Consider the following 57,671-nt stretch of genomic DNA (forward strand, 5'->3'; position numbering starts at 1 on the left):
CCGGGGGGATCGTGGGCACGCTGCTGTCTTCAGCAGGGGTCGCTCATGCCGACAACATGGCAATGGGTTGGGATGCGGTCGCCCAATGCGAATCGGGCGGCAACTGGGCCGCCGATACCGGTAATGGTTTCTACGGCGGTCTGCAGTTCAAGCCATCGACGTGGCGCGCATTCGGTGGTGTGGGATCTCCGGCGAAAGCGTCGCGCGAGGAACAGATCGCGGTCGCCAATCGGGTTCTCGATGAGCAGGGTCCGTATGCTTGGCCGAAATGCGGGCCGGGACGCGTATTCCCGTCGTCGGTGAAGGGCTGGGTGCCGCCGGCGATGCGCCAGCTGCTCAAACCGTTCTGGTGAGCCCGGTTACTGCGGCTTCGGCGACAGCACCGCCTGGGTCTGGGTGACCCGGGCGACCAGCTTGCCGTTGTCGTCGGTCAGGTCGGTCTGCACGACGATCGTCGTGCGGCCGACGTGCAGCGGAATGCTGGCAGCCGTCACCACGCCGTCACGCACCGCGCGGAAGAAGTTGGTCTTCGACTCGATCGTCGAGGTGCTCGCGCCCTGCGGCAGGTTGACCACCGCGCACACCGCGCCCGCGGTGTCGGCGAACGCCATCAGCGCTCCCCCGTGCAACATGCCACCGGTGGTGCAGCGCTCCGGAGCCCACGGCATGGTTGCGCGCACCTCTTGGGGCGACAGTTCAGCGATCTCGATCTGCAACGCCGCTGCGAACGGCATGTTGGCGACGACCAATCGGGCGAACTCAGCCGAATCCATGCTCGCCAGCCTTGCCGACCGCCGCGCCGCTGTCTAGCGCCCCGCGCCTCAGCGCTGTTGGGGCACCGCGTCGATACCGGCTTCTTTGCGCTGTGCCGCGGTGATCGGCGCCGGAGCGTCGGTCAGCGGATCGATGCCGCCGCCGGACTTCGGGAACGCGATGACCTCGCGGATCGAGTCGACACCGGCCAGCAACGCCACCACCCGGTCCCAGCCGAACGCCAGACCGCCGTGCGGCGGTGCACCGAAACTGAATGCGTCCAACAGGAATCCGAACTTCTCGTTCGCCGACGCCTCGTCGATCCCCATGACCTTGAAGACCTGCTGCTGAATGTCGCGACGGTGAATACGGATCGAGCCGCCGCCGATCTCGTTGCCATTGCACACCACGTCATAGGCGTCCGCGAGCACCGAGCCGGGGTCGGTCTCCACGCTGCCGGCGTGCTCCGGCTTGGGCGAGGTGAAGGCGTGGTGCACCGCGGTCCAGGCCCCGGAGCCGACGGCCACGTCACCGGCGGCAGTGGCGTCGTCGGCGGGCTCGAACAGCGGCGGGTCGACCACCCAGGTGAACGCCCAGGCGTCCGGGTCGATCAGGTCCAAGCGCCGGGCGATCTCACCACGAGCCGCCCCCAACAGGGCGCGAGACTGCTTGGCCGGTCCCGCCGCGAAGAAGATGCAGTCCCCCGGCGCGGCACCCACGTGCCCGGCCAGCCCGGAACGCTCAGCGTCGGTCAAGTTCTTGGCCACCGGTCCGGACAGCTCTCCGTCCTCACCCACCAGCACGTACGCCAGGCCCTTGGCTCCGCGCTGCTTGGCCCATTCCTGCCAGCCGTCCAATGTCCGGCGCGCCTGCGACGCCCCGCCGGGCATAACGACCGCACCCACGTAGGGAGCTTGGAAGACCCGGAAGGTGGTGTCGGAGAAGAACTCTGTGCACTCCACCAGTTCCAGGCCGAAACGCAGGTCGGGCTTGTCCGAACCGAACCGGCGCATGGCGTCGGCGTATGTCATCCGGGGCAGCGGCAACGGCAGGTCGTAGCCGATCAGCGCCCACAGCGCCTTGAGCACCTGTTCGGCGATGCCGATCACGTCCTCGGAGTCGACGAAGCTCATCTCCAGGTCCAGCTGGGTGAACTCCGGCTGGCGGTCGGCACGGAAGTCCTCGTCGCGATAGCAACGAGCGATCTGGTAGTAGCGCTCCATGCCGGCCACCATCAGCAGCTGTTTGAACAGCTGCGGACTCTGCGGCAGCGCGTAGAACGAACCGGGCTGCAACCGCGCCGGAACCAGGAAGTCGCGGGCGCCCTCCGGGGTGGAGCGGGTCAGCGTAGGCGTTTCGATCTCGACGAATTTGTGCTCAGCCAGCACCGAGCGGGCGGCCGCGTTGGCCTGCGAACGAAGTCGCAGTGCGGCGCCGGGCCCGTCTTCGCGACGCAAATCCAGGTAGCGGTGCTTGAGCCGGGCTTCCTCCCCGGCGGACTCGTCGAGCTGAAACGGCAGGGCCGCAGATTCGTTGAGTACCGTCAGCTCCGTCGCGTTGATCTCGATGGCGCCGGTGGGCAGATCGGGATTCTCATTGCCCTCGGGGCGAACCTCGACGAGACCGGTGACCGCCACACAGAACTCGGCGCGCAAACGGTGCGCCTGCTCCAGGACAGCGGCGTCACGGAACACCACCTGCGCCACCCCGGAAGCGTCGCGCAGGTCGATGAAGATGACACCGCCGTGGTCCCGTCGGCGCGCCACCCAACCGGCAAGCGTGACGCTGAGCCCGGCGTCGGTAGCCCGCAGTGAGCCGGCGTCGTGGCTGCGCAGCACGAATACCCCCTTGGTGACGGTTAGTTCGGTAACGGTTTGACGGTCGCCAAGTCTAGAGCCCTCTCGTGACACTGCCCCGCGCCGGTCGGTGCTTTAAGCTGGCTCACTGTGACTAACGGCACCGATGACCTCGACTTTGACTATGACGACGAGGACGAAGACGAGGACTACGACGACGCCGCTGCCCCTAAACAGAACAAGAGCCTCAAATGGGGGTTGGCCGCAGTAGTCGTGCTGGCCGTGGTGGCACTGGTGTTGGTCGCGGTGGTGTTGCTGGGCGGCGACCCCGGCAAGAGTTCGCTGGACGGCTCGGCCTCCAGCCGCAGCTCGGCGGCGTCGGGTATCGCCAGCGCGGACGACACCGCTCCGGTCTCGATCATCATCAATGACCCCAGCTGCACCGCGTGGATATCGATCAGCAGCAACCTGTCGAGCACCCTGTCGATGCTGGGACAGGGCAAGTGGAATGAGCGCGACCAGTCGATTCCGGCGTCGGCGTGGAATGACGAGCAGAAGAAGCAGTATCTGGCCGCCGGCCAGGTGGTGCGCAACGCCGCCGCCCAGACCGTCGGGCTGGTGAAGCTGACCCCGCACCGGGTGATGCGCGAACTCTACGAGCAGTTCATCGCTTACGCCCGGACCTTCGTCGAGCACATTCCCACCTACACCGAGCGGGACGCTCCGTTGGCCGGCACCGCGCACAGCGCAGCCTCGGCGCTGGCCGCGATCTGCGCAGCCGCCAACAATGGCTCAGCGGCCGCGCGCGGCCCGCTGGTCGAGTCGCAGTCCGCCCCCACCAAGACGGCCTCGCCGGGCAACCCGGCCAACCCGCAGCGTTATCTGACCGGGTCCAATCCGGTGTGCGCGGACTGGAAGGCCACGCTGGACAAGTTCGGTGTCGACGCCGCCGAATGGCACGGCATCGACCCCAGCATCCCGGGGACGTATTGGAACCCGCAGCAGAAGGCGGTCAACCTGGCGGTGGGTCCCATCATGATCAGCCTGGCCAACAAGATGCAGCAGCTGGGCCGCCGCAGCAACAACCCCACCCTGCAGGACTTCGCGGAACTGTCCGCCCAGTACCGGCGGGCGTTCGTGTTGGCGCTGCCGACCTACGACCCGACCGACAACTACCTGGCCAATGCCGCGACGTTCCTGTCCACCACGGTGCTGGGTGCATGCTCGTCGGCAGCGATCACGGGCTGACCACAGCACGCTAGACACGCTGACAGCGGCCGGGGTTGATTAGCCCCGGCCGCTGTCGGCTTTGCCCAGGCCGTGCATCTCTCCACAGAATGCGAGAAACCGGCGCAGCCCAGGGCTGCGCCGGTTTCTTGATCGCGATTGGCTTGGGTCAGGCCCAGCTGGAGCCGACCGAGGCGTCGGTGTTGGCCATGTTGTTACCGGCCGACTGCACCTTCTGACCGTGGCTGTTGGCCTGCTCGTAGATCACCGCGAAGTTGCGACCCAACTGCGCCACAAACTCCTGGCACGCCACCGAACCCGCACCACCCCAGAAATCACCGGCAGCCAGCACATCGTGCACGATCGCCTGGTGCTCAGCCTCCAACGACGCAGCCTGAGCACGAATCAACGCACCGTGCGCATCCACATCACCGAACTGGTAGTTAATCGACATGGTCGTGGTACTCCTTCTAGCTCGACAGGATCTGCTGAGAAGCAGCTTCCTGCTGCTCGTAGTGGTTAGCGTCGCGAATCAGACCATCACGCACACCGTGCAGCATGTTCACGATGTTGCGAAACGCCGTCTGCATCTGACCCATGGTGTCCATCGAAGTCCGCTCCGCCAGACCACCCCAACCAGCACCAGAGATGTTGGTCGACGACGCCCACATCCGACGAGCCTCGTCCTCCACCGTCTGCGCGTGCACATCAAAACGGCCCGCCATCGAACGCATCGCGTCCGGATCAGTCATAAAACGTGTTGCCATGGTTCTCTCCCTCTTGCTTCGTCAATTCGTTGTGGTAGCCGGGCGCCGACCCGGCAGACACGTGTGTGTTCAGGCCCCTTCCGCTACCCGCCAGCCGGCGAACGGGGCATAACCTTGGGGGCCTTGGCGGCCATCGCGCCCATTCCGCGTCCGGCCATCGCGCCCATCATGGCGTGGCCGAACGGGCCGCCCGGCAGTCCTCCCGACATGGTCTGGACCGGGGCGCTGACCGTGGTGGCGGGAAGTACCGGAGCGGCGCGGACCATACCGTCGGCGGCCATCGACCAGGCCTGCGGAACCTTCAGCGCGCCCATCGAGGCGGCTTGACCGAGCTTGGCGGAGATGGCGTTAGTGGCCGAGCTGAAGTGGCCGGCCAGCACGCCGACCGCGCCTTGCAGCTTGTCGTTGACGAAGTCGCCGATCTGGGTCATCAGGGTGCCGGCGCCCCCGGCGGCCGACTGTCCGGCCAACGCACCTGTCGCTCCGGCCGCTCCGCCCATTCGGGCGAACTGCATCAGCATCGGTAGCAGCCTCACCAACATCATCGCGGGCATGCTCGCCGAACTGATTGGCGACAGCGCCGAGCTGATGGTGGTGGCTGCCGCCTTCTCGCCGAGCATCGTCGACGGAAGGCCAACCGCGTCGAGCAATCCGCCGATGGTGGCGAAGTCATAACCTGACGGCCCGTTGCCAGGCGGGGTGATGACCGGACCGCCATCGGCCGATCCCGGCGTCCCCTGCGCCGTCGCCTGAGCAGACTGCGGCGGTGTCGACACCTGCTGCAGCGCGTTGTTGTTAGCCTCCGCAGACCCGCTGTAGGTGTCCATCGCGGCGCCGTCGGTCGCCCACATCACTTCGTACTGGTGCTCAGTCGCCTGGATCAGGGGGGTGTTCTGGCCAAAGAAGTTGGTGGAGATCAGCGCCAGCAGCATCGCGCGGTTCGCCGCGATCACCGCGGGCGGCACCGACGCGGCCCGCGCCGCCTCGAACAGCGCGGCCGCCTGGGTGGCCAGCGCAGCGTTGTTGGCGGCGGTCGCCGAAGCCTGCTCCAGCCAAGCCACATACGGCGCGGTCGAGGCGGTCGCCGCTGCCGAGCCGGCCCCAGTCCAGGTCGAGTCCAGATTGGCAATCACCGAATGCGTCGCTGTCGCCGATGTCATCAACTCGCTCGACAGCTGAGCCCACGCCGCCGCGGCTTCCAGCAGGGGGCTCGAACCGGGCCCGGTATATATAAGCCCAGAGTTGATCTCGGGCGGAAAGATACTGAAACTCATTGAGGCGCCCCGCTTCAGCCAGCAGCCGCGGCGTTGACAGCCTCGGTGAGGGCGTAAGCGTTCGCGTTGCTACCCAAAGTGGCCACGATCTGCTGGTGCACCGCCGCCGCCTGGGCACTGACCTCCTGGAACAGGGATCCATGGACCGAGAACTGGGCAGCGGTCATCGCCGACACCAAGTCCGCGGCAGGCGCGGTCACACCAGTGGTAGGAGCAGCAGCGGCGGTGACCCCCGCGGTCATCGAGTCGCCGATTCCGGAAAGGCTTCCGGCGGCCGCCGTCAGAATCTCTGGCTGAGCGGTTACGAACGACATTGTTCCTCCTGGGGGGTCGTGCAAGCGTCTCGGGGAAGTGTTGGGTACGCGAAGTCTGCGTCAATACTTGACGTAGGTCACTCTAGCGGACAGTTGTAATAACGGTCTGATAAAGCTGGGGCGCCCGAGACGAACGACAACTCGCGGCCCGAGCACCACGGAACCCTGGAAGCACGAGTTGAAACGTTCACCGAGCAGACGACCTCTCTTGACTCTGGGGCAGGTAGCTGCGGCGGCCGTAGCAGGAAACATCCCACTGCGGCCGGATGCAGAACGTAACACCGGCGCGACCTCGGGGCACAGCAGCGCGACAAACATTCAGTAAAGGTTTGGGATCTGGTCAGACAACGCTGAATTCACTTAGCCAAGGCGCGGGATTCGACGCGTTCTACCGCACTAAACCGGGCCTGGAGGCGGGTGCCGGTATGCGAAGCTAAGGTGCCCCGATCGGTCGGCGGGCCACCATCAAACTACGGACAACTCCACGGAGCGTGCGATGACCTTCAACGAGGGTATGCAGATCGATACCAGCACCACCTCCTCGGGCGGCGGTGGCCGTGGGATTGCGATCGGCGGCGGGGTTGCCGGGTTGGTGATCCTGGTGGTGGCGCTGCTCTTGGGGGCCGATCCCGGCGAGGTGCTCAGCCAGCAGCCCGTGGACCAGGGCCAGTACACGGCGCCGGGCTTCGACCTCGCCAAGTGCCGCACCGGCCAGGACGCCAATAAGTATGTGCAGTGCCGGGTGGTCGCCACGGCCAACTCGGTGGACGCGGTGTGGTCGGACCTGCTGCGGGGCTACACGCGTCCGCGCGTGCAGCTGTTCAGCGGACAGACGTCCACCGCTTGTGGGGCGGCCACCAGCGCGGTCGGACCGTTTTACTGCCCCGCGGACCAGACCGCCTACTTCGATACCGACTTCTTCAAGGTGCTCGTCGACCGGTTCGGCTCGAGCAGCGGGCCGCTGGCACAGGAGTATGTGGTCGCCCACGAGTTCGGCCACCACGTGCAGAATCTGCTCGGCGTGCTGGGCCGAGCCCAAACCGGTGCGCAGGGCGCGACCGGCGCCGGGGTTCGCACCGAGTTGCAGGCCGACTGCTACGCCGGGGTGTGGGCGCATTACGCATCGGTGACCAAGCAGGAGGGCACCGGGGTGCCGTTCCTGCAGCCGCTGACCGACCAAGACATCAGCGATGCGTTGTCCGCGGCGTCGTCGGTGGGTGACGACCGCATTCAGCAGGCCGCCACCGGCCGGGTCAATCCGGAGTCGTGGACCCACGGCGCGTCGGCCCAGCGCCAGCACTGGTTCACCGTCGGCTATCAGAGCGGCGACCCCAACCAGTGCGACACCTTCGCCGCCAGCAACTTGGGCTAGCCCGGGGTCAAAGCGAGAGGAGCCCGCGCAGCTCGGCCCGGTCCGCCTCGTCGAGCGGCAGCAGCGGGCGACGCGGTTCCCCGGCCGGCACCCCGAGCATCTCTAGGCCGGCTTTGACGGTGGTGGGCAGCCCGCCGGCCACGATGAACTCCAGCAGCGGCTTGAGGTCCTCGTAGCACGCCTGGGCCTTGTCCAATTCCCCGGCGGTGACCGCGGTGTAGAGGTCCAGGCAAGGCTGCGGACGCAGGTTGGGCGCCGCGGTGCACCAGCCGGCCGCCCCGGCACGCAGCGCGTCGAGCACCAGCGGATTGCTGCCGTTGAAGAACGGCAGGCGCCCATCGGACAGCGTGGCGATCCGCAGCATCCGGCTCAGATCGCCGGTGGACTCCTTGACCATGGTCACGTGCTCGATGCCCTCGAACATGGCCACCAGCAGCTCTGGACTCATGTCGATCCCGGAGGTCGCCGGATTGTTGTAGGCCACGATGTCGATGTCGATGGCATCGGAGACGGCCCGGTAGTGCGCGGCGATCTCGCGTTCAGACAGTTTCCAGTACGACACCGGGGAGACCATCACCGCGTCGGCGCCGGCCTGCGCGGCATAGCGAGCGCGGCGCACGGTACGCGCGGTGGTCAGATCCGAGACCCCGACCAGCACCGGCACGCGTCCGGCGACCGCGGCGATCGAGGCGTCGACGCAGGTGTCGAATTCGTCTTCGTCGAGGTAGGCGAGTTCACCGGTGCTGCCCAGCGGGGCGATGGCGTGCACCCCGGCCTCGATGAGCCGGTTGATGACGGTAGTCAGGACCGCGGTGTCGATTCCGCCGTCGCGGAACGGGGTCACCGGGTAGCCGATGACGCCATATAACTGTGTTGCCACGAGGGACTCCTTGCTTATCGGGTGATCGCGTCGCTTATCGGGTGATCGCGTCGGGGTGACCGGCGAGGGCGCGGCGGGCGTAGTAGGCGAAGTTCGCCTGGCTGCGATTGGGCAGCAAGGTCCAGTCGTGGGCCTCTCGGGCCAGCTTCTCCGGGAGTTCTTTGATAGTCCCGGCGGCCATGGCGGCCAGCTGCAACGCGGCGGCACGCTCGATCAGCACCGCCAGCGAGCACGCCTCCTCCACACTGGCGCCGGCCACGATCTGACCGTGGTGCGCCAGCAGGATCGCCTTCTTGTCGCCAATGGCCTCAGAAATGATCTCGCCCTCCTCGTTTCCGACCGGGACCCCCGGCCACAGCGGCAGGAAGGCACAGTCGCCATAGAGCGGTGTGGTGTCCATGTGCGAAACGATCAACGGGGTCTCCAGCATGGACAGCGCGGCAACATGAAAAGGGTGGGTGTGCACTATGCACTGGACATCGGGGCGGGCCCGGTAGATCCAGCTGTGGAATCGGTTGGCGGGGTTGGCCATCCCCTCCCCCTCGATGACGTTGAGGTCTTCGTCGACGAGCAGGAGATTGGTGTCGGTGATCTCGTCGAAACCGAGGCCGAGCCGTTGGGTGTAGTAGGTCCCAGGCGCCTCAGCACGGGCGGTGATCTGTCCGGCCAGGCCGGAGTCATGACCACGGTCGGACAACGCCCGGCAAGTCAGCGCCAATTTCTGGCGAGTAGACCACTGAGTTCCGGTGAAGTTCTCCGCGAAGCGGTGCTCCGCGCGTTGCATCAGGTCGGATTTGGAATCGTCGAACGTGGTGCCCATGGCAGCTCCTCGGTGACGGCGGTAGATGACACGACCCTAACCGATAGGACACCTTGTGTCATCTCCTGTGTCATCATGGACGCATGACAGAACTGCTGCGCGCCGTCCGCAAGCAGCGCGGCCTCACCCTCGAAGGCCTCGCCGAGCGGACCGGGCTGACCAAGAGCTACCTGTCCAAAATCGAACGCAGTCGCAGCACGCCGTCCATCGCGGTGGCCATCAAGGTGGCGCAGGCCCTCGATGTCGACGTGGCCCAACTGTTCTCCGAGCGGGGCGACGAGGACAAGATCGCCGTGGACCGCGCTGCGGACCGCAACGCGGATCGACAGCGCTACCGGGCCATGGCCGCGGGCATGCTGGGAAAGACGATGTCCCCGTTCGTGGTTCGTCCCACCGGGCATGCCGGCCGCCGCGAGAATGGTGAAGATGGTGAAGCCCACCCGCTGCACCCGGCTCATGAAGGCCAGGAGTTCGTGTTCGTGCACGCCGGGACCGTCGAATTGGAGTACGGCGATGCCGCGTTGACGCTGAACGCAGGTGACAGCGCCTACTTCGACGCCTCGATCAGCCACCGCCTCCGCTCGGTGGGCTCGGGGCCCGCCGAAGTCGTCGTTGTCGCCGCCGACGTCGCCGGCGGTGCGCAGTGAACACCGAGCTGCTGTTCTCCTACGGCACCCTGCAGCTACCAGAAGTGCAACGCAGCACGTTCGGGCGCGAACCCGATGGCCGGCCCGACGCGATCATCGGCTACGACCTGGACTACGTGACGATCACCGATCCCCACGTGGTGGCAGTCAGCGGCGCCGACCGTCATCCGATCCTGCGCCCGTCGGACACACCTGACGCCGCTGTCCCCGGCACGGTGTTCGCGATCAGCACCGCCGAACTGGCGGCCGCTGACGAGTACGAGGTCGACGCCTACCGGCGGATCTCGGTGCCACTGCGCTCAGGTGCGCAAGCCTGGGTGTACGTGTTCGCCGGCTGAGCCGGGCCCGTCACCAGGGCCGGGTAGCGCAGGACACCCCACTGCCGCCCTGCTGCGTCACCACCACTTCGCCGTCGACGGCGATCTCGCAGTGGAACTCCGGGTTGATTCGCAAGCCACCGCTCGCGGTGACCAACGCCCACTGACTGGGATCGGCCAGCGTGGTGGTGTAGACCACCGGCTGTCCCCCGCCGATCGGCACCCGAACCGTCTCGAGGTACTCCGAGGAGTTTGCGTTGTAGGCGGCCATGCTGGGCGGGTCGGTCTTGATGTAGGAGATGTTGCCGGTCAGGTCACTGGTGGCGGTGATCGTGTAGGTGACCTCGTGGCCACCGGTTGTGCTCTTCTTCGGGGCGTCGGCCGACGGTTCGGTCGCGTTCTCGGTCGGAGTGGGCGTCGGCGACGGCGCTGCATTCTCGGTGGGCGATGCCGCCGGGTTCTCAGTCGGCGAGGCTGGGCTGTTCTCGGGGTCCGCAAGTGACGTCGCATGGCTGGCTGCCATTCCGGCGGCTGCCATCAGCACCACCGTCCCGAACTTGACTGTCACATTCCGCATGATCGTCATACCGCGCCACGCTACCGTGTGTTGCCGACTGTCGGGTTCCGTCACGCCCCGAGGCGCTGCGCTTGCATTAAGTCGACATTCGCCTCAGTCCAGGTACAACCAGCGACCTGTAGCGCTGCCCGGACCCGCATGAGAACCACGTTCGGCCGATACCGAAGCAGGTCACTACTAACCCGGACAATCACCCAGCCGCGCGCGGCCAACTCGGCATAGCGGTCGATGTCAGCGGTACGCTGCCGCGGATCGGTCCAGTGCTGCGCACCGTCGAACTCCACGCCCACCCGGTATTCGGGCCAGCCCATGTCAATGCGGGCAAACGGACGCCCGAAGCCATCTCGCACAACGATCTGGGTCACCGGACACGGCAGTCCGCCGCGAATCAGCAACAGCCGTGTCTTGGTTTCCTGCGGGGATTCTGCGCCGCCGTCCATCAACCTGATCGCACGCCGTAGCTGTACCAGACCGCGAACACCCCGATGGCGTTCGGCCACCTCAGATACGTCGTCCGCGACAAGCCCTGTGGCATGCGCCAGGGAATCGAGTCGGATTATGGCACCGGTCAGGCCTCCCCTGCGCCCAAGATCGAAGGCAGTCCGGGCGGCCGTGGTGGTCGGTATCCCTCGGATGAGGCATGTTTCGTCCGCTTCCAGCCGCTCGCGATAGATCGCAATCCCATCGGCGTCGCCAGCAGCCTTGCGGTTCAGCTCGGCCGGCGACCGCGCATCAATCCATCGTGATCCGTGCAGCGCCGCTGCGGACAACCCGGCCACTGTCGCGGTCCTGCCCGACCACAGCCAACCGGCCACTGCACGGGTGACGGGGGTGAGTTCTACGCCGTTGGGCAGATAGACGTTGCGGTAGATCTGCCGATGCCGACTGCGTAACGTCCGCCTGCTCACGCTGCCCGCTGCCAACGCCTCAGACCCGAGGAAGGGCCACGTCGAATCGGGGGTGGGCGTCGGCATGAAAATCACACTGCCGTCCCAAGCCGTCACCCGAGTGCCGAGCGTCGGCTTTTGTCACGCGTTCTGTGGATAACCGCGCACTAAGGCGACATTCGCCGCAGTACCTCGGCCACCACGTCGTCAATCGGCACGTCGACCTGTTCGCCGGTGCCCAGGTTCTTGACGCCGACAGTGCCGGCCTCCAAGTCGCGGTCGCCCGCGACCAGGGCGATGACGGCTCCGGAACGGTCGGCGGCGCGCATCGCGCCCTTGAGCCCGCGGTCCCCGTAAGCCAGGTCCACGCGCACGCCGGCCGCCCGCAACTGCGCGGCGATAACGGCCAGCCGCAGCTTGGCCGCCTCGGAAAGGCCCACCCCGAACACGTCGCATCGGCTGGTCTGGCCCACGGTCTTGCCCTCGGCGGCCAGCGCGAGCAGGGTACGGTCCACGCCGAGACCGAAGCCGATCCCGGACAGGTCCTGACCACCGAGCTGACGCATGAGCCCGTCGTACCGGCCTCCGCCACCGATCCCGGACTGCGCACCCAACCCGTCGTGCACGAATTCGAAGGTGGTCTTGGTGTAGTAGTCCAGGCCGCGCACCATGCGCGGGTTGACCACGTACGGCACCCCGAGTGCATCCAGGTGTGCCAGCACGGTGTCGAAGTGCGTCCGGGCGGCTTCGGAGAGATGATCGAGCATGACCGGGGCATCAGCGGTCATCTCACGCACGTGCGGACGCTTATCGTCGAGCACCCGCAGCGGATTGAGCTGCGCGCGCTGGCGGGTCTCCTCGTCAAGGTCGAGCCCGAACAGGAACTGCTGCAGCAACTCTCGATAGGCGGGGCGGCAGGTGTCGTCGCCCAACGAGGTGATCTCCAGCCGGAAACCCTCCAGCCCCACGGAGCGAAAGCCCGCATCGGCGACCGCGATCACCTCGGCGTCCAGCGCGGGATCGTCCACCCCGATCGCCTCGACCCCAACCTGCTGCAGCTGCCGGTAACGGCCGGCCTGCGGGCGCTCGTAACGGAAGAACGGCCCCGAATAGCAGAGCTTGGCCGGCAGCTGACCGCGGTCCAGGCCGTGTTCGATCACCGCGCGCATCACGCCTGCGGTGCCCTCGGGCCGCAGGGTGACCGAACGGTCGCCGCGGTCGGCAAACGTGTACATCTCCTTGGAGACCACGTCGGTGGACTCCCCCACCCCGCGTGCGAACAGTGCGGTGTCCTCGAAGATCGGCAGCTCGATGTCGCCGTACCCGGCGCGGCGAGCGACCGCCAGCAGTCCGTCGCGGACGGCGACGAAGCCGGCCGAAGAGACTGGCGGTACGCCAGGAATGTAGTCGGGCACCCCTTTGGGTGCGGTAAACGTGCTCACGCACTGAGCCCTTCTAGGAACGGGTTGTAACGGCGCTCGGCGCCGATGGTGGTCTTAGGGCCGTGGCCGGGTAGCACCACGGTCGCGTCGTCAAGGCAGAGCAGTTTGTCGACGATCGAGGTCAACAGGTCCCGGCCGCTGCCCCCGGGCAGGTCGGTGCGGCCGACCGAGTTCTGAAACAAGGTGTCCCCGCTGAACACCACCTCGGCAGCGTCACCTTCGACCCGGAACACCACCGAACCGCGGGTGTGGCCGGGGGTGTGGTCGACGGTGACCGTGGTGTCGCCCAAGCCGATCTTGTCGCCGTCGCGGTCCAGTTCGATCAGCTGCTTGGGCTCGGAGAACATCGCCTTGCTCAACACCCCGAACAACGCCTGCCCCGGGACGGTGCCCAGTGAGCGCAGCGGGTCGGTAAGCATGAATCGGTCCTCGGGGTGAATGTAGGTGGGACAGCCGTAGGTGTCGGAGACCTTCTGCGCCGACCAGATGTGGTCGATGTGGCCGTGCGTGAGCAGCACCGCCGACGGCGTCAGCCGATTCTCGTCGAGCACACGCCGCAGCCGGGCCATCGCGCGCTGGCCGGGATCGACGACGATCGCGTCCGAGCCCTGCCGTTGCGCCAACACGTAACAGTTGCACGCCAGCATTCCAGCGGGGAATCCGGTGACCAACACGCCGACCAGTTTCCCATTGCACGCCGGGTCGGCGGTGACGCGGGCGGTGCAGGCCCGCTCTGGCAGACTTGAGGGCCGACTCAGTCAGCGAGCCAGGAGGTTACCCCCGGTGCCCACGAACTCAGAGCGGCGTGCCGCCGCCAAGCGCAATCTGGACCGACAGGTGCAGCAGCGTGCCGAGGCAGCCCGCAAGCAGCGCCGGTCACTGATGATCGTCGGCGCCGTGGCGGCGGTGTTGCTGATCGCCGGGGTGGTGTTCGTGGTGCTGCGCGACAACGATCCGGGCAATGTCAACGCGAGTGGTTCGTCGGGTTCGAACACATCGGAGTCCGCGGACTCCGCTGACGCTTCCGGGGCGCCCGCCGCCAGCGCCGGGCAGCTACCGAAGTTCACCGCATCGCCTCAGCTGGGCGCCGACTGCCAGTACCCGAAGGCGCGTCCGGCCACCAAGGCCGTCGAGCCGCCGCGGTCCGGCAAGGTCCCGACCGACCCGGCCGAGGTCAGCGTGTCGATGATGACCGACCAGGGCCCCATCGGTTTGATGCTCAACAACGGCCAATCCCCTTGCACCGTCAACAGCTTCATCAGCCTGGCGGCCAAGGACTTCTTCTCCGGTACCCAGTGCCACCGGCTGACCACATCGCCGATGCTCAGCGTGCTGCAATGCGGCGACCCCGCCGGCGACGGCACCGGCGGCCCGGGCTATGAGTTCGACAACGAGTACCCCACCGACCAGTACTCCTTGGGTGACCCCGCGGCCCAGCAGCCGGTCACCTACCCGCGCGGCACCGTGGCGATGGCCAACGCCGGGCCCGGGACCAACGGCAGCCAGTTCTTCCTGGTCTACAAGGATTCGATGCTGCCGCCGCAGTACACGGTGTTCGGCAAGATTCAGGACGACGGCCTGGCCACCCTGGACAAGATCGCCGCGGCGGGTGTGCAGGGCGGCGGCGACGACGGTTCGCCGGTCACCAAGGTGACCGTCAAGTCGGTGCGCGCCGACTAGCGGGAGCCGTCAGGCCGCCGACGTCACCCGGTAGACGTCGTAGACGCCCTCGACGTTGCGGACCACGTTGAGCAGGTGGCCAAGATGCTTCGGGTCGCCCATCTCGAAGGTGAACCGGCTGATCGCCACCCGGTCTCGTGAGGTCGTGACCGAGGCCGACAAGATGTTGACCTTCTCGTCGGCGAGCACCTTGGTGATGTCCGACAGCAGCCGGTGCCGATCCAGCGCCTCGACCTGAATGGCGACCAGGAACACCGATGACGGCGACGGCGCCCACTTGACCTCGATGATCCGCTCGTCCTGCTGGCGCAGCGCGTCGGCATTGGTGCAGTCGGTGCGGTGTACCGACACCCCGCCGCCACGGGTGACGAAACCCATGATCTCGTCGCCGGGCACCGGGGTGCAGCACTTGGCCAGTTTCGTCAACACCCCGGTGGCGCCGGGAACCGCGACGCCGACGTCGTCGGTGTGGCGTTCGCGACGCGGGATGGTCAGCGGCGTGGAGCGCTCGGCCAGGTCGTCCTCGGCCTGGTCCACCCCGCCGAGCTGGGCCACCAGCCGTTGCACGACGTGATGCGCCGAGATGTGGTTCTCGCCGACGGCGGTGTAGAGCGCGGAAACATCGGTGTAGTGCAGTTCGCGGGCCACCGCCGCCATCGACTCGCCGTTGACCAGTCGTTGCAGCGGCAATCCCGCCCGACGCACCTCGCGGGCCATCGCGTCCTTGCCGGACTCCAGGGCCTCCTCGCGGCGCTCCTTGGCGAACCACTGCCGGATCTTGGCCTTGGCTCGCGGCGACACCACGAACTGTTGCCAGTCCCGCGACGGCCCGGCGTTCTGCGCTTTCGAGGTGAAAACCTCGACCACTTCGCCGTTTTCGAGCTTGCGCTCCAGCGCCACCAGCCGGCCGTTGACCCGGGCGCCGATACATCGGTGTCCGACTTCGGTGTGCACGGCGTAGGCGAAGTCCACGGGTGTGGAACCGGTGGGCAGTGTGATCACGTCGCCCTTGGGCGTGAACACGAAGATCTCTTTGACGGCCAGGTCGTAGCGCAGCGACTCGAGGAATTCTCCCGGATCGGCGGCCTCCCGCTGCCAGTCCAACAGCTGGCGCATCCAGGCCATGTCGTCGATCTCGGCGGCGGTGTTGAGGTGCGGAACACCGTTGCGGCCCTTGGCTTCCTTGTAGCGCCAGTGCGCGGCGATGCCGTACTCCGCGGTGCGGTGCATCTCCCGGGTGCGAATCTGGATCTCCAGAGGTTTGCCCTCTGGGCCGATCACGGTGGTGTGCAGCGATTGGTAGACCCCGTAGCGGGGCTGAGCGATGTAGTCCTTGAACCTGCCGGCCATCGGCTGCCACAGCGAGTGCACGACACCGACCGCCGCGTAGCAGTCCCGGATCTCGTCGCAGAGGATCCGCAGTCCCACCAGGTCGTAGATATCGTCGAAGTCGCGACCACGCACGATCATCTTCTGATAGATCGACCAGTAGTGCTTGGGTCGGCCTTCGACGGTGGCGGTGATCTTCGACTTCGCGAGGGTGTTGACGATCTCGGCGCGCACCTTGGCCAGGTAGGTATCGCGGGACGGGGCGCGGTCGGCCACCAGCCGCACGATCTCCTCGTAGCGTTTGGGGTGCAGGATCGCGAACGACAGATCCTCAAGCTCCCACTTCACGGTGGCCATACCCAGCCGATGCGCCAGTGGCGCAATCACTTCCAGCGTCTCGCGTGCTTTGCGGGCTTGCTTTTCGGGCGCCAGGAAGCGGATGGTGCGCATGTTGTGCAACCGGTCGGCGACCTTGATCACCAGCACCCGGGGGTCGCGCGCCATCGCGATGACCATCTTGCGGATGGTCTCGGCCTCGGCCGCGGTGCCCAATACCACTTTGTCCAGCTTGGTCACCCCGTCGACCAGGTGGGCGACCTCGTCACCGAATTCGGCGGCCAGCGCGGTCAGGGTGTACCCGGTGTCCTCGACGGTGTCGTGCAACAGTGCGGCCACCAACGTGATGGTGTCCATGCCCAACTCGGCCAGGATGGTGGCAACAGCCACGGGGTGGGTGATGTAGGGATCCCCCGAATGGCGCAGCTGGGTGGCGTGGCGCTGCTCGGCTACCTCATAGGCGCGTTGCAGCAGCGCCAGATTGGCCTTCGGGTAGTACTGCCGGTGCACCGCCACCAGCGGCTCCAGCACCGGGCTCAATGCACCACGTTGGGCGGTGATGCGCCGGGCAATCCGGGCCCGGACCCGCCGCGACGCACTGGTCGGGACCTTCAGCAGATCGGTGCGCTCGGACGGCGAGTCCTGGGCGACCGCCTCCGACACCGCCACCGGCTGGCCGGCGTCAGTGCTGAACCGCTCGGGGCCTGAGCCCTGCTCTAAGCCTTGTTCAGGGCCCACTGTGCTCACCTCCGACCACGAGAATATCGACTAAATCAGGTGCAGGCTGTGCAGCTGCAACGGTGCCACGGCGGCACGTCCGCCCAGCCCCGCCAGCTCCAGCACCACCGCAGCCGCAACCACCTCGGCCCCTGCACCATCCAACAATCGCCGCGTTGCGGCCAGGGTACCGCCGGTGGCCAGCACGTCGTCGAGGATTACCACCCGGCGCCCGGCCAACTCGACTCCGTCGGCCGGAATCTCCAGCACCGCAGTTCCGTACTCGAGCTGATAGCGCTCCGAGAGCACCGGCGGCGGCAGCTTGCCGCCCTTGCGGACTGCCAGCGCGCCCACCCCGAGCCGGTCGGCGACCGCCCCGGCCAGCAGAAACCCACGTGCGTCGATGCCGGCCACCAGATCAGCACCAGCGGCGACGCGCGCTAGCGCCTCGGTGACCGCGGCCAGTCCGGCAGCATCGGCGAAGACCGGGGTCAGGTCTTTGAACGCGATTCCCGGGGTGGGAAAGTCCGCTACCTCGCGGGTCAGCGACGCGATGATCTCACCGGCGCCTGCCGCAGGCCCGGCTTGGTTCACTGTTGCAGCTCCCAGCGGTCCATGTTCCAGCCCGCGCCCCACCGGGTGGGGTTGGCAGCGACGCCGTATGTCTTCTTCGACGACAGCAGGGTGCGCTGCTGTCGGTACAGCGGCAGCGTCGGCATGTCGGCCCACAGCACCGGAGCGCTCTCGGCGAGCAACCGGACCATCTCCGCGGGGTCGGCGGTGACCGCCAGCGCGGACACCACGCCGTCGATCTGATCGTTGTGGTAGCCGGACAGGTTGTTTCCGTTACCGCTGAACAACTCGTAGGCGTCCACTACCGACGATCCGCTCGAGCCGCTGCCGGTGGATCCCCCGGTACTGGCGAGCAACACATCGATCTGCCCCTCCCGCAGTGCCAGGGGGCCGATGGCGTCGGTGGCCACCTCGGTGACAGTGATGCCGGCGGGCGCACACGAGCTGGTGATCGCCCCGATGACCGCGGCCAGCCGGGTGTTGGGGCCGCGGTAGCCGATGCGCACGGTCAGCGGCTTGCCGCCCAGCGCGTCGCGAGCCGCGTCGGGGTTCGCCCGGGCGAACGGTTCGGCTTCGGGCACATTCTCGGCCTGGTCGAACGCGTCGTCCATTGCGGTGTTGAGCCGGGAGTTGACCACCGGCACACCCGCGTCGCGGGCGATGACGTCACGCGGAGTGCATAAGGCCACCGCCCGCCGTGCCGGAGTCTCCGACAGCGGGCCGGTCGGCGCGAAGATCAGCTGCTCGATGCCGCCCGAGGGACTGTCGCTGCTCTGGTAGTCATCGGGGGTGATCAGTGACCCGGCGGATCCGGTCGCCACGTCGACGACTTCGATAACGCGTTTGTTGACCCGGTCGGCGATGTCGGCGGTCTGCGGCCACACCGTGATCCGCTTGGTGACCGGCTTGGCACCCCACCACAGGTCGTTGGCCACCAACACGACGGCGCCGCCTTCGAGCACCGAGTCGATCTTGTAGGGCCCGGACGACGGAAAATACCGCAGGTCAGCGCCGCGGTCGAGCTGCCAGGTGGTGTTCCAGGCCTGCGCGACCTTGCCGATCACCTCGTCGGCGGGCCCGAGTCTGCCCAGCACGGCGTCGGTGATGTTCACACCGAGCTTCTCGCTGATGACATGCGACGGCATCATCGAAGTCGCGGTGAACAATTCCTCGTAGTCGACGATGTTGCGGTCGCCGAAGAACGACACCCGGGCCTTCTTGGCGCCGGACTGGCACTCGATGTTCTCGATGTCGAGATAGCCGGCTCGGCTTGCGGCGTCGAAGCCGGGGAAGCGGCCGGACTGGGCCGCCCACGCCAGCACCAGGTCGTCACAGGTAATGGGCTTGCCGTCGGAGTACACCGCGGCGTCGGCGATCTGATAGTCCAGCACCAGCGGGGCGCGGCCCACCACCGAGATGCTGCCGAAGTCGTGATCGGTGACGATCTGGCCGTCCGGCCCGTGGTAGCCGAAGCCGATCAGGGTCCGCGAGAACGCCTGGGGTCCGGCCGACGCCGCACCGGCCACGGTGGTGCTGTTGTAGGTGATCAGACCGCCGTCGACGGCGTAGTCGATCTGATCGACGGTGGCACTGGTGCACGCCGGCACCGACCAGACGCCGAGGCTGGTGGCGATCGCCACCAGCCACGTCGCAGCGTGCCGCCAGCGGGCCGCCATCGTCGGTTACCGACCAGTGCCCGGCTTGCCGGTCGGACCCTGGCTGCGCCGGCTGGTGGGGCGGACCGGCTTTGCGCCGGGCGTCGGAGTGCCCGGCGCCGTGGCCACCGTGGCCTCGTCTGCGTCGGCAACGGTGTCGTCGGCGTCACCCGAGTCCTCGGTACCGGCCGCTGCCGGCTTGGAACCGGTCGTGGCGTTGCGCCGCCGCATCACCCGGCGGGTGTGGTTCTGCACCAGTTGGGTGCGTTCCCGCAGCGTGACCAGCAGCGGTGTGGCCAGGTAGATCGACGAATAGGTGCCGACGACAACACCGACCAACTGCACCAGCGCAAGGTCCTGCAGCGTTCCCACACCCAGCAGCCACACCGCGACCACCATCAGCGAGATGATCGGCAATGCCGAGATCAGGCTGGTGTTGATCGATCGCATGAAGGTCTGGTTGATGGCCAGGTTGGCCTGCTCGGCGTAGGTGTAGCGGGTTTTGTGTTCGAAGCCGCTGGTGTTCTCCTCGACCTTGTCGAACACGATGACCGTGTCGTAGATGGAGAACCCGAGAATGGTCAACAGGCCGATGACAGTGGCCGGTGTGACCTCGAATCCGACCAGCGAATACACCCCGGCTGTCACGAGGATGTCGAAGACCATCGAGATCATCGCCGAGATGGTCATGAACCACTCGTAGCGCACCGTGATGTACAGCGACGCCAACAGCAGGAACACCACTAGGGCGATGACGGCCTTTTTGGTGATCTGCCCGCCCCAGGTCTCCGACACCGCGGAGTCACTGATCGCCTGCTTGCTCGCCTCACCGTTGGGCCCGACCGGCTGGAAGGCGTCGAACAGGTCGTCGCGCAGCTTCTCGGTCTGCTCGTTGGTGAGCGTCTCGGCGCGAATCTGCACCGTCGCCGAGTTGCCGTTGCCGACCACGACCACCGATTCCGGACTACTGCCGACGCTCTTGCGGAACACCTCTTCGACCTGCGTGACGCTGGTGTCGCCGCGCGGAAACGACACCTTCGTGCCGCCGGCAAAGTCGATACCGAAGGTGAAGCCTCGAACCAGGATGCTGACGATCGCGATCGCGACCATGGCGCCGCTGATCGCGTACCACATCCGCCGCTTACCAATGACCTCAAACGCGCCGGTACCGGTGTAGAGCCGCGACAGGAAACCGTGCTTCGGCGCCTTGGTGGTTCCAGCGGTCTTGCGAGGCTTCGCCTGCGCGGCAGCCCGGCTCTTGGTGCCCTCGACGGCTGCCGTGTCGTTCTTCGCGGACTTCGTCGCGCGCTTCGTGCCGCTACTGGTGCTCGGTTTGGCCATCTGGCTATCCCTGTTCCGTCGACTGGGCGGTTACCCGCGTGCGCGCTTTGGCTCCGGACTTGCCGCCGGTCGCGCCTCCTGATTTGGCGACCGCCCGCCGCTCCCGTGCGACCTGCTGAACCGCGCCGAGGCCGTTGTAGGACGGCTTGGCCAGCGTCGGCGACTTGGATGCCAGGTAGACCAGTGGCCAGGTCACCAGGAACACCACCACCAGGTCGAGGATCGTGGTCAGCCCCAGGGTGAACGCGAAGCCCTTCACCTGGCCGACCGCCAGGAAGTAGAGCACCGCCGCGGCAAGGAAGGTGACCGCGTTGCCGGACACGATCGTCTTGCGTGCGCGTGTCCAACCGCGTGGCACCGCCGAGCGGAACGATCGGCCCTCGCGGATCTCGTCCTTGATGCGTTCGAAGAACACCACGAAAGAGTCTGCGGTGGTGCCGATACCGATGATCAGACCGGCGATACCGGCTAGGTCGAGCGTGTAGTTGATGTAGCGGCCCAGCAATATCAGGATCGCGTACACCATGGCTCCGGCCACCACCAGCGACAGCGCGGTCAGCACGCCGAGTACGCGGTAGTAGAGCAGCGAGTAGATCAGCACCAGGGCCAGACCGATCGCACCGGCGATCAGGCCCGCCTTCAGCGAGGTCATTCCCAGTGTGGCCGAGACGGTTTCGGCTTCCGAGGCCTCAAACGACAGCGGCAGCGACCCGTACTTCAAGACGTTGGCCAGCTGACGGGCGCCGTCCTGGGTGAAACCCGGTGAGCCGCCCGTGATCTGGGTGCGGCCACCCGGGATGGCCTCTTGGATCTGCGGCGCGCTGACCACCTGCGAGTCCAGTGTGAATGCCGTCTGGGTGCCGATGTGGGCCGCGGTGAAGTCGGCCCAGGTGTCGGCCGCGGCACTCTTGAACTGCACCTGGACGATGTTCGCGCCGCTGCGCTGATCCATGCCGGAGCTGGCGTCGGCGATCTGGTCGCCGCTGATGATCGACGGCGCCAGCAGGTATGCGGTCTGGTGGTCCTGCGAACAGGTCACCAACGGCAAGTCCGGGTCGTCGTTGCCGGCCAGGATGTCTTCCTTGTCGCACCGGCCGGCCTGGATCTGCAGGGCCAAGGCCTGCACGACCTTGTTGTCGCTCTGCCGTAACCGCTTCTCGGCGGCGATACGGGCCGCCAGTCCCTGGGCCTGATCACCCTGACCGGGCAGACCCGGCATACCGGGCAGCCCGGGAAGCCCCGGCAAGGCGGGCATTTGCGCACCGGGGACCGCCGGCGCCTCAGCCGGCGAACCCGGTACCGTGGGCGCCGGAACGGCAGAGGTGCTGGGAATGGCTGTCTCGCTGGTGTTTTCGGAGCCGGGGCTCGAAGACGTGGTCCCCGGTGTCGGGGTCGGCTCCTGCGGGAAAGGACGCGGCTGGGCCGGCGGCGTCAGCGGCTGCTGCGGAAGCGACGCACCGTTCCCGCCGAACGAGCCTTGCCCGCCCGCGCCGAAGCCCGGAGGCAGACCGGGAGCACCACCACCGGCGCCCGGAGGCAGACCGGGAACGCCACCGCCGCCGAGACCCGGAGGCAGACCGGGAACACCGCCGCCACCGAGACCCGGAGGCAGACCGGGAGCGCCACCACCGGCGCCGGGAGGCAAGCCGGGGACGCCGGGCATGCCGCCACCGCCGAGGCCGGGCATCCGGCCGGCTGCCTGAGCTTCCTGCACCGAAACACCGTTGATCACCGGCCGGATGTAGAGCCGGGCCGTCTGGCCGAGGGTGCGGGCCTCGTTGCCGTCGCTGCCCGGCACCGTGATGACCAGGTTGTTGCCGTCGATGATGACCTCAGAGCCCGACACACCGAGTCCGTTGACCCGGGCACTGATGATCTGTTGCGCCTGGTTGAGCGCGTCACGGGTCGGCGTGGAGCCGTCCGGGGTGCGCGCGGTGAGCGTCACGCGAGTGCCGCCCTGCAGGTCGATACCGAGTTTGGGTTCGGCGAGCTTGTTTCCTGTCAGGAATACCAGCAGGTAGACACCGATGAGCAATGCCAGGAACACCGCCAGGTTGCGGGCAGGGTGCACCGGCGCCGAAGGCGATGCCACGTTGTTGAGTCTCCTTCGCTCATTGCGCAATGCGCTCTCGTGATCGTCGGGGCCGGCCCATGCTCGGGCCGCCCGCAGCGATCAGTACCACTGCACCCGCAAAAGGGTACGTGCCCGGCTGGCCGCGATGATCGTTGGGCGGACGTTCCGCGCGTCGGGCGTGTCAGCCGGCCAGCCCGATGGCGGCGACCTGCCACACCCGAGCGGCGGCGAGCTGTTAGGCGCCCTCGACGGCCTCTTCGACTGCGGCCTCGGCCGTCAACTCCTCCGGCTCGATCTTGTCGCGCACGGCCAGCTTCATCCAGGTGGTCACCACACCCGGTGCGATCTCCAGGTCGACGTCGTCGTCGGTGATGCGGGTGATGGTGCCCTGCAGTCCCGACGTCGTGTGCACCCGGTCGCCCACCTGCAGCGATTCGTGCAGGTCGATGGTGGCCTGCATCGCGCGCTTCTGCCGCCGCGAGGCGAAGAACATGAAGGCGCCCATGACGAGGAGCAGCGGCAGGAAGGCAACCATGTTTTCCATGACGACAACCGATCTTTCGACTTGTTCGAATGATTCTTTGGCACCGGACCACCTGAGGCGTGGCGGGCCACTGTGATGACAACAGTGTGCCACTGTGTCCGGCGACTGCGCGTCGGTACCGCCGTCCACCCCCTAGGCTGTCGGTGACAGGGGGGTCAGGATTCTTGACGGAAGGTTGGCCGATGAAGAACTTTGCGTGTGGTCTGGCGACCGCAGTTGCCCTGGCAGCGGCTCCCCTGGCGCTGGCAGCGATCGCCATGCCCGCCATCGGATCGGCAGAGCCGCTGGCCTGCCCGGGCGGTCAGTACTGGGAGCCCAGCACCAACACCTGCATGCCGCTCGGACAGGGACCGACCCCGCTGGCCTGTCCGGGCGGTCAGTACTGGGAGCCCAGCACCAACACCTGCATGCCGCTCGGACAGGGACCGACCCCGCTGGACTGCCCGCCCGGCGAATATTGGCAGCCCTTCGGCAACGCCTGCCGGCCACTCGGCCAGATCTGAGCCGCCGAAAGCACCGCTAAGGAGACCCGCCCCATGTCAGTGCCGCCACTGCTGCAGAGCCGTCACCTGGCCACCGAGATCCCCGGGCCCGGCTCGACGCAGCTGGCGCGCCGCCGAGCGATGGCCGTGCCACGCGGGGTGGGCAGCACGCTGCCGGTGTACGCGCTGCGGGCCGGCGGCGGCATCGTGGAGGACGTCGACGGCAACCGGCTGATCGACCTGGGCTCGGGGATCGCGGTGACCACGGTGGGCAACGCCGCGCCCCGCGTGGTGGAAGCGGTGCAGCAGCAGGTCGCCGAGTTCACCCACACCTGTTTCATGGTGACGCCCTACGAGGGATATGTGGCCGTCGCCGAAGCCCTGAACCGGATCACTCCGGGCGAGTTCGAGAAGCGTTCCGTACTGCTCAACTCCGGCGCCGAAGCGTTGGAGAACGCCGTCAAGATCGCCCGGTCCTACACCGGCAAGACCGCGGTGGCGGCGTTCGACCACGGCTACCACGGCCGCACCAACCTCACGATGGCGCTCACCGCCAAGTCGATGCCCTACAAGAGCGGATTCGGTCCGTTCGCACCCGACATCTACCGCGCGCCGGCGTCCTATCCCTACCGTGACGGGCTGATCGACAAAGAGCTGGGCAGCGACGGGGAACGGGCCGCCGAGCGGGCCATCGGCGTCCTGGAGAACCAGATCGGCGCCCACAATCTGGCTGCGCTGGTCATCGAACCGATCCAAGGCGAGGGCGGCTTCATCGTCCCGGCGCCGGGTTTCCTGCCGGCGCTGCTGGCCTGGTGCCGCGACAACGACGTGGTGTTCATCGCCGACGAGGTGCAGACGGGGTTCGCCCGCACCGGGGCGATGTTCGCCTGTGATCGTGAAGGCCCGACAGGGCTGGCGCCGGATCTGATCTGTACCGCCAAAGGAATCGGCGGGGGCCTGCCGTTGGCGGCCGTCAGCGGGCGTGCCGACATCATGGACGCCCCGCACGTGAGCGGGCTGGGCGGCACCTTCGGCGGCAACCCGGTGGCCTGTGCGGCAGCGCTGGGAGCGTTGGCCGCTGTCGAGGCGGACGACCTGGTGGGCCGGGCAAGGCAGATGGAGCGGCTGATCTTTGAACGGCTGGGCCGCTTGCAGGCCGACGACGACCGGATCGGCGATGTCCGCGGCCGCGGCGCCATGATCGCCGTCGAGTTGGTGCAGCCGGACACAAACGCACCGGACCCGGCGCTGACCGCCGCCCTGGCGGCGGCGTGTCATCGGGCGGGCGTGATCGTGTTGACCTGTGGAACCTTCGGCAATGTGGTGCGACTGTTGCCACCGTTGACCATCAGCGACGCATTGTTGTCGGAGGGTTTGGACGTGCTGGCCGGCGAGCTGGCCAAGCTCTAGCCCGACCTACTCGAACAACCCCTGTTGCCCGAGTCCCCCCGCGCCTGCCGGGGGCACCATGCCCAGGTGCGTCCACGCTGCGGGAGTCGCGACGCGGCCCCGCGGGGTGCGCGCGACCATCCCGGCGCGTACCAGGAACGGCTCGCAGACCTCTTCGACGGTGGTAGCTTCCTCCCCCACCGCAACGGCCAGGGTGGAGACCCCGACCGGCCCGCCGCCGAAGCTTCGGGTCAACGCCGTGAGCACTGCGCGGTCCAGCCGGTCCAGACCCAGCTCGTCGACGTCGTAGACCGCCAGCGCGGCTTTGGCGACGTCGCGGGTGATCACCCCGTCGGCACGCACTTCGGCGTAGTCCCGCACCCGGCGCAACAGCCGGTTGGCGATCCGCGGCGTGCCGCGGGAGCGCCGCGCGACCTCTGCCGCCGCTTCGGCGCCCAGTTCGATCCCGAGGATCTTCGCTGAGCGCGCCAACACCCGCTGCAGTTCGGCCGGTTCGTAGAAATCCATGTGGGCGGTGAACCCGAACCGGTCCCGCAGCGGCCCGGTCAGCGCACCTGATCGAGTCGTCGCCCCGACCAGAGTGAAGGGGGCCACCTCCAGGGGAATCGAGGTGGCCCCGGGGCCCTTTCCGACGACGACGTCAACGCGGAAGTCCTCCATCGCCAGGTAGAGCATTTCCTCGGCGGGCCGGGCGATGCGGTGGATCTCATCGATGAACAGCACGTCATGCTCGACCAGATTCGACAGCATCGCGGCCAGATCACCGGCGCGTTCCAGCGCCGGCCCGGAGGTCAACCGCAGCGAGCTGCCCAATTCGCTGGCGATGATCATCGCCAGCGATGTCTTGCCGAGCCCCGGCGGGCCGGACAGCAGGATGTGATCGGGGGTGCCGCCGCGGTTTTTGGCGCCCTCGAGCACCAGTTGCAGTTGCTCGCGTACCCGGGGTTGGCCGATGAACTCGGCCAGGCTGCGCGGACGCAGTCCGGCGTCGATGTCGCCCTCACCGACGGTCAGTGCCGGAGACACCTCACGGGCTTCGGGATCGGCGGGCTCACCGGATTGGCTCACTTGGTCTTCCCCAGCCGGCTCAGCGCGGTGCGCAGCACCTCGGAAGTGGTTGCGTCGGGAGCATCGGCCAGTACCTTATCGGTGGTCTCTTCGGCCTGCTTGGCGGCGAAGCCGAGCCCGATCAGGGCTTCGATCACCGGAGCACGCACCGCATGACCGCTGAACGGCGCGCCGTCGGACGCGGCCACCGCACCCATCTTGTCGCGCAGCTCCAGCACCAACCGCTCGGCACCGCGCTTGCCGATTCCGGGCACCCGGGTCAATGCGGTGACGTCGGAGTCGGCGAGCGCCCGACGCAAGGTGGTCGCGTCATAGACGGCCAGGGTGGCCAGGGCGATCTTGGGTCCGATACCCGAGACCCCGATCAGTGTGAGGAACAGGTCGCGTGCCTCGCTGTCCGGGAATCCGTAGAGCGTCATCGAGTCTTCGCGCACGATCATCGCGGTGATCAGCCGGGATTCGCTACCGCGGCGCAGCGTCGACAAGGTCGCCGGCGTGGCCATCAGCTTGTAGCCGACGCCGGCCGCCTCGACCACGGCATGGTCCAGCGCGATGTCGATGACTTCGCCACGTACCGACGCGATCATGCCCGGGCCGCCTTGAGCTTGGCGGTGTACTTACGCCGCTGCTCGGCGGCCAGTGCCTCGGCGGCAGCCATCCGGGCGATCATCGGGGCCCGCCAGCAATGACAGATCGCCAGCGCCAGCGCATCGGCGGCGTCCGCGGGTGTCGGCTTTTGCTGCAGCCCGAGGATTCGGGTGATCATCGTCGTCACCTGCGCCTTGTCGGCCGAACCATTGCCGGTCACCGCGGCTTTGACCTCGCTGGGGGTGTGGAAGTGCACGGCGATGCCGCGCCGGGCAGCCTGCAGCGCGATCACTCCGCCGGCCTGCGCGGTGCCCATCACGGTGGAGACGTTCTGCTGGGAGAACACCCGCTCGATCGCGATGACGTCGGGACGATGGGTGTCGAGCCAGTGCTCGGCGGTGTTACTGATGGTCAGCAGCCGCTCCGGCAGCGGCTGATCGGCCGGGGTGCGCACCACGTCGACATCCAAAGCGGTGACCTGACGCCCCTGCCCGCTTTCGACCACTGACAGCCCACACCGCGTCAGCCCAGGGTCGACGCCCATCACCCGCATCGGATTCCTCTCCAGTACCGAACAACTGTTCGACAGTCTAGTGGGGTCCGACGACACCACTGGGGCGCGACACGCGGCGTCCACACGCTCTCCCCGGCCCGGTCATCAGGCGGTGGCGATACGGCCACTGCGCGCCGCAGCCCGCAGCGCCTCGTAGTCGCGGTCGTTCTGTTCGGCATACGCCATGGCGAACCGGGTCAGCGCGCGGTCGGCGTTATCCCCCTTGCCGAGATAAGCCGCGATCGCGACCCGGTCGCCGGAGCGGCTGTGCGCCCGGGCAAGTGCGTGCCCGCATGCCTGTACGTAGGCGGAAAGCACCTTCGGCCGCATCGTCTCGACGTCGGCGGATCCCTTCATGTCCCACAGCTGGCGTACGTAGTAGTCGCCATGGTGGCCGTCGGGGCCGATGGCGTGCAGCCAGCCCAGCAGGACGTCGCTGGTGGCCTGCATCAGCCGCTGCCCCGCGACGACCCGCTCCCCAGCGTTGGCGTATCGGCTGCGCTTGAGGTGGGGTTCCAACACCGAGGGGCGAGCCTCCTTGACCTGCATGAGCAACGGGTCTCCGCTGCCGACACCCTCAAACAGCACGATCCAGGTTCGGGTTCCGACGCTGCCGACACCGACCACCTTGCGGGCCACTTCCACGTAGCGGTAGCGCCGTGCGAGCACCCTCCGGTCGTCGGGAAGGCTGGAAACGTAGTCCTTGATCAGCTTCCGCATGTACTTGTTGTAGAGCTGTGCCACAACGTCGCTGACCAAGTCACCGGCCGGCACGATCAGGGGCGGATCGCTGATCAGTCGCAGGCGCCCGTCTTGCGACCGGGTGAGTTTGTCGACGGCCTGCTGCCGGCCGCGGGACAGCGCACCGACCGCGGTACGCCGGATGGCCTTGGCGTAGACCGGTTCTACGGCGGCCAGTAGGTCGGAATCGATGACCGACTGCGCGTACCACACGTCGAGCTCGCCGAGGCCGGCCAGTTCACGCATCTGATTGCGGTAAGCCTCGGCGCAGGCCGATACCACCGATTCCTGCTGGGCGGGGCTGAATCCCCTGCTGCGGCAGAGGACTGCGGCACTGGCCACCAACCGTTTGACGTCCCACTCCCACGGTCCGGGCAGCGTCTCGTCGAAATCATTGAGGTCGAACATCAGCTGCCGCTCCGGGGAGGCGAACATCCCGAAGTTCGACAGGTGCGCGTCCCCGCACAGCTGTGCCGGTAGTCCGGTGTGCGGGCCGGCGGCGAGATCGGAGGCCATGATCACCGCCGAGCCCCTGAAAAACGCATACGGCGACGCCAACATGCGGGCGTAGCGGATCGGTACCAGCTCCAGAACCCGGGACTTGGATTGAGATTCCAGCAGTGCTACCGGGTCCGCGCGTCTCGACGACGGTTCGTAGTCCCCGAGCGCGGATCGCGGAAGCACCTTCCGCTGGGACCTGCCGTACTCCTGGCGTTCCCTCCCCGACACGGCGTCAGTCTAGAACCGTTGTTCGGCTAAACGACCCGCAAACCAGCGGGCACGGCGCCTGGGTCACGCCAGAACGCGTCGTTGACGAACCGGTTGAACAAGTCCGGCGGCAGTATCGACTCCCGCGGCTTGGCCCGGACCTCGCCGTGGACCGTGTGCAGGCCCGGTGTACCGGCCCGTTCGTCGAAATCTGTGACGTCGTAGTCGACATGAGCGAAGTCGTGGGTGAACATCGGCTCGCCGATGAAGTCGTAGATGGCACGCATGGTGGACGCCGGGTCGGTGGTCAGCGTCTCATATTGCACCAGCAGCAGTCGGTCGCGCTCGGCGCCGAAACAGGCCTGTTTGAGCATGTCGTATGGGGCCCCGATCATCCCGTCCTGCGCCACAATCGCGTTGGCGCGGGTGTAGACCGTGCCGCCGGGGTTGAAGCCGAAGATGGACGAGGGGGTGAACACGTTGCGCTGGACTAACCGTTCGATGCTGTCGACCACCCACGGCACCTCGCGCACGCACGCGATGACCTTGGCGCTCGGGAACAACCGGGAAACCGCGGGCATCCAGCCGCACCACCCTCGGTTGGTATCGAAGACCACCTCAGCGTCGCAATCGGCATAGAAGCTGTCGAACAGGCCGTGCAAAATCCGTTCCCGCTTCGCGTCGTCGATGAACACCGAATACTCGTTGCGGGCGCTCATCTCACCGAGCAGGGCACCGAACAACCCCGCCAGCGGGCCCGACATCCCGGCCTCGAAGCGCGGGTTCTGCCGCAGTAACGCGGCCAGCAGTGTCGAACCTGAGCGCGGCAGACCGGAGATGAAATGAATCGTCGACAACGACGTGGCTCCTATTCGTCTTCGAGGGCTGCCAGGACTTCGTCGGACAGATCGACGTTGGTCCACACGTTCTGCACGTCGTCGTTGTCCTCAAGGGCGTCAACCAACTTCAACACCTTGCGGGCACCCTCGACATCGACCGGAACACTCACCGACGCCTGAAAACTGGCCTCCGCGGAGTCATAATCGATCCCAGCCTCCACCAGCGCACTGCGCACCGCCACCAGATCCCCCGGCTCCGAGATCACCTCGAAGCTCTCCCCCAAATCATTGACATCCTCAGCACCGGCATCCAACACCGCCGCCAACACGTCATCCTCGGTCAACCCATTCTTGTCCAAGGTGACCGTGCCCTTGCGACTGAACAGATACGCCACCGAACCCGGATCAGCCATCTGACCACCGTTACGCGTCATCGCCACCCGCACCTCACTGGCCGCACGATTGCGATTGTCGGTCAAACACTCGATCAACACCGCCACCCCATTGGGCCCATAACCCTCATAGGTGATCGTCTGGTAATCCGCCCCACCAGCTTCCTCACCAGCACCACGCTTACGCGCCCGCTCAATATTGTCGTTGGGCACCGAGTTCTTCTTCGCCTTCTGAATGGCGTCATACAACGTCGGATTACCCGACGGATCCCCACCACCAACCCGCGCCGCAACCTCAATATTCTTGATCAACCGCGCAAAATTCTTGCCACGACGAGCGTCAATGACAGCCTTCTTGTGCTTCGTGGTAGCCCACTTGGAATGGCCGCTCATAACCCGCCCCACCTCACTGTTTCTGATGAAAAGTTCGCCCGGTGAGTCTACGCGGACGCTGCGGAATTACCTGCACACAACGTGGCAAAACAACCGCTCATCCGAGCTTGCCCGGCACGGGCCTCCGCTGAGTGCGTCACCGCTATTGATTCCGCTCAAAAGGATTCCAGCCTGTTCCCGACGCCGGACCGATGTAGCCAGCAATTAGCCCGCCTCGTCGGGATGCGAGCGTCAGCCGGCCATTGCCGTCGTCATGTTGGAACCGCCGCCATGGGCCGGCGCAAGGATGCCGCGCGGACACGACGGCACATCCGTGCGGGACTGCGATGTAGGCGGACTTCACCGCCGTATCGCTGTTTCTCAGGTTATTGCGTTGGCGCACTGGCAATTACACCTGCTATCGAATATCGCATCTCCGCATGATCCACCGTCTCAACGGCAAGGATCTGCCATGGTGTGCGGCCACGCACAAGGCGGTCGGCATGGCGGACGTCCGGAGCGGATCGCGGTGACTCGTGTCGTCATCGAAGTTCGAGGTTCAGCGTCGAATCCGTTTGCTCAGCACGTCGCCGGGGAGCCCCACCCGGCCTTGCGAGAACCCGGATCTTCGAGCCGGATTTCGACCGGCTGCGGCAAGCTGAGCAATCACTGCATCATCGCGCCGAGGCCCGCGGCCGCCCAACCGTTATGGCATCGGCGCACGAACATCGCGGAGCATTCATGGATAACCGGTTCTTCCCATTGGTCGTCGTGACGGCCATGCTCGCGCTGGGAATGACCCTCACCGTCGCCGACTTCCGGCGAGCCGCCGCCCTGAAGCGCCCACTGGCGGTCGCCCTGGTCTGCCAGGCGGTAGCCCTGCCGGCCCTCTGCCTGCTCATCGCCGAAGCGTTCAACCTCCCGCCGAAGCTCGCGGTGGGACTCATGTTGATATCCGCCGTCCCAGGCGGCCTGTTGGCCAATGTGTTCAGCCACTTGGTCAATGGCGACCTGGCACTCAATCTCACCCTAACCGCGATCAACGCCGTGATCTCGATCGCTTCCCTACCAGCGATCCTGGCATTCTCAATCAACTGGTTCACCGGCGAGGGCAGGACGATTCCGCTGCAGCTGGACAAGTTCGTCGCAGTGGTCGGCCTGGTCCTCATTCCCACGGCTATTGGGGTCGCCATTCGCGAACGCTTCCCCGAGCTGGCCCGCCGCTTGAAGCGGCCAGTCCGAGTCGCCGCGGCCACGCTGCTGGTCGCGATCTCCATTGCCGCAATCGTCGGGGGGCAAACGACACTGCTCAACAACCTCGGCGCACTCAGTGGCGCCGTCGTGTCCTTCGCCACCGTGAGCTTGACCGTCGGCTATCTGGTGCCTCGATGGATGAAACTCGCTCCGCGGCAGGCGATTGCCATCAGCCTCGAGATCGGGATGCACAACGCAATGGTGGCCACCGCGATAGCCCTGAGTCCGCAGCTCCTCGACAGCGCCGAAATCGGGACCGTGCCGGCACTGTACGGCGTCATCGCGCCCATCATCGCCCTGCTGCTTGTCGTTACGGTTCGCCGCTTCGATCCCGCGTACCGCCCGGAACGCCCGGAACGGCGCCGCTTCCGCAGCCGACCAAGCGCTGTCATCCAAGCCCGATGACGGTGCCCGGCCGGCATGCAGAAGCGGTGGCCGGCTAGGCCGCTCCAGTCAGGATCGATTACAGCTTCAGTCAGTCGAATTACCCACCGCCCGTGCGATTCGCAATATCGAGTACACGCAGGTCATAGCGAAAGGCGACATCGAGATGAGCCAGCCCCAGCGCCCCCCACAGGATGCGCCCAATGTCGTGGTGATCCTGCTCGATGACCTCGGCTTCGCCCAGTTCGGCTGCTACGGCTCAGACATCTCGACTCCGACCGTCGACCGCCTGGCCGCAGGAGGCCTGCGCTACAACCGGTTTCACGTGACGGCCCTGTGCTCCCCGACCCGGGCCGCGCTGCTGACCGGCCGCAACCACCACGCAGTGGGAATGGGCTTCCTTGCAGATCTGCCAACCACGCATCCCGGGTACACCGCACACATTCCCCGCTCGGCGGCGACGCTCCCACGAATCCTGCGAGACGCGGGTTGGAGCACATTGGCAACCGGCAAATGGCATTTGGTACCGCGAGGTGAGCGTGGCGGAGCTGGACCCTACGACCAATGGCCGCTGGGTTTGGGGTTCGAACGCTACTACGGATTTCTCCGGGGCGACGCCAATCAATGGGCGCCGGAACTGGTTCGCGACAATTCGTTCGTCGAAGCACCTGCCCGGCCCGATGAGGGCTACCACCTGACCGAAGATCTCGCCGACGAAGCGATCCGGATGGTGCTAAGCCAACAGGCCAGCGCCCCTGGCAAACCTTTCTTCCTCTATTTCACGCCGGGAGCGATGCACTCGCCGCACCACGTGGAGCGCTCATGGGCTGATGCCTACGCCGGCAAGTTCGACGTCGGCTGGGATCGCTGGCGTGACGAGCTGTTCGCTCGTCAAGTGCAGTCCGGAGTAGTCCCGGCCACCACCTCCTTGACCCCACGGCCGCCCTGGGTTCCGGCCTGGGACGATCTCAGCGCGGACGAGCGCCTCCTGTACGCCCGCATGCATGAGGTTTACGCCGGGTTCCTCAGCCACACCGATGCGCAGATCGGCCGGCTGGTCGACACCCTTGAGCGCATCGGGGTGCTCGACAACACGTTGATCCTGCTGATGTCTGACAACGGCGCCAGCGCCGAGGGCGGGGTTTCCGGGACCGTCAATGAGCATCGGTTCACCCATCGGGTACGCGATGACCTCGCCGAGAACCTCGCGCAGCTCGACGAGTGGGGCGGACCACGCACCTATCCGCACTACGCGTGGGGCTGGGCGTGGGCCGGCAATACGCCATTTCGGTTGTGGAAGCGCTACACCTGGCTCGGCGGCACCCGGGTCCCGTTCATCGCGCACTGGCCCAAGAAGATTCGTGAGGGCGGCGAGATCCGTGGACAGTTCGCCCATGCGATCGACGTCCTGCCGACCGTGCTCGATGCGTGCGGCGTGGCCGTCCCGGACTCCGTCGACGGTATTGCACAACAGCCCGTTCAGGGGGCCAGCCTGTTGCCCTCGTTCACCGATCCTGCGGCACCCAACCCGCGTTCGCTGCAGTACTTCGAGATGATGGGCTCGCGGGCGATCTTCGCCGACGGCTGGAAGGCGACCACCGATCACGTTCCGGTCGGTGTGATGGACGAGGACTCACTGCTGACCGGAAGCCGCGACTTTGAGACCGATCGCTGGTCGCTGTTCCGCCTCGACGAGGACTTCTCGGAGTCTGACGATCTCGCAGACCAACATCCCGACATAGTCGAGCAGCTACCGGAGCAGTGGTCGCAGGAAGCTGCCGCCAACAATGTTCTGCCGCTGCTTGACTCGCTGATCGGGCGATTGACTGCCGTAGCGCAGCCGCAGTACCCGGTTGGCCTGAAGGTCACGCTCTATCCGCAGGCCGGTCCGGTGCTCGATGAGGCGCTGCCGATGCTGGCCGGCGGTGGTCACATCCTCGCCGATGTGGATGTGCCGCAGCAGGATGCGGCCAGCGGAGTGTTGTTTGCCATCGGTGACCGCAACGGCGGCTTGGCCGCCTACGTCATTGATGGCAGGTTGCATGTTGCCGTCGCGCTGCCCAGTGGCACCCTGCAGCTTCGGTCCGAGCAGCACGTGCCGCCCGGGCGTCACCTCATCGGCTGCGTGCTGCGCCTGGTGTCCGGGGGCGTCGCCGTCGACGCCGTCGTCGACGACACCGTTGTCGCGAGCACGACGACCGAACACGCGCTTCCGTTCATCTGGCAGCACGGTGGCACCCACCTCACCCTCGGCTACGACCGCGGCCTGCCGGTCGCCGATGACTACCAGCCACCCTTTGCCTGGAATGGCTCTTTGCATGCCGTCCACGTGCAGGCCGGGCAAGCCGAACTCGACCAGATCGACGCGCTGCGCATCGCCCTGCAATCCGACTAGTCGCCGGCGAAGGCGAACTGGAAGCCAGTGAGTATTGCGTGTTTTGCGGTCACGTAGGCCGGGTTACTGGGATCCCTGCTCTGAATAGTGACCGTGGCGGCCCACAGCCTGTTTCCACTGTCCTGACCCGCAACTATCAGGCAGGTAACCTCACGACTGCGAAGGGCCATGCCGCCGGGGCCTTCGTCGGCGGCGTTGTAGGCAATGATAACGGCGGGATAGCCGCAAATAACGCCGCGACTCTGGTCAACAATGTCGGTTATGCCGGCGCTTTCCCACTCGAGTGCGTCTTGGGGAGTTCTGAGTCCGACCTTATCGGTGAGGTTTTCAAGAGTCACAACGGTGTTCGGCATGAAACCGTAGGCACCCAATTCTCGGCCAGCCATCACCGCGCGAACTATTGGCGGCCTCGGCTGGCCCACGGCGTCAAAGACCCAGCCGTAGGGTTGGGGCAACGCCAGCCTGGGCTCGTCGGCGGCGCGGTGGTCCAGGTTGGCGAGCGGCACGGTGCTAGGCGTGCATCTGCTCGACAACGGGCTGTCAGATGCTTCGCCAGCTGGCTCATCATGGCCGCTGCGCCTCGCAATCAGCGCAGCGGCGACCAGCACAGCGGCGGTCAGCGCAATGGCCATCACGATCGCGGCGGCAGCAATGGCCACGGGAAGCCGAGGGCGTGCCGGCTGGGTGGCAGCGTCACTTCGCGGCTGCTCTGGCAGTTCCTCAGAGGATGGCCCTTGGCTACCGGATGCTTGGCTTTCCATCGGCAAAGAATAGCCACCCCGTTTGTCTCCAAGGCCAGTGCCGACTGACTCGGTGGCGGGTAGTCGGTATCGCTCGAGGGTCCGATTACGTGGGGATCAACCGCAATGCATTCAGCGGCCCGCCGCGGTCAAGGTCAACTGCTGTTCAGCCCACGATGGCGTCGGCCGGCGAACGTCGGGCGGTGCTGCTGGGCCACCGGAGCCGTGTCAGCCAGTCGCGGGCCACGACGGCATGGCCGTCCAAGCGCTGCACCGACGACGGGTGCAAGGCCGCCAGCGACGAGCGTTGGACTCCTGGTTGCGGACTCAGTCCGGGCAGCGGTCCACCGGCGCCGGCTTGGGCTCCGGTGCGGAATGCGGCCGCGAACGCCAGCGTCTGGTCGTCGCCGGCGCCGGCAAGCTCCAGCGCTGTCCAGGTTTCAGGCGCCGGGTAGGCCCAGACCTTCGCGAGCAGGTCCGGCAGGTCGTGCCCGGGGGTAAGCCGGTATGCGGCAAGGTGATCGCCACTTTCCTGCACAATCCCGTGCCAGGTCTCGCGGGAGCCTGCGGAGTCCAGACGCGGGACATCGTCGGGCTCGACGGCGCTGGCCGCCCAACCGGATTCCCGGAGGTGATCGGCGAGTCGACGTGCCACGACCGCAGCGGTCTTGTCCAAGGGGATCTCTGCGGAACGTGCTTGCAGCGCAGCGAGATTGTCGACGGCGGAGAAGGTCAGCCCGATCCACGTGGTCCGCTCCCGTGCGCCGGCCTGGTCTCCGAAGTCGCGGCTGGTGACCCGGATCGTGTCGGCCCGCAGGCCGTAACGGTCCAGGTAGCGGACGATCAGCGGCAGCGGAAGCGCATCGGTGTCTTCCTGCGGCGCCGCGACGTTCAGCAGCGCAGTGACCCGCGGGTCGGTGACCGTCCTGCGGGATCGGCGTTCCCCGTGCTTGCCGCGGTTGAGCGCGACTCGGCGCCGCAGCAGCGTCGTCACGGGTAACCCACGCCATCGCGTCAATAAGACCGCTACGACGGGGATGCCGACGCCCAGCACCCAACGCTCGCGTGCCGCGTGCCAGGGGTAGGCGGCAGCCAGGGCCACCGCAGCGAAAAGCACCACGGCGATTCGGCCGGTACCGGGCCAGGGTGATCGGTGGGTACTCACAGGGCGGTCTCCTTTCTCCGGCGTGCCGCGATTGCGGCGGCGCCGACGGCCAATCCCAGTGCCGCTGCGCCGCCCAATGCGACGAGCTGCGGCGTGTAGTTCTTCGGTTCCGGTTGCGGAGGCGGGGCCACCCGTTTCACCGGCTCCGCGTCCGGGACGGAACCGGCCGGCAGCTGCCAGGTCAGCGCCGCCACCGGATCGACAGATCCGGCGCCAAGGATGTTGGACGGCGCGCGGGCCGTGTTGTGCGCGGTGGCGCTGAGCCGGTGGATCACCTGCGCCGCGCTCAGTTCCGGATACCGGCTCCGAACCAGCGCCGCGACGCCGGCCACGTAGCCCGATGCGTAACCGGTACCGCTGAGCGGCACCAGTTTCTGCCTAGCACCGGGCAGCGCGTTGGCGAGGCCGCCGTCATCGCGGTTGCTCACCGACACGATGTTCTCGCCAGGTGCGGCGAGACCGACCCACGGCCCGGCCGTGGTGAACTTGGAGGGCTGGCCGTCGGGTGCCAGCGATGCCACCGACAGCACATAAGGCTGCCAGGACGACGGGATCGACACCGATGCGACGGTCCCCCAACTGCGCGGGTCGTCCGGTCGGCTCAGGTCGGTCAGCGGGTTGGACTGGCAACCGGTTCCACCGCCAGCCGACCCGGTGGCACCGCTGTCGCCGGCCGCGGCGATCACCACGGCGTCCTTGTCGACCGCCGCATAGCGAATGGCCGCGCCGAGTTCGGACTGGTCGACGTTGCGGTCGGCGGGCACGCAATGCACGGCAGAGACTGCTATCACCCGTGCGCCGAGATCCGCGGCGTGCACGATCGCCCGACTCAGGGCCGTCACAGTGAAGGCCGCCTGCGCCAACTCCGGATCACCGTTGAAGGCTGCCGGTGTGATCTTTGCGGACGTGGCGCGCAGCGACAGCAGCCGGGCCGCCGGCGCGACGCCGCTGAAACCGTCGTCGCCGGGCTGGCCGGCGATGAGCCCGGCGATCAGTGTTCCGTGCCCGTCGCAGTCGGTAAGGCCGTCGGTGGTGCCGATGTAGTCGCCACCGGCCTCAACGGCAGGAAGGCGCGGGCCGGGCCGCACCCCGGTGTCGATGACGGCCACGGTTTGGGCGTCGCCGCGAGCGAACTGCCACGCAGCGGCTAGATCGATTTGACGTTGCGCGGCATCCGGTTCCTTGAGATCGGTGCCGGCGATGATCTCGGTGGTGCCGCACTCGCTGTTCTGCCGTGTGGCTTGCACCGGCCCCGGAGTGCCGCTGGGCCTTACGACGCCCAGGTCTACGGTCGGCGGGGTGATCGCCAAGACCGGCGGGGATGTCCACAGGGCCGCGACCAGGACCCCGGCGGCGCCGCCGAGCCGGATCGCCCGGGAGTACCCGGGCGCCGGGCCGATTCGGGAACGGCTCATCGATCGAGGACCCAGGCGAAAATGCCGACCAGGTAGGCGATTACCGGTATCAGCGATGCGTCCAGACCGGAGGCAACGAAACCGACCAGCCGGCGCACCGGCAACGAATAGCTGTGCGGATCGGCGATGGCCGGAATCACGGAGGCCAGCACCCATACCGACACCAAGCTGGCCAGGACCCCCACCGCGATCAACACAGCAAGGTAGCGGCCCGTTGCACCGTAGAGCACCAGCAGCGCGACCGTCAGCAGGTACGGCTGGGCCAGCAGCCAGGCTTTGCTGGCGGCGGAATCCCACACGCGTGCGCGCAGTGCGGCCGCGACCGCATTGGCCACCACCACGTACCACCCCCACGCCGGAACCGTTTCGGGTTGCGCGGCAATGGCAAACGAGCCAAGAGCGCCGATCAGCACGCCACCGGCGATGAATCCGGTTTGGTACTTCTCGCTGGCTTGTACGCGACGGGGCAGGTCCTCCAACACCCGTAGTGACGGAGCTGCCGGAGTCGGGTCTCCGGGCGCGGGGATGACCGGCAGCGGCAGCCGTGCCCACAGCGCAGACAGTTGCGGTGCCGAGACAGTGAGCAACAGGGCCAGCACCACCAGGCCACCGCCGATGCTACGCAGCGGCAGCGGCCACAGTGCCTCGACCGCCGCCGCCAGCGCAACGCCGCCACCGACCACGGTTGTTGCCGTGAAGAATCCGAGGTCGCGGCGCGAGCCGATAACGCGAATCAACGACCACGCAGTAATGCCGGCGGCTCCCAGGGTCAGCTGTGCCGGACCGAACTGCCCCGGTACCGCCAAGGCCAGTGCGGAGGCGATCGGCGCCAGCGCGGCGATGGACAACGCTCCGTCATACGGTCGGCGTGCGAAGAGCGCGGCGAGTACGGCAAGTACGGCGATGGTGCCGGCCGCCAACAGCCCTGCCGGCGCGCCGGTGACCACCCGATAGGTGACGGCTAAACCCGTTGCCGTCAAGATCAATCCGACAGCGGCCGCGAGCGCTCCGGTCCCGATGTGCCGCGGGCCCCAAGGCTTGCGCCGGGAGGCCGAGAAGATCACCGCGGCATCCGCGATGTCTTCGACGATGCCGGGCGCCGAGGGACCGGCAGGCACCGGCTGCAGGGCCAGCAGGTCCCCGTCGACCACGCCGACGGTGTCCAGGCTGGCATCCAGGCTGAACGGTGCGCCGCCGATCGGCGCAAGGCTGAGCCGGTCGGTGTTGCCGGCACCATCGTTAGCCTCATCGGGAGCGGTCGGCACGACCAAGCGCTGGACGGTGGGCAGGATTTCGCGTAGCGGTAGGTCCGCGGGCAGAGCAATCTCCGTCAGCCGACTCTCGGCCAGGACAGCTATCCGCACGATCGGTATCACAGCGTTGGCCATCAAGGGGTCCTCAGCTTCAGAAGGGACATGGGTTCTTCTCCTAGCGCGTCAAGGTTTGGCTGAATTGCGGGTTGACTAGTTGTAGGTAGGTGGGTTCGTCGTTGTCGGCCAGTAGGATTGCGCGTCCTGCGGGTAGGCGTGCGAAGCGTTGGCCGCGGATTTTGCCGCTGTCGGCGGGGTTGCCGGAGAGCATGAGGGTGGTGGCTTGCAGGTCGTTGAGGCGCCGCAGTAGCGGGTTGGTCATCAACGCGTGTGCCGAGCCGGTAGCGCGTGCGGTGACGATGACCCGCAACCCCAGATCGCCTGCTTGTGAGAGCAATTCGATGAGGGTGGTCCACGGCCGTTGCCCGGCATAGGGGCCGGTCAGGGCTGGGGTGTCGGGGATGGCATCGACATCGTCGATGATCAGGTAGTGGGTGTGGCCTTCGTAGCTCCAGGCGGCCAGGTCCGCCGCCGACAATCCTGCGGGGGGCCGCCGGGATCCGATCAACGCTGATAGGCCGAGCATGGCTGGGATGACCCGATCCACGTTCGCGGTGTACTCATTGTCGGCGAACAAGGGTTCATCCACGAGGTGCAGGCGCCGATCCAGCACGGTGAATGCCACCTGATCGGCGGTGGAGTGCTCCCGCACGGTGCGGATGATGTGGCGCAGCAAGGTCGTTTTACCGGACTTGGCGTCGCCGAGTACCAGCAGCAGTGGGTTGGTGGTGAAGTCCACTGGCACTGGTGCCAGGTCTTCTTCGCGCACCCCGACCACGACATGATCGACCGCGGGATAGAGCACCCCGACTTCTTCGGGTGCCAGGTTGGTCGGCAACAACCGCACCGGGGGTGCGGCCAATCCGGGATGGCGGGCGTTGATCGCCTCGATCTGCCCCAAATCGGGTGCGGCGATCAGGAAGTGCTCGGCGGCCATCGTCAGACCACGACCGGGCTGATTGGCCGGCACCGCTTCGGCCGGACGGGTCAACGCCCCAGCCACCCGGACGTTGCTGTCGCGGGCATCATGCAGCTTGAGCTCCAGGCGCAAACCGAGGCCATCGCGCATGGCCAACGGCACTTCCAGCCAGCTCGGCGTCGTCACGACCACATGGATGCCGTAGGCCAGGCCGACGTTGACCAGTTCGGTGACCTTGGCCAACAGCGGATTGCGGGTGTTGAACGCATCGGTGTTGTCGCGGCTGAAGGCATACAGGTTGTCGATGACCAAAAACACTTCACCGTAGCCGTCGTTGAGCGAGCCGATGCTGCCATCACGGAACGCTTCGCGCTGCTGCCGTGCCGTCAACAACTGCTCGAGTTCGCCGAAGGTGCGGCGGATCTTCTCGGGCTCCAGGCCGGAGGCGACACTGCCCACATGGGCCAGACCGTCGAGGGCCCGCAACTGCCCGCCGCCGTAATCGAGGCAGTAGAACGTGACCTCCCGCGGCGAATGCAGACTCGCCGCCGACAGAATGAACGTCTGCAATGCGGTGGTTTTACCGGACTTGGGGCCACCGTGGATGAGCAGGTTCCCCGACGCGGAGCGGGCATCGAAGACCAGCGGATCCCGGCGCATCTCAAAGGGTTTGTCGATCTGCCCCAGCGGCCACCGCAACGCCCGCTCGGCGATCCCCGCGGAAGCCAATGTCGCCGCCAGCGGGATCGGCTCATCCAGGGGCGGCAACCACAATGCGGGGGCTTGCGGGCCGTAGTTGGCCAACTGATCGCCGATGGTGGCGATCAGCTTGCGCGGTGGACCCACCACCTCCTCATCGATCTCACCCACGAGGGTGGTTTCGTGCCCGGCGTCGACCGCGCCGGCGGTGAACAGTTTCGGTTCGGGCAGTGCATGCATCACCACCGCCCGCGATTGCCGTGGCGGGTCATAAATCCCATCGACATAGGTGGAGCGGAATTTGATCGGTGCCGCCCCCGGGGCGGGCACCAAAAAGCCCTCACCTTTGTGTTCTTTGCCCGCCTCGATGTGATAGGCGTCCTCGACCCCGATGATCTGGCGAGACACACTCGGCGAAGCGACTTTCAGCCCGATCCGATACGAGGTGTTCTTGTCGATGTCTTTGATCTTGCCGACATCCAACGTCTGCGAGGCAAACAAGATATGGATACGAAACGAGCGGCCCTTGCGCGCCACATAATCAAACAATTCGGCGTACTCGGGGTGATCGGCCAACATCAACGTGAACTCGTCAGCGACGATGAACAACGTCGGGATCGGCGCCAAATCATGGCCGGCAGCGATCGCGGCCTCATACTCGGTCACCGAGTTAAAGGCACTGCCCTGAACCCGGCGGCCCGCCTCCCGCAGCAACAACTCCCGCCGCGCCACCTCACCACGCAACGTGTCGGCGAACCGATCCGCCAAGGATTTCTTCTCGGCCATGTTCGAGATCACCGCAACGACCTGCGGGAAATGCCGGAAAATGTCCGCGCCGGCCTCGCCCTTGAAGTCGGCGTAGATCACGATCAACCGATCCGCCGAATGCGTGGTCAACAACGACAACAAAATCGCCATCAACGTCTGCGATTTGCCCGAGCCGGTCATCCCGATCATCAACCCGTGCGGACCCATCCCGCCCTCGGCCTCATCCTTGAGATCGAACAACAACGGCTCCCCGGTCGCGGTCACCCCAATGGGCACGCGTAGTTCTTCCTCGCGGGTGCGCGGTGCCCACAATGCCGGCACATCCAGGCGTGAGGCATCCGCAATACCCAACAACGTGGTGAAGGTGGCACCCCGGGTGCCCGCCGACCGCAACCCGGCATGCGTCGGATTGGAATCCCACCGCGACAACCGCCGCGCCACATGCGCCGCCTCCGGGGCCCCCAACGCATCCGCGGCATCGACATAACGCGCCCAGCCGCCCGACTGCCACCGATCAATCGCCGCCCCACCGGCAGTGATCCGCAAAATCGGGCGCTCCGGATCGCCATACTGCTCCCGGTTCGGCGCCGCCGTCGACCGCACGATGACCGTCACCCCGGCACGCGCAGCCCCCAACACCGAGGCCGCCACATCAAACTCAGGGTCATCAATGATCACCAACACATGCCGACCCGACTCACCGGTCTCACCGGTAAACGGCGGGCGGCCCGCGAGCACCGGGGCCAACAAGCCCGCCAGTTCCTCACCACTGGCCGCCAAATAGCGGGCCGGGCCCACCCCATCAACAGCGCCGGCGATATCGGTGTGCGGCAACCACTTCAACCACGACCACGCCGGCGTCTCCAGCTCCGGCGACGCCAACGCCACCCCCAACACCGTCGGGTCATGCCACGTCACCGCTTGGGCCACCCACGCCCGCACCGCCGCCCGCACCTCATCAGCGGCGTGCTCGCCCTCACCGAGCACCGTGACCCTTGACAGCTTCGTCACATCCATACCCACCGGCACATCACGCACCGTGCGCTGGGTATCCAACAAACTCCGCAACGCCGAATGCGAGACCGGCTCCAAATCAATCTCATCAGCGGTATCGGTGACCCGCACCGCACTAGCCAACCCCACCGCATGCCGGCCCGTGCGTACCACCAAGAAATCCTCATCATGCGGATCGCGTTCCCACTGCCGCCGCGAACCCGGCACCGCCACCAAATCCACCGGATCCGGATGCGACCACTGCGCGGCCGCCCGCTGCTTAGCCGCCAAGCCGCGAATATTGTCGCGAACCACCGACAAATACCGCAGATAATCCGCCCGCTCGGCATCCACCTCAACCGTGCGGGCCTTCTTATCCCCACCCCGATAAATACCGGCCGCAGCCACCAACAACGCAAACGGGAAGAACAACATCACCGGAGACACCAACCGCATCCCCGTCGCGACCATGGCAATCACCATGCCCACAATCAAAATCACAATCACCACCGGCAACGCCCGCTGCAAAAACGACGCCGGAACCAACCGCGGCAACTCCGGCGGCGGCTCAATCGTGATCGTGCCCCGATCAACAGGCGGCACCGGAAGCCGACGACGGGCCTCAAAAATCAAACGACTCATCGCGACTCTCCAACACTAGAAACGCCACCCAACTCACCAGCAACACGACGCCCCGGACGCGAATCCGGCGCCAACCCGTCATGCGCCAACAACGCATCCGCCCGCGACAACACAGGACCAACAGCAAACTGCGACAACACCGACCACGGAATCGGCACAGCCGGCTCACTCAAACCCAAAGCAGAAATCGTGTCCGCATCGCTCTCGCTACTGATTCCGTAGCGCACACCGGTGTCCGAGATCCAAAACAACGATCCAGCCGGCGACGATGCTGGGCTTTGCCCCACGCTTTGTGCGACATAGCCACTGCCCGGCGCCAGCGCGACACGTGCCGCGGTGCCACCCACTCCCGCGCCCACCAAATCCAAAGTGCGCACACCCTCACGCAACGGCAACGTCGAACCCGACAACAACGTCAACGAACTCGTCGACGCACCAACAGGCTTACTCCAATGCGCACACGTCACCGGCGCCGACACCGCATCAACCACCTTCACCGGCTGCTCCGGAAAACGCGACACATCCAACTGCCGCGAAACCGGCAACCGCGCAACATCATCAGCACCCAACACCGGCGGCCGATCCAAACCCTGCGAATCACTGTTACGCAACACCGCCGCCAACACCCCAGAAATCGGCTGCAACCCATCGGATAACACCGCGTAATAGCGCAAGGCGGTGTCGGAACTGTCGTCGATCTCATGCGCCACGACCACCGAGCCGATGGAAACCGGCACCGGCAACGCGAACGGCAGCGGGCTGCCGGCATCGGGGATCACCGGCGCCACCAGTGCCGGCGCCTCCGGAATCACATTGAACAGTCCAGGAGCGATCGGCCGAGGCTTGGATGCACCGGCATCCAAGCCCAGCGCGGCGGTGACGGCCCGATCGTCGAGGTCGATCCGGCTGCGCTTGCCGTTCCACAACAGCCAAGCACCGGCACCGTTGTCGACCAGCACCGCCTGCTGCGTTCCCAAGGCGTCAGCGCGACTGCCGTCGGTGTCCAGCCGCCCCGCGATGACCGTCACGCCCGTGGCGCTGCCGGACACCGCGTCGCACACCGTCCAGTTCGCATCGGCGTCTGCGCTTTGCACCAACCGCTCCGGCGCTCCCGGAATACCCAGCAGGTTGCCACGCGGGAAGTTGTCCAACACGGCAGCTCTCACTGCCGTGGGGTTCACCGGACGACCAGCGACCAGCCGCGCAGAGGTCAGGTTCAGCACGGGGTGCAGCTCATCTCCGACCCGCACATACAGTGCCGACGTGGACCGGTCCGCCAACACGGGATCGTTGCCGGCGGATCCACCCGGTCGGATCAAAGACAGCGCAAAGCTTCCGACCACTCCGGTGGCCAACAGGACCACCCCCATCAACACCGAACGGGACTGGGTGCGCAGCGGCTCCACGAGCATCCGCGTGTCGTGCAGGGCCAGAGCCGAGGCAATCCGCCGCACCAGGAATCGCCAACCACTGACCTGATGCTTGGTGATAAAACCGCGCCGGTACTCGACCCGGTCGGGATTTTCGTTGACCGGGGTTCGCGACGCGAACGAGCGCCGCCCGTCTTCCGCCAGATCGGACCGGTCCGCATGTGCGCTCATACCTTGGCCTCCAAGCCCAGGCCACGCAGCAACGGCGCCACCGAGTTACGAACATCTTCGGCAGTAATGGTCATGAGCTCCTCATCAGTGAATGCCTCGGTGCCGGCCTGTTCGGAATGATCGAGCCGGAATTCGCGCTCCTCCTCGGAGCGTTCGACGAGGTTTCGCACGAACCGGCCGTTGCCGGCGATGTCCAGGCTGCGCCGTTCGACACCATTGGCATCGGGGTGCGACGCCGCGGCCAGCTGACCGAACAGCGACTGCAGGTCTTCTTGCGCACTCGGTTCAAAGACGCTATCCCGGTGCTCGGCCATCACAGTGGCGATCTCGACCAACTCGCCCGCCGTGTAGGACGGGAAGTCGATGCTGCGGGAAAAGCGTGACCGCAGACCCTCGTTGGTATCCAGGAACCGGTCCAGGTCGGCCCGGTAACCCGCGATGATCACCACCAGCCGGTCGCGGTCGTTCTCCATCCTCGCCAGCAGGGTGTCGATGGCGATCAGACCGAAGTCGTTCTTGGCGCCGGTAGCCACCAGGGCGTAGGCCTCATCGAGAAACAGCACACCGTCGAGGGCACTGTCGATCACCGCATTGGTCTTGGCCTCGGTCTCACCGATGTGCTGACCGATCAGGTCGGCACGGTGCACCTCACGCACATTCTCCTTCTTCAACAATCCCAGGCCGCAGTAGATCTTGGCCACCACACGGGCGATGGTGGTCTTACCCGTCCCGGGCGGCCCGGCGAAGACCAAGTGATGGGCGCGCTGTGCCACGGCCAGACCGTGCTGCTCGCGCCGGATGGCCATAGCGACCGAACTTTTCAGCCGCTGCACCTGATCCTTGACCTCGTCAAGCCCGATGAACTCGCCGAGTTCACGCTCCGCCTCGGCCAGCAACTCCGCCTTGCGCTCATGCGCGCCAGGATCGATGAAGTCGGATTCGTTTGGTTCGGTGCCGGGGTCCCACGGGTCGGTCCGGGCCGCGATCCGGTCCGCGGTGGTCGTGATGATCCCGAAGCTGTTGTCCAGCAAGGCCTGCTGAATCTGCTCGTTCTCCGGGTTGGCGGCGTAGAGGTCTTGCAAAACCTCAGCCGCGGTCTCCTCATCATCCTGCGCACGAAGAACCAATCCCTTGGCCAAGGCCCCGTCGGTGGCCGCGGCCGCGATCGGCCCGTCCGGCTCCTCCAGGTACGACAACGCCGGGGCATACATACCCAGCCTCGCAAGCGCACTGCCCAGGGCGATCTTGGCGGCGTGGGCGAATAAGTCGTCCAACTCCGGGTCGTTGACGATCGGAGTCAACAGCTTCACCACATCCGACCAGCGCTCGGCGCGATAGTGGATCACCGTGGCGACCCAGCGGGCATCACGGAAACCCGGTCGGCGCTCCGCGATCTCGGTGACAAGTCGGTACGCCTCGCCATAGCGGCCGGCCGCGGTCAGCGCGCTGGCATAGGCCAGCTGGAAATCGTCGGCATCGGTGGCGCGAAACTGCAGGTACAGGCCAGAGTCGTAGTGGAAGCCCAGCGCACCGTGCTGCAGGTCGAGTTGCCGCTGCAGAGCACCCAGCGTCAGCTCGGAGCGCCAGACCGCCTCCAATACCCGTGCCGAGGTATCGCCGGCCGCGGCCAGTCCCAGCCACGCATCGCATTGATCGTGGGCGACACGGGTCAGCGCGGCGAAGCCGGCGCGGGCCGCGGCCAGGTCGGCGGGCCGTTTCCGACCGTGGACCGCGATACCCAGCGCTCGACTGCAGGTGGCGAACCGGCTGACGATGTCGGCATCCACCTTGGTTGTGCGAGTACGCGCCTCCAGCACGCCCACGTCACGGTTATTCATCCTCGAATCACTTCCCACTCAAAGCTGTACGGCCCGAAACGATTGGTGGCTTACGCCACCGCTCGAGGCTCTCCGATGACGGAGTACGCCGAAGCGTCGCCCTGGAGGACGCGACTGCGCTCACCGTGAACGCTGACCGGAATGTCGCCGGCAAGGGTGATCCGGTGCAACCGCCGGTGCGCCTGACCGAAATCGGAGACTCCGTAGTGCTGGGTGGACCGGTTGTCCCAGATCGCCAGGTCACCCAGCTGCCAGTTCCACCGGATGGTGTTCTCCGGTCGAGTGATCCGCTCCTGGAAGAGCTGGAACAGCACACGCGACTCGGAGTGCTTGACATCCGCGATTCGTTGCACGAAGTTGCCCAACAGCAGAGAGCGTTCTCCGCTCTCGGGGTGCACCCGCACCACAGGGTGCTGCGTCTCGTACGTGGTGGAGTTGAACGTCTGGATGTACTGCTGAAACTCCTCGGATTGCAGAAGGTCTGCGTACTTCTCAAGCTGCTTGGAGTCCGTCAGGTCGAGCTGCGTGTAATCGAAGGCGTTGCTGTGCACCGCCCAGAGCTCGTCCGCCAACCGGGCCAGCGGATTGGGCAGCTGCTCGTAGGCGGTAACCGTGTTGGCCCACAGCGTGGTTCCACCGTAGGGCGGCAGCTCTACGGCCCGAAGCAGTGACGCCTTGGGTGCCCGATCCACGAACGTGACGTCGGTGTGCCAGCTGTTCGCGGCGGTGCCGCCAAAGGAGTCGATCGGAAGAATGGCGCCCTCGCCCGGCAACAGCGGGTGGGGTGCCGTCGGCGTCCCCAGCAGTTGAGCGAACTCGAACTGGCTGACATCGTCCAAATGGTGCTGCCCACGGAAGAAGATGACCTTATGCGCGACCAAAGCGTCGTTGATCGCGGTGACGGTCTCGTTGTCCAAGTCACCGCCCAACTGGACTCCGTCGATCCGGGCGCCGATGTATTCGCCGAGCTTCACCACATCCAAGTCGGAACGGGTGGACAACGATTGGCTGGACATGAGATTTTCTCCTTTGTTGATCTAGCTAGTTATTGAGCGGTCCAAGCCGGCGTGCGGATGGGGAAATCCAACACGCCAAGCTGTGAATTTGTTTTCGGCAGAGTTCTTTTCGGTTGACGGGATCTTCGGACGGGCACTACGTCAGCCCCAGCGGGCGGCCTCCGCCGTGTCGCGGGCGAGCATCCCCAAGGTGTTGGACTCATGCGTGGTGGCCATCGCGTGGTAGGCCCGCACCAACTCCTCCATCGCCTGATTCCACTGCGCCTGCCACGCCTGATAGGTCAGTCCGGTGTCGCCCTGCCACGCCGCGTGCAACGCCGCCTGCTCACTGGCGATATCGGCACCCACGGCCTGCAATGTGGCTGCATGCCCATTCATCTCCGCGGCATGGGCCAGCATCGCCGGGTAGTTGTACAGAATCTGTGACATCACAAAATCCTTTCTCGTCAGAATCCGGTGTAGGTGCTCGCCGCGGCGGCGTCGGCCGCCACATAGGTGCTGCCCGCATCCGCCAAATTGACCTGCGCCATATCCAGCAACGCGTTCACCCGCGCCGCCAACGCGACAAACCGGGCGTGTGACCCCTGAAAGGCCACGGCTGACTCACCCACGTGAAACGCCTGCGCCGACAACGCCGTCTGCTCCGCCTGCGCCATCGTCGACCGCATCAAGGCCGCCTTGGCGCCAAACGCCGACTCTGAGGCCACCAACTGCGGAATGTGTGCATCCAACAAACTCATCGCTTATCTCCCTTTCCACATCGCTTGCTTTGTGTTCACCGTCGATCAGCTTTCTGCGTTGCGATCCATTCCTTCGGTCGACTGACCGGTCCAGCTGGCCGGCAGCAGCGGCTCGCTGGGAACGCCGTTGAACGAGTCGCCGGCCAAGGTGGCCAATCCGGCTTCCCGCAGACCGTCTTTGACGACGTTTCCGCCGAACCCGAGCCCACCGGCGCTCCCCTGCGAAGCGATTGGGCCACCACCCAGTTCGGGGCCCAACTCGGGATCCATTTCGATGTTCATATCGGCGTATTGCTCGCCGCGCTCGCGAATCTGCGTCCGCCGGCGGCGCCGTGACCGCGACGCACGTCGCGCGGCCGACTCCTGGGCCGCGGAGTCCGATGCCGGGCTCTTCGCCTGTGAGCCGGTGCCGCTTCCGGTCCTGTTGTTCGAGTTGAATCCGGATCCAGGACCGCCGCCGAATCCGATCATGTATGGAAAGGCGACTGCCGGCGCGGCAGCGGGCGCAGGCGGTGCCGGCGGTGACGCACCGCCGGGGACGCTGGCAGGCGGGGCGGCCGCGGGGGATCCGGTGGCCGGCACCGACCCGGCCACGCTCACCACGTGCACGTTCGACCCGGTCCCTGCCGACGCGGCGGGCGCCGCGACGACGTCAGGAACCGCGTCGAGAACAAGAGGCAGCTCGAACGGCTTCGGCAGGGCTGCCAGGGCCGCAAGCGCGCTCATGCTGGCAAAGGGCGCGGCAAGACTGGAGGAGATCGCGGCGCCCAGTTCGATGGCGGTCAGCGGGTGCGCAAGCAACCACGGTGCGAGAGTCACCGGGTTGAGAAGCAGCAGGCCCACTTCCGGGTTCGTCGAGAGATTGGCGACGATGTAGTCGATCTCCTGGATCTGAGTCAACGTGTTCTTGAGCCAGTACGCCACCGTCAACGGGTTGGTGTAGGAGCTATAGGGCAGTCCGTCGATGGTGCCGGTCACCGGGTCCCAGCGCAGGCCCAAGGACGAATCGATGAAGTCCGCGATGCCTTCGAGGAATGGGTCGGTCCAGGTGTGGGCGGGACCCCACGGGTCGTCCGAGGTGTCCGTGGGCGCCGCCAGCGCCTCTGACTTAAGGATCGCCGGTGCCACGGCGGTCGGCGGGATTGAGGCGACAGCCAAGCTCGCGACCGCCTGGTAGGTGCTCATGGTGGTAGCGGCCTGGACCCACATCCGCGCGTAGTCGGCCTCATTGATCGCAATCGGAACGGTGTTGACCCCGAAGAAGTTCGTCGCCAGCAGTATCCCGTGAACGGCGTGATTGGCAGCCAGTTCCGCCATCGTCGGCATCGCTGCCAACGCGGTGATGTAGGCACCCGCCACGGCCTCATGCTGGGCGGCCGCTGCGGCACTGTCGGCGCTCGCCTGCGTCAGCCACGCCAGGTAGGGCGCGTTGGCGGCAACATAGGTTTCAGCGCTCGGTCCTTGCCATGCCCCGGCCTGCACCGCTGCCAGCACCTCACTGAGTTCCACCGCCGCCGAGGAGTACTCGGCGCTCAGCGTTTTCCATGTCCCGGCCGCAGCCAATACCGAGCCCGAGCCCGGCCCGCTGGTCAACATTGTTGAATGGACCTCGGGCGACAACGCCATCCATGCCGGCGCGGTCACGCCAGCCACCCCGGTTCAGGTGCATCCAACAAACTCACGGTCTATCTCCCTATCGACATCGATTGCCTTGCGTTGAGCGACGATCACTGATCCCGGTGGTGATCCGCCCCATCGCTCGACTGCCCGGTCCAGGTGCTCGGCATCAACGGTTCAATCGGGAGACCACTGAACGAATCACCGGTTAGAGTGGTCAAACCCGCTTCTTGCACAGCGTGTTTGACAGCGCCGCCTCCGAACCCGAGCTGTCCCGCGCTGCCCTGGGAGGCAGTCGGGCTGTCGTCCGGCGATGCCCATTCGGGATCGACATTCATGTCGGCGAACTGGTCGCCGTGATCGTGCAACTGCGTCCGCCGGCGCCGGCGCTTCCGGGCTTGCCGGCGCGCCGCGGATTCTTCTGCCGCCGAATCCGATGCCGGGCTCTTCGCGCGTGCGCCGGTGCCGGTGCCGGTCCGGTTGGTCGAATCGAAGCCGATCCCAGGACCGCCACCGAATCCGATCATGTAGGGGAATGCGATTCCCGCTCCCGCGACTGCCGCCGGCGCCGGCGCTGGGGCCCCTGCACCGGCCGAAGCGCTCGCCGGCACCCCGGCCCCAGGGGGTCCTGCGGCGGGCACCGACCCGGCAACGCTCACCAGATGCGGGTTGGAGACCGTTGCGACCGAGTCAGGAGCCGAAGCGACGTCGGGAACCGAGTCGACCAGGATGGGTGCGCCGGACGGCCACGGCAGGGCTGCCAGTGCCGCGAAAGCGCTCAGACTCGCCAAGGGCGCGGTCAGGGTGGAGGCTATCGCGGCACCCAGCTCGATGGCGACCAGTGGATGCGCGATCAAGAACGTCGAGAGAGTGGCCGGGTTGAGAAGCAGCAGAGCGACTTCCGGGTGAGCGCCCACGTTCGCGATGACGTAGTCGACCTCTTGGATGAGGGTCACGGTGTTCTTGACCCAATACAGCACAGTCAGTGGGCTGGTGTACGCCGAGTAGGGCAGCCCGTCGATGGTGCCGGCGCCGGGTTCCCAGTTGATCCCCACGGATCGCAGCACCTGCGCGATGCCTTCCAACAAGGGGTCGGTCCAGGTGTGCGCAGGCCCCCACGGGTCCGCCGGATCCGACGTCTCCGCCGGCGCCGCCGACTTGAGGATCGTCGGCGCCACGGGGGTCTCCGGGGTTGACGCCGCGGCCGAGCCCGCGACCGCCTCGTAGGTGCTCATCGTGGTGGCGGCCTGGACCCACATCCGCGCGTAGTCGGCCTCGTTGATCGCAATGGGGACGGTGTTGATTCCGAAGAAGTTCGTCGCCAGCAATACCCCGTGAACCGTGTGATTTGTGGTCAGTTCAGCCAGTGTGGGCATCGCCGCCAACGCGGCGGTGTAGGCGGTAGCCACGGCCTGATGCTGGGCCGCCACCACGGCACTGTTGGCGCTGGCCTGCGTCAGCCATGCCAGGTAGGGCGTATTGGCCGCCGCGTACGACTCGGCGCTCGGTCCTTGCCAGGCTCCGGCCGCTACCGCCCCCAGCACCTCGCTGAGTTCCTCGGCAGCCGATGCGTAGTCGGCACTCAGTGAGCTCCATGTCCCAGCTGCCGCCAACACCGGGCCGGAACCTGGCCCGCTGCTCAACAGTGCTGAATGAAACTCCGGCGGCAACGCCATCCAGGCTGGCGCGGTCACGCAAGCCGCCAATTCGGATACACCGACGCCGCGGCGGCATCGCCCGAGGCGTAGTTGACGCCGGCCTCACCCACTCCGATCCCCGATCGGCCGAGTTCGGCTGTGCCCTGGGCCGCTACCGCTTCATGCCGGCCGCCGAAGAGGCTGAGCGTGGCCGCACTCTGCACCGATACCAAGTCAGCCGCGGGAGGAACCACCGCCGTGATCACCGGCGCCGCACTGGCGTGTGCTGCGGCAAGCCTGGCTGTCAGCGCTTCCACGCGTGCGCAGGCAGCGGCCAGTCCTTCAGGGACGACATGTAGCGGCATGACCAATCTCCTTCCGTACTGGGGCGAATCGATAACGACTTCCTGGTGGGTACTCATACGACCACCACGACCCACAGGTGTCGACCACCGAACAGGGCGACGCTGCGCCACAGCAAGCGAAGTCGGAGCCGCGACGCATGCCCGTACCAAGTTGAAACACATTGCCCGTCAACGTATTTCGTAATTCAAAGAGGTCATGTTAATCCCCAGCAGGGACTTACGCTGAGTTTGAATCAGCAGGTGCCGAAAGGCGCACCGGCACTTGACCATCGGATGATCCTGGCGCGCCTGGACGCACATCCGTCACGGAAGGGCAGCTCTTACGGAGCCGGTAGCCAGAACGCCAAGACAGACGCGGCAGTGACTTTCGTTGTTCTACACCGGTTTACCGTCTACACAACCGTTGATGAGCGTATGCCGAGAGGTACGCGTGATTCGCTTTGAAAGCGGGATGGACTCGGGAACATGCGGTTTCGAGTCGAGGAGCTGCGCGACGGCGGAAAGCCGCGCGCGAGCAAAGGCTCCGGCCGCCGTGGTCGTCAGACGATCCGGAGAGAGGCCGCGGCTGTCGACGGCGAACGTAGGTACCGCGACAGGCGGTCGAAAGTTGAGAAGCCGTCAGGGTACGGCGTACCGACCGTGACGATATTGGCGTGGGTGCCCACTTGGGTCACCGAACGTGTAACCCGTCCCGTGGTGTCACAGGTAGCAGCGGCGACATCGCCCCTGCCGGTTCAGCTGACGATCCCGCGATTCCTGGCAGCCCGGCACGACTCGGCCGGCGGCCTGCGTCGGAGCGGCCATCAGGACCTCCATGAATTGGCGGGTCAGTGCGCCGAGCACGCCGCGACGCGCGCCCGCTGGTCAAGCGACTACACCGATGTAGTGCGGCTAGCGTAGCTAGCTGGCGGCCGGCCCAGAACAGAGCTGCAGCGGCGGGTCATCCTCCTCGACGGTTTGCCGGTCGGGCAGCTACCGGAGCGACTGCCCATCGCAGCAATCCGGTGTAGTACGTCCAACGTAGCTATGTCGAGGAACGCACCGGCCGTGTTGCTAGCACCAATGCGGTAGCGCTGCAGTTGAATTGACGGTTCTTCGAGCCGTTCCTGCGCCCGGCAACGGGGATCGAAGACCTATCGTGCCCATATTTACGGCAAGCCGCAATGGCGAGATCACGCTACTGCCGAAAGCCGGCGCAACTGACGTGTACCGGATTGCATTCCCGCTGAGCTAAACCAGCCCCCTGCCGGGATCGCTTATTCCTCTTCGAGGGCTGCCAGTACTTCGTCGGACAGATCGACGTTGGTCCACACGTTCTGCACGTCGTCGTTGTCCTCAAGGGCGTCAACCAACTTCAACACCTTGCGGGCACCCTCGACATCGACCGGAACACTCACCGACGCCTGAAAACTGGCCTCCGCGGAGTCATAATCGATCCCAGCCTCCACCAACGCACTACGCACCGCCACCAGATCCCCCGGCTCCGAGATCACCTCGAAGCTCTCCCCCAAATCATTGACATCCTCAGCACCGGCATCCAACACCGCCGCCAACACGTCATCCTCAGTCAACCCATTCTTGTCCAAGGTGACCGTCCCCTTGCGACTGAACAGATACGCCACCGAACCCGGATCAGCCATCTGACCACCGTTACGCGTCATCGCCACCCGCACCTCACTAGCCGCACGATTGCGATTGTCGGTCAAACACTCGATCAACACCGCCACCCCATTGGGCCCATAACCCTCATAGGTGATCGTCTGGTAATCCGCCCCACCAGCTTCCTCACCAGCACCACGCTTACGCGCCCGCTCAATATTGTCGTTAGGCACCGAGTTCTTCTTCGCCTTCTGAATGGCGTCATACAACGTCGGATTACCCGACGGATCCCCACCACCAACCCGCGCCGCAACCTCAATATTCTTGATCAACCGCGCAAAATTCTTGCCACGACGAGCGTCAATGACAGCCTTCTTGTGCTTCGTGGTAGCCCACTTGGAATGGCCGCTCATCGGTTGCCCACCTCACTGTTGCGTCAAAACTTTGCGCGACGAGTCTACGTGTCAGTCCTGGTCGCGTGCCGGGGGCTGCTCGGGCGGGAAGAATCCCGGCGCCCATCGCTCGATCAGCGCGGCGTAGTCGACGTGCGCGTCCAGCTGCACCGCGACGCCCAGCAGACCGCCCAGCGTGCGCAACAACATGACGTAACCAGCGGGAATGGTCAGCCGGCGAGCCATCTTGAATCGGTCGGCGAAGCCTTCCGCCATCGGATCGGTGGTGACCAACGCAGACTTCTGGAACCACTTACGGGTGAAGTGGAACTCCCCCGAGCGCAGCGGGTCGATGTAGGGCCACAGCGGCTGGATGTACTCCACCAGCTGCTCGGCGCTCAGGTCATAGTCGGCCGGCATGAACCCGAGTTGCTTGAGCAGCCGGATCGCCTCGTCCCACTGCTCGTCCCGAGCCCAGCACAGCAGTTCGGCGAATCCCGGCGGGATGCCCTCGGGATGTTCGGCCACCGCGCCGAAGTCGATGACGCCCAGCCGACCGTCGGGCAGCATCATGAAGTTGCCCGGATGCGGGTCGGCATGCACCAGCCCGACCCGCGCCGGCGAGCTCAAGGTGAACTCCAGCAGCAGCGCGCACGCGGAGTCTCGCTCCTCCTTGGTGCCACTGTTGATGATCGCCGACAGTCGCCGGCCTTCGATCCACTCCGAGACGATGACTTTCGGCGCGCTGGCGATCACCGCCGGAACGAAGAACTTCGGGTCATCGGCATAGGCCTTGGCGAAGGCCCGCTGATTGTCGGCCTCCTGGCGGTATTCGAGTTCGGCTTCCAGGGTGTCGTTGATCTCCGTGACCAGCCGGTCCACGTCAGCGCCGGGAACGACCTGCTTGGCGACCCAGTTGAACCGCTGAATCAGCTTGAGGTCGGCGCGCAGCGCCTCGTCGGCGCCGGGATATTGGATCTTGACGGCGACCTCGCGGCCGTCCTTCCAGACCGCCCGGTGGACCTGCCCGATGCTCGCCGAGGCAGCGGGGGTGTCGTCGAAGGACGCGAAACGCTCGCGCCATTTGGTGCCAAGCTGGGCGTCGAGCACCCGGTGCACCTTGGCGGCAGGCAGGGGCGGGGCCTCGCTTTGGAGCTTGACCAACGCTTCGCGGAACGGCTCGGCGAACTGTGGAGGAATCGCGGCCTCCATCACCGACAGCGCCTGGCCAACCTTCATGGCGCCGCCCTTGAGCTCGCCGAGCACCTTGAACATCTCGTCGGCGGCCTTCTCCAGGAGCTCGGCGTTGACCTCGTCTTTGGTCTTGCCGGTCATCCGCTTACCCACACCGAGCGCTGCGCGGCCTGCAACTCCGGCCGGGAGGCTCGCCAGTTTTACTGCGCGACGAAATCCGCCCCGCGCGAGATCTGCCATGCGGACATCATGCCTGGCCGGTCTCCGCGGCGGTGTTCCCGGTCACCCAATTGGCGGTCAGCGACCGGTGCGACGGTCAGGCCCGCCCCGCGACGATGTCGACGAAGAGCCGGTGAATACGGCGGTCGCCGGTCACCTCCGGGTGAAACGAGGTGGCCAGCACGCAACCTTGCCGCACCGCAACAGGATGACCCGCCGCCTCGGCCAGCACCGCAACGCCCGGGCCGATCCGCTCGACCCAGGGTGCTCGGATGAACACCGCGTGTACCGGTTCGTCCAAGCCGTCGAAATCGACGTCACCCTCGAAAGAGTCGACCTGACGGCCGAAAGCGTTGCGCCGCACCGCCATATCGATACCGGACAAGGGAATTGCGGCACGCCCCTGCGCGCCGGCATCGAGGATCTCGCTGGCCAGCAGAATCATTCCCGCGCAGGAACCGTACGCCGGCATCCCGTCGGCCAGCCGCGCTCGCAGCGGATCCGCCAGCTCCAGCTCGCGCAGCAGATGACTGATCGTGGTCGACTCGCCGCCGGGAATCAGCAGCGCGTCGACCGCATCCAGCTCGGAGCGGCGGCGTACCGGCACCGGATCGGCACCGACAGCGCTCAGGGCGGCAAGGTGCTCACGGACGTCGCCCTGCAAGGCGAGGACGCCGATGTGCGCGCCGTTCACCGGTCGGTCGGCTGATATCCCGACGGATAGCGGGTCAGCCCCTCCTGCATGACGGCCGCCACCATGTCTCCAGATCGGTTGTAGATCTTGCCCTGGGTCAGCGCCCGGCCGGCACCCGCCGACGGCGACGACTGGTCATAGAGCAGCCATTCGTCGGCCCGAAACGGGCGCATGAACCACATCGCGTGGTCGAGCGACGCCACCTGCAAGACGTCCCGCTCACCTGGGTGGATCGCCCAGGAGGTGCCCAGCAGGGTCAGGTCGCTCATGTAGGCCAGCGCGCAGATGTGCAGCACCGGATCGTCGGGCAGCCGGTCGCGATGGCGGAACCAGACCTGCTGCTCGGCAACCTTGCCCGGCATGTGCGGCAGCTGTTCACGCGGCACCCGGCGCAGATCCCACTCGGCGAACGCCTTGAATCCCTCGTCGTCGAAGGCCTTCATCGCGGCGATGTCGGGCAGGTCTTTCGGGTCGGGTGCGTCGGGCATCACATCTTGGTGCTCGATGCCCTGCTGTTCGGTCTGGAACGACGCCGACATGTTGAAGATGGTTTCGCCGTGCTGGATGGCGTTGACACGCCGCGTACAGAACGAACCACCGTCGCGGACCCGCTCCACGGTGAACACCGTGGGCGCCTTGGCATCTCCGGGACGCAGAAAGTATCCGTGCAGCGAGTGGACCCGGTAGCGCGGCTCCACGGTACGCACCGCGGACACCAATGCCTGGCCGGCGACGTGTCCGCCGAAGGTGCGCTGGTTGTCCGCAGAGAGCGGGCTGAACACACTCCCGCGGTAGATGTTGACCTCGAGTTGTTCCAGATCGAGGATCTCTTCGATCGCCACCCTACGACCGGCTGCTCTTCGCGCGAGCGCTCATCGCCGTTGTCACCAGCCGCGTTCGGCAAGCCGGTGCGGTTGCGCGATGTCCTCCACGTTGATGCCGACCATCGCTTCGCCCAGCCCGCGCGATACCCGGGCCAACACGTCGGGGTCGTCGTAGAAGGTGGTGGCCTTGACGATGGCCGCTGCACGCGCGGCGGGGTCACCGGACTTGAAGATACCGGAGCCGACGAACACGCCTTCCGCGCCGAGCTGCATCATCATCGCGGCGTCCGCCGGGGTGGCGATGCCGCCCGCGGTGAACAGCGTCACCGGCAGCTTCCCGGCCCTGGCCACCTCTGCAACCAGCTCGTAAGGCGCCTGCAGTTCCTTTGCGGCGACGAACAATTCGTCTTCCGATAGCGACGTGAGCCGGCGAATCTCGCCGCCGATGGACCGCATGTGGGTGGTGGCGTTGGAGACGTCACCGGTGCCGGCCTCACCCTTGGAGCGAATCATGGCCGCACCCTCGGTGATCCGGCGCAGTGCCTCGCCCAGGTTGGTCGCCCCGCACACGAACGGCACGGTGTATTGCCACTTGTCGATGTGGTGGGTGTAGTCAGCCGGGGTCAGCACCTCGGACTCGTCGATGTAGTCCACCCCGAGGCTCTGCAGAATCTGCGCCTCGACGAAGTGCCCGATTCGTACTTTGGCCATCACCG

Annotated in this window: 52 protein-coding genes (2 of these 52 cut by a window edge); 10 read left to right on the forward strand and 42 right to left on the reverse strand. The window is 66.4% G+C overall.

Going from position 1 to position 57,671, the window contains the following annotated elements:
- Positions 1 to 353, forward strand: the 3' portion of a protein-coding gene (locus MJO54_RS23830; RefSeq protein WP_204368935.1) for a transglycosylase family protein. 76 nt of this gene lie to the left of the window's left edge; 353 of the gene's 429 nt are visible here — the last part of the coding sequence; its start codon lies off the left edge, out of view; its stop codon occupies positions 351 to 353.
- Positions 354 to 359: 6 nt separating this feature from the next.
- Here the strand turns inward: MJO54_RS23830 and MJO54_RS13110 are convergent, their stop codons facing one another.
- Both MJO54_RS13110 and aspS read right to left on the reverse strand, forming a co-directional pair.
- On the reverse strand, positions 360 to 773 hold the full coding sequence (locus MJO54_RS13110) for a PaaI family thioesterase (RefSeq protein ID WP_046286191.1): 414 nt from the start codon (positions 771 to 773) through the stop codon (positions 360 to 362).
- A 48-nt stretch (positions 774 to 821) separates the two neighbouring features.
- Entirely contained in the window at positions 822 to 2,591 is a 1,770-nt protein-coding gene (gene aspS / locus MJO54_RS13115; protein WP_064889522.1) for an aspartate--tRNA ligase, read from the reverse strand.
- Positions 2,592 to 2,699: 108 nt separating this feature from the next.
- Between aspS and MJO54_RS13120 the strand changes: the two genes are divergently transcribed.
- A complete protein-coding gene (locus MJO54_RS13120; RefSeq protein ID WP_046286189.1) occupies positions 2,700 to 3,797 on the forward strand; it encodes an ESX-1 system-associated protein in 1,098 nt (365 codons plus the stop codon).
- A 148-nt stretch (positions 3,798 to 3,945) separates the two neighbouring features.
- Here the strand turns inward: MJO54_RS13120 and MJO54_RS13125 are convergent, their stop codons facing one another.
- From MJO54_RS13125 to MJO54_RS13140, 4 genes are all read right to left on the reverse strand, one after another.
- On the reverse strand, positions 3,946 to 4,230 hold the full coding sequence (locus tag MJO54_RS13125; protein WP_047317298.1) for a WXG100 family type VII secretion target: 285 nt from the start codon (positions 4,228 to 4,230) through the stop codon (positions 3,946 to 3,948).
- Between the two features lie 16 nt (positions 4,231 to 4,246).
- Positions 4,247 to 4,543: a WXG100 family type VII secretion target gene (locus tag MJO54_RS13130; protein ID WP_047317297.1), complete on the reverse strand. Its 297-nt coding sequence runs from the start codon at positions 4,541 to 4,543 to the stop codon at positions 4,247 to 4,249.
- An 83-nt stretch (positions 4,544 to 4,626) separates the two neighbouring features.
- Positions 4,627 to 5,817 carry a PPE family protein gene (locus MJO54_RS13135; RefSeq protein ID WP_046285518.1) on the reverse strand — a complete coding sequence of 397 codons (1,191 nt, stop codon included), beginning with the start codon at positions 5,815 to 5,817 and terminating at the stop codon, positions 4,627 to 4,629.
- Positions 5,818 to 5,831: 14 nt separating this feature from the next.
- A complete protein-coding gene (locus MJO54_RS13140) occupies positions 5,832 to 6,131 on the reverse strand; it encodes a PE family protein (RefSeq protein WP_046285519.1) in 300 nt (99 codons plus the stop codon).
- A 496-nt stretch (positions 6,132 to 6,627) separates the two neighbouring features.
- Between MJO54_RS13140 and ypfJ the strand changes: the two genes are divergently transcribed.
- The gene (ypfJ, locus tag MJO54_RS13145) at positions 6,628 to 7,503 is read left to right on the forward strand and encodes a KPN_02809 family neutral zinc metallopeptidase (protein ID WP_105294354.1); all 876 of its coding nucleotides are present in this window, start codon (positions 6,628 to 6,630) and stop codon (positions 7,501 to 7,503) included.
- Positions 7,504 to 7,510: 7 nt separating this feature from the next.
- On the opposite strand, the gene MJO54_RS13150 is transcribed toward ypfJ, so the two are convergent.
- On the reverse strand, positions 7,511 to 8,383 hold the full coding sequence (locus MJO54_RS13150; RefSeq protein ID WP_105294355.1) for a dihydrodipicolinate synthase family protein: 873 nt from the start codon (positions 8,381 to 8,383) through the stop codon (positions 7,511 to 7,513).
- A gap of 34 nt (positions 8,384 to 8,417) precedes the next feature.
- Positions 8,418 to 9,203 (reverse strand): aldolase, encoded by a 786-nt coding sequence (locus MJO54_RS13155; protein WP_105294356.1) that lies wholly within the window; start codon positions 9,201 to 9,203, stop codon positions 8,418 to 8,420.
- An 83-nt stretch (positions 9,204 to 9,286) separates the two neighbouring features.
- On the opposite strand from MJO54_RS13155, the gene MJO54_RS13160 reads away from it, so the two are divergent.
- Together MJO54_RS13160 and MJO54_RS13165 are read left to right on the forward strand one after the other, a co-directional pair.
- Positions 9,287 to 9,850: a helix-turn-helix domain-containing protein gene (locus tag MJO54_RS13160; RefSeq protein WP_105294357.1), complete on the forward strand. Its 564-nt coding sequence runs from the start codon at positions 9,287 to 9,289 to the stop codon at positions 9,848 to 9,850.
- A complete protein-coding gene (locus MJO54_RS13165) occupies positions 9,847 to 10,188 on the forward strand; it encodes a gamma-glutamylcyclotransferase family protein (protein WP_105294358.1) in 342 nt (113 codons plus the stop codon). The genes MJO54_RS13160 and MJO54_RS13165 overlap by 4 nt, the downstream gene beginning before the upstream one ends.
- Positions 10,189 to 10,198: 10 nt before the next feature.
- Here MJO54_RS13165 and MJO54_RS13170 read toward each other — a convergent pair whose 3' ends face one another.
- From MJO54_RS13170 to MJO54_RS13185, 4 genes are all read right to left on the reverse strand, one after another.
- Complete coding sequence (locus MJO54_RS13170) at positions 10,199 to 10,753, reverse strand: Rv2576c family protein (protein WP_064888386.1); 555 nt, start codon at positions 10,751 to 10,753, stop codon at positions 10,199 to 10,201.
- Between the two features lie 41 nt (positions 10,754 to 10,794).
- On the reverse strand, positions 10,795 to 11,718 hold the full coding sequence (locus tag MJO54_RS13175) for an endonuclease domain-containing protein (protein ID WP_046285539.1): 924 nt from the start codon (positions 11,716 to 11,718) through the stop codon (positions 10,795 to 10,797).
- Between the two features lie 80 nt (positions 11,719 to 11,798).
- Entirely contained in the window at positions 11,799 to 13,073 is a 1,275-nt protein-coding gene (gene hisS, locus MJO54_RS13180; protein ID WP_046285531.1) for a histidine--tRNA ligase, read from the reverse strand.
- A complete protein-coding gene (locus MJO54_RS13185) occupies positions 13,070 to 13,747 on the reverse strand; it encodes an MBL fold metallo-hydrolase (RefSeq protein WP_046285532.1) in 678 nt (225 codons plus the stop codon). Before MJO54_RS13185 ends, hisS begins: the two co-directional genes overlap by 4 nt.
- Positions 13,748 to 13,856: 109 nt before the next feature.
- On the opposite strand from MJO54_RS13185, the gene MJO54_RS13190 reads away from it, so the two are divergent.
- Positions 13,857 to 14,753: a peptidylprolyl isomerase gene (locus tag MJO54_RS13190; RefSeq protein ID WP_046285533.1), complete on the forward strand. Its 897-nt coding sequence runs from the start codon at positions 13,857 to 13,859 to the stop codon at positions 14,751 to 14,753.
- A gap of 9 nt (positions 14,754 to 14,762) precedes the next feature.
- On the opposite strand, the gene MJO54_RS13195 is transcribed toward MJO54_RS13190, so the two are convergent.
- From MJO54_RS13195 to yajC, 6 genes are all read right to left on the reverse strand, one after another.
- Positions 14,763 to 17,087, reverse strand: a complete 2,325-nt coding sequence (locus tag MJO54_RS13195; RefSeq protein WP_046285540.1) for a RelA/SpoT family protein — start codon at positions 17,085 to 17,087, stop codon at positions 14,763 to 14,765.
- Positions 17,088 to 17,186: 99 nt separating this feature from the next.
- Complete coding sequence (locus MJO54_RS13200) at positions 17,187 to 17,729, reverse strand: adenine phosphoribosyltransferase (RefSeq protein WP_046285534.1); 543 nt, start codon at positions 17,727 to 17,729, stop codon at positions 17,187 to 17,189.
- Complete coding sequence (locus MJO54_RS13205) at positions 17,726 to 19,384, reverse strand: ABC transporter substrate-binding protein (RefSeq protein ID WP_046285535.1); 1,659 nt, start codon at positions 19,382 to 19,384, stop codon at positions 17,726 to 17,728. The genes MJO54_RS13200 and MJO54_RS13205 overlap by 4 nt, the downstream gene beginning before the upstream one ends.
- A 6-nt stretch (positions 19,385 to 19,390) precedes the next feature.
- A complete protein-coding gene (gene secF / locus MJO54_RS13210; protein WP_064888385.1) occupies positions 19,391 to 20,704 on the reverse strand; it encodes a protein translocase subunit SecF in 1,314 nt (437 codons plus the stop codon).
- A 4-nt stretch (positions 20,705 to 20,708) separates the two neighbouring features.
- Positions 20,709 to 22,796, reverse strand: a complete 2,088-nt coding sequence (gene secD, locus MJO54_RS13215; protein WP_064888384.1) for a protein translocase subunit SecD — start codon at positions 22,794 to 22,796, stop codon at positions 20,709 to 20,711.
- A gap of 217 nt (positions 22,797 to 23,013) precedes the next feature.
- The gene (gene yajC, locus MJO54_RS13220) at positions 23,014 to 23,322 is read right to left on the reverse strand and encodes a preprotein translocase subunit YajC (RefSeq protein ID WP_046286547.1); all 309 of its coding nucleotides are present in this window, start codon (positions 23,320 to 23,322) and stop codon (positions 23,014 to 23,016) included.
- Between the two features lie 182 nt (positions 23,323 to 23,504).
- Between yajC and MJO54_RS13225 the strand changes: the two genes are divergently transcribed.
- Positions 23,505 to 23,825, forward strand: coding sequence for a hypothetical protein (locus tag MJO54_RS13225; protein WP_046286548.1), 321 nt, complete (start codon positions 23,505 to 23,507; stop codon positions 23,823 to 23,825).
- Between the two features lie 39 nt (positions 23,826 to 23,864).
- Positions 23,865 to 25,214 (forward strand): 4-aminobutyrate--2-oxoglutarate transaminase, encoded by a 1,350-nt coding sequence (gene gabT, locus MJO54_RS13230; RefSeq protein ID WP_105294364.1) that lies wholly within the window; start codon positions 23,865 to 23,867, stop codon positions 25,212 to 25,214.
- 6 nt (positions 25,215 to 25,220) lie between these two features.
- On the opposite strand, the gene ruvB is transcribed toward gabT, so the two are convergent.
- From ruvB to MJO54_RS13260, 6 genes are all read right to left on the reverse strand, one after another.
- On the reverse strand, positions 25,221 to 26,282 hold the full coding sequence (gene ruvB / locus MJO54_RS13235) for a Holliday junction branch migration DNA helicase RuvB (protein ID WP_046286550.1): 1,062 nt from the start codon (positions 26,280 to 26,282) through the stop codon (positions 25,221 to 25,223).
- Positions 26,279 to 26,869: a Holliday junction branch migration protein RuvA gene (gene ruvA / locus MJO54_RS13240; protein WP_046286551.1), complete on the reverse strand. Its 591-nt coding sequence runs from the start codon at positions 26,867 to 26,869 to the stop codon at positions 26,279 to 26,281. Before ruvA ends, ruvB begins: the two co-directional genes overlap by 4 nt.
- Positions 26,866 to 27,423, reverse strand: coding sequence for a crossover junction endodeoxyribonuclease RuvC (ruvC, locus tag MJO54_RS13245; RefSeq protein WP_105294360.1), 558 nt, complete (start codon positions 27,421 to 27,423; stop codon positions 26,866 to 26,868). Before ruvC ends, ruvA begins: the two co-directional genes overlap by 4 nt.
- Positions 27,424 to 27,528: 105 nt before the next feature.
- Positions 27,529 to 28,893, reverse strand: coding sequence for a DUF2252 domain-containing protein (locus MJO54_RS13250; protein WP_105294361.1), 1,365 nt, complete (start codon positions 28,891 to 28,893; stop codon positions 27,529 to 27,531).
- Between the two features lie 26 nt (positions 28,894 to 28,919).
- Entirely contained in the window at positions 28,920 to 29,729 is an 810-nt protein-coding gene (locus tag MJO54_RS13255; protein WP_046286554.1) for a sulfotransferase family protein, read from the reverse strand.
- A gap of 11 nt (positions 29,730 to 29,740) precedes the next feature.
- Entirely contained in the window at positions 29,741 to 30,496 is a 756-nt protein-coding gene (locus tag MJO54_RS13260; RefSeq protein ID WP_064889118.1) for a YebC/PmpR family DNA-binding transcriptional regulator, read from the reverse strand.
- Between the two features lie 720 nt (positions 30,497 to 31,216).
- Here MJO54_RS13260 and MJO54_RS13265 point away from each other — a divergent pair.
- Entirely contained in the window at positions 31,217 to 32,134 is a 918-nt protein-coding gene (locus tag MJO54_RS13265; protein WP_105294884.1) for a bile acid:sodium symporter family protein, read from the forward strand.
- Positions 32,135 to 32,279: 145 nt separating this feature from the next.
- Positions 32,280 to 34,508, forward strand: a complete 2,229-nt coding sequence (locus MJO54_RS13270) for an arylsulfatase (RefSeq protein ID WP_240175015.1) — start codon at positions 32,280 to 32,282, stop codon at positions 34,506 to 34,508.
- Here the strand turns inward: MJO54_RS13270 and MJO54_RS13275 are convergent.
- The 18 genes from MJO54_RS13275 to pdxS form a co-directional block, all read right to left on the reverse strand.
- On the reverse strand, positions 34,505 to 35,167 hold the full coding sequence (locus MJO54_RS13275) for a hypothetical protein (RefSeq protein ID WP_082977485.1): 663 nt from the start codon (positions 35,165 to 35,167) through the stop codon (positions 34,505 to 34,507). The two genes, MJO54_RS13270 and MJO54_RS13275, sit on opposite strands and share 4 nt — an antisense overlap.
- Before the next feature lie 247 nt (positions 35,168 to 35,414).
- Positions 35,415 to 36,413, reverse strand: coding sequence for a type VII secretion protein EccE (gene eccE, locus MJO54_RS13280; RefSeq protein WP_105294882.1), 999 nt, complete (start codon positions 36,411 to 36,413; stop codon positions 35,415 to 35,417).
- Positions 36,410 to 37,828 (reverse strand): type VII secretion-associated serine protease mycosin, encoded by a 1,419-nt coding sequence (gene mycP / locus MJO54_RS13285; protein WP_105294881.1) that lies wholly within the window; start codon positions 37,826 to 37,828, stop codon positions 36,410 to 36,412. Before mycP ends, eccE begins: the two co-directional genes overlap by 4 nt.
- On the reverse strand, positions 37,825 to 39,216 hold the full coding sequence (gene eccD, locus MJO54_RS13290; protein ID WP_105294880.1) for a type VII secretion integral membrane protein EccD: 1,392 nt from the start codon (positions 39,214 to 39,216) through the stop codon (positions 37,825 to 37,827). Before eccD ends, mycP begins: the two co-directional genes overlap by 4 nt.
- 40 nt (positions 39,217 to 39,256) lie before the next feature.
- Entirely contained in the window at positions 39,257 to 43,219 is a 3,963-nt protein-coding gene (gene eccCa, locus MJO54_RS13295) for a type VII secretion protein EccCa (protein ID WP_259602739.1), read from the reverse strand.
- A complete protein-coding gene (gene eccB, locus MJO54_RS13300) occupies positions 43,216 to 44,820 on the reverse strand; it encodes a type VII secretion protein EccB (protein ID WP_240175017.1) in 1,605 nt (534 codons plus the stop codon). The genes eccCa and eccB overlap by 4 nt, the downstream gene beginning before the upstream one ends.
- A complete protein-coding gene (eccA, locus tag MJO54_RS13305; protein ID WP_240175018.1) occupies positions 44,817 to 46,658 on the reverse strand; it encodes a type VII secretion AAA-ATPase EccA in 1,842 nt (613 codons plus the stop codon). The genes eccB and eccA overlap by 4 nt, the downstream gene beginning before the upstream one ends.
- 50 nt (positions 46,659 to 46,708) lie before the next feature.
- The gene (locus MJO54_RS13310) at positions 46,709 to 47,674 is read right to left on the reverse strand and encodes a TauD/TfdA dioxygenase family protein (RefSeq protein WP_046286561.1); all 966 of its coding nucleotides are present in this window, start codon (positions 47,672 to 47,674) and stop codon (positions 46,709 to 46,711) included.
- A 141-nt stretch (positions 47,675 to 47,815) separates the two neighbouring features.
- Positions 47,816 to 48,103: a WXG100 family type VII secretion target gene (locus MJO54_RS13315; RefSeq protein WP_064891026.1), complete on the reverse strand. Its 288-nt coding sequence runs from the start codon at positions 48,101 to 48,103 to the stop codon at positions 47,816 to 47,818.
- A gap of 17 nt (positions 48,104 to 48,120) precedes the next feature.
- On the reverse strand, positions 48,121 to 48,414 hold the full coding sequence (locus tag MJO54_RS13320; protein WP_064891024.1) for a hypothetical protein: 294 nt from the start codon (positions 48,412 to 48,414) through the stop codon (positions 48,121 to 48,123).
- Between the two features lie 45 nt (positions 48,415 to 48,459).
- A complete protein-coding gene (locus MJO54_RS13325; protein ID WP_240175019.1) occupies positions 48,460 to 50,058 on the reverse strand; it encodes a PPE domain-containing protein in 1,599 nt (532 codons plus the stop codon).
- 83 nt (positions 50,059 to 50,141) lie between these two features.
- Complete coding sequence (locus MJO54_RS13330; protein WP_240175020.1) at positions 50,142 to 51,725, reverse strand: PPE domain-containing protein; 1,584 nt, start codon at positions 51,723 to 51,725, stop codon at positions 50,142 to 50,144.
- Positions 51,722 to 52,033, reverse strand: a complete 312-nt coding sequence (locus MJO54_RS13335; protein WP_240175021.1) for a PE family protein — start codon at positions 52,031 to 52,033, stop codon at positions 51,722 to 51,724. Before MJO54_RS13335 ends, MJO54_RS13330 begins: the two co-directional genes overlap by 4 nt.
- Before the next feature lie 1,256 nt (positions 52,034 to 53,289).
- Positions 53,290 to 54,045 carry a YebC/PmpR family DNA-binding transcriptional regulator gene (locus MJO54_RS13340; protein WP_105294362.1) on the reverse strand — a complete coding sequence of 252 codons (756 nt, stop codon included), beginning with the start codon at positions 54,043 to 54,045 and terminating at the stop codon, positions 53,290 to 53,292.
- Positions 54,046 to 54,096: 51 nt separating this feature from the next.
- Positions 54,097 to 55,458, reverse strand: coding sequence for an ABC1 kinase family protein (locus tag MJO54_RS13345; protein WP_046283665.1), 1,362 nt, complete (start codon positions 55,456 to 55,458; stop codon positions 54,097 to 54,099).
- A 76-nt stretch (positions 55,459 to 55,534) separates the two neighbouring features.
- Complete coding sequence (gene pdxT, locus MJO54_RS13350; protein WP_240175022.1) at positions 55,535 to 56,131, reverse strand: pyridoxal 5'-phosphate synthase glutaminase subunit PdxT; 597 nt, start codon at positions 56,129 to 56,131, stop codon at positions 55,535 to 55,537.
- Complete coding sequence (tesB, locus tag MJO54_RS13355) at positions 56,128 to 56,973, reverse strand: acyl-CoA thioesterase II (protein WP_046283663.1); 846 nt, start codon at positions 56,971 to 56,973, stop codon at positions 56,128 to 56,130. The genes pdxT and tesB overlap by 4 nt, the downstream gene beginning before the upstream one ends.
- A 42-nt stretch (positions 56,974 to 57,015) precedes the next feature.
- Positions 57,016 to 57,671 carry the 3' portion of a pyridoxal 5'-phosphate synthase lyase subunit PdxS gene (gene pdxS, locus MJO54_RS13360; RefSeq protein ID WP_046283662.1) on the reverse strand. 262 nt of this gene lie beyond the right edge of the window, so 656 of the gene's 918 nt are visible here — the last part of the coding sequence; its start codon lies off the right edge, out of view; its stop codon occupies positions 57,016 to 57,018.

Origin of the sequence: Mycolicibacter virginiensis (genome assembly GCF_022374935.2) — a bacterium.
GTDB lineage: Bacteria > Actinomycetota > Actinomycetes > Mycobacteriales > Mycobacteriaceae > Mycobacterium > Mycobacterium virginiense.

Bases quoted from the DNA above. Each gene is read 5' to 3' on its own strand.
- MJO54_RS13205 (WP_046285535.1), bottom strand. From the start codon at position 19,384: ATGGCGGCCCGCTGGCGGCACGCTGCGACGTGGCTGGTGGCGATCGCC.
- MJO54_RS13320 (WP_064891024.1), bottom strand. From the start codon at position 48,414: ATGAGTTTGTTGGATGCACACATTCCGCAGTTGGTGGCCTCAGAGTCG.
- MJO54_RS13155 (WP_105294356.1), bottom strand. From the start codon at position 9,203: ATGGGCACCACGTTCGACGATTCCAAATCCGACCTGATGCAACGCGCG.
- mycP (WP_105294881.1), bottom strand. From the start codon at position 37,828: ATGAGCCGTTCCCGAATCGGCCCGGCGCCCGGGTACTCCCGGGCGATC.
- MJO54_RS13130 (WP_047317297.1), bottom strand. From the start codon at position 4,543: ATGGCAACACGTTTTATGACTGATCCGGACGCGATGCGTTCGATGGCG.
- MJO54_RS13310 (WP_046286561.1), bottom strand. From the start codon at position 47,674: ATGTCCAGCCAATCGTTGTCCACCCGTTCCGACTTGGATGTGGTGAAG.
- eccD (WP_105294880.1), bottom strand. From the start codon at position 39,216: ATGGCCAACGCTGTGATACCGATCGTGCGGATAGCTGTCCTGGCCGAG.
- yajC (WP_046286547.1), bottom strand. From the start codon at position 23,322: ATGGAAAACATGGTTGCCTTCCTGCCGCTGCTCCTCGTCATGGGCGCC.
- MJO54_RS13140 (WP_046285519.1), bottom strand. From the start codon at position 6,131: ATGTCGTTCGTAACCGCTCAGCCAGAGATTCTGACGGCGGCCGCCGGA.
- MJO54_RS13260 (WP_064889118.1), bottom strand. From the start codon at position 30,496: ATGAGCGGCCATTCCAAGTGGGCTACCACGAAGCACAAGAAGGCTGTC.
- eccCa (WP_259602739.1), bottom strand. From the start codon at position 43,219: ATGAGTCGTTTGATTTTTGAGGCCCGTCGTCGGCTTCCGGTGCCGCCT.
- ruvC (WP_105294360.1), bottom strand. From the start codon at position 27,423: ATGCGGGTGATGGGCGTCGACCCTGGGCTGACGCGGTGTGGGCTGTCA.
- MJO54_RS13270 (WP_240175015.1), top strand. From the start codon at position 32,280: ATGAGCCAGCCCCAGCGCCCCCCACAGGATGCGCCCAATGTCGTGGTG.
- MJO54_RS13175 (WP_046285539.1), bottom strand. From the start codon at position 11,718: ATGCCGACGCCCACCCCCGATTCGACGTGGCCCTTCCTCGGGTCTGAG.
- MJO54_RS13110 (WP_046286191.1), bottom strand. From the start codon at position 773: ATGGATTCGGCTGAGTTCGCCCGATTGGTCGTCGCCAACATGCCGTTC.
- secF (WP_064888385.1), bottom strand. From the start codon at position 20,704: ATGGCCAAACCGAGCACCAGTAGCGGCACGAAGCGCGCGACGAAGTCC.
- MJO54_RS13170 (WP_064888386.1), bottom strand. From the start codon at position 10,753: ATGACGATCATGCGGAATGTGACAGTCAAGTTCGGGACGGTGGTGCTG.
- MJO54_RS13160 (WP_105294357.1), top strand. From the start codon at position 9,287: ATGACAGAACTGCTGCGCGCCGTCCGCAAGCAGCGCGGCCTCACCCTC.
- MJO54_RS13315 (WP_064891026.1), bottom strand. From the start codon at position 48,103: ATGTCACAGATTCTGTACAACTACCCGGCGATGCTGGCCCATGCCGCG.
- ruvA (WP_046286551.1), bottom strand. From the start codon at position 26,869: ATGATCGCGTCGGTACGTGGCGAAGTCATCGACATCGCGCTGGACCAT.
- MJO54_RS13135 (WP_046285518.1), bottom strand. From the start codon at position 5,817: ATGAGTTTCAGTATCTTTCCGCCCGAGATCAACTCTGGGCTTATATAT.
- ypfJ (WP_105294354.1), top strand. From the start codon at position 6,628: ATGACCTTCAACGAGGGTATGCAGATCGATACCAGCACCACCTCCTCG.
- MJO54_RS13345 (WP_046283665.1), bottom strand. From the start codon at position 55,458: ATGGCAGATCTCGCGCGGGGCGGATTTCGTCGCGCAGTAAAACTGGCG.
- MJO54_RS13340 (WP_105294362.1), bottom strand. From the start codon at position 54,045: ATGAGCGGCCATTCCAAGTGGGCTACCACGAAGCACAAGAAGGCTGTC.
- eccB (WP_240175017.1), bottom strand. From the start codon at position 44,820: ATGAGCGCACATGCGGACCGGTCCGATCTGGCGGAAGACGGGCGGCGC.
- MJO54_RS13265 (WP_105294884.1), top strand. From the start codon at position 31,217: ATGGATAACCGGTTCTTCCCATTGGTCGTCGTGACGGCCATGCTCGCG.
- MJO54_RS13125 (WP_047317298.1), bottom strand. From the start codon at position 4,230: ATGTCGATTAACTACCAGTTCGGTGATGTGGATGCGCACGGTGCGTTG.
- MJO54_RS13335 (WP_240175021.1), bottom strand. From the start codon at position 52,033: ATGCCGCTACATGTCGTCCCTGAAGGACTGGCCGCTGCCTGCGCACGC.
- MJO54_RS13225 (WP_046286548.1), top strand. From the start codon at position 23,505: ATGAAGAACTTTGCGTGTGGTCTGGCGACCGCAGTTGCCCTGGCAGCG.
- eccA (WP_240175018.1), bottom strand. From the start codon at position 46,658: ATGAATAACCGTGACGTGGGCGTGCTGGAGGCGCGTACTCGCACAACC.